Genomic DNA, 57671 nt, shown 5'->3' with positions numbered 1-57671 from the left:
CTTGAATGATTCGCTTTTGAGTTGTCATAATACCCTCTCCTTTATGTTATGAATGAATGTTTGTCGTTTTCTTCGTAAATTGAAATGATCCTGCTTTTAACCAATCATTCATCGCCTCAATATCTTTTGAGAACACACGATCTTTACTGATTGTTGGTACCAATTCTCTGCCTTTTGTAAAAAATTGATTCGTGACTTGTGCCATTTTTTCTGTTCCTCTACATTCTGCTGCTTGCATTGCACAAATCGCTTCAATCGCTAATACTCTACGAACATTTGTAATAACTTGATAGGCATGCCTTGATCCAATTGTCCCCATGCTGACATGATCTTCTTGATTCGCAGACGAAGGAATCGAGTCAACACTTGCTGGATGAGCCAATGTTTTATTTTCTGAAACAAGTGATGCTGCAGCATACTGCATAATCATTGCACCTGATTGTAACCCTGGCTCAGGACTTAAAAACGGTGGCAAATCATTTAATTGCGGATTCACTAAACGCTCAATCCGTCGCTCGGAAATATTTGCAAGCTCTGCCATCGCAATCGCTAGAAAATCCATAGCAAACGCAATTGGTTGTCCATGGAAATTTCCACCGGATAATACTTTTTCACCATTATCAAAAATAAGTGGATTATCCGTCGCCGCATTCATTTCAATTTCTAATTTTTCTTTGACATAATTCAGTGTTTGCCACGTTGCCCCGTGCACTTGTGGAATGCAGCGAATCGAATAAGCATCTTGAACTCGAATTTCTCCTTGCTTTGTCGTTAACTGACTATCCGCTAAATACGTTCGAATTCGCTCCGCTACATCTACTTGCTCTTTGTAGCCTCTGGCAAGATGAATGTCTTCATCAAATGCATCAATAATGCCACGTAATCCTTCGATTGTCATAGAAGCAATTACTTCCGATTGATGAGCGAGCTTCTCTGCTTCAACATACGCAACTACTCCCATGGCCGTCATCGCTTGCGTTCCATTAATGAGCGCCAAGCCTTCTTTAGCCGTTAATGTAATCGGGAAAATTCCTTCCTTCGTCAAAGCGTCAATAGCCGGTACTCTTTCTCCTTTATAAAAAACTTCTCCTTCGCCAATTATGACAAGTGCCAAATGCGAAAGCGGCGCTAAATCACCACTTGCTCCAAGTGATCCTTGCTGCGGAATGACAGGGTGAATATTTGCATTTACTAAATCTAACAATCTCTCAATCACAACCGGCCGAACACCAGAATAGCCTTTTAACAAGGCATTCGCGCGTAAAAGTACCATGGCACGTGAGACAACCTCTGGAAACGGCTCGCCAATTCCACAAGCATGTGAGCGAATTAAGTTTAATTGCAATGCCTCTACATCGTCTTTGCCAATATAGACATCACTAAACTTCCCGAATCCCGTTGTAATCCCATATACAATCCGTTCCTCATCAACGATTTTCTCAACCGCTTTACGACTTTCTTTCACTTTTTTCATGCTCTCATCTGTATACGTCACTTTTTCCCCATCAAAAAGAACGCGACGCACTTCAGCAAATGTTAGCGTTTGACCATTTAATGTAACCATGCTTTTCTCTCCCTTCAGATTCTTTAGTTAAGTAAAGGAGCAATAGAAAAGGGGGCTATATCATTGAAATCCAAAGAAGATTTCAAGATATAGCCCCCTATTAACTAAAATACTATGGGCAGTTTATATGTGATTAATTCCTAAACCAATCGTTTCATGCTCAGATCCCTTTACTGGTGCGCCGATCGTCCCGTACAAGGAAACCGCAAGCCAATCTCCCTCTTGCTCGTTATCATATGGATTGCCACGTAATACGGCAAAGGTTAAGCCAACTGTCCTAAGGACTGACCCTAACTGAACTTGGCCCCTTGTTACACCATGTAACGCCTCAATGATAGCATGATACAACGCATGAGATTCACGATATACGTCTGACTTTATTATCCCATTTTTCTTAGCCGCAGTTTCTATTGCTGCCACTACTTTATGTGCTTCCATCGAACCGACTTTTCCGGTACACCCCATCCAATTCGACTGCTCTAGCTTTGCTAGCTGTCCAGCTGAATCGTCAGAAAGTAACAGAAGAACCGCGTGTCGACCAATACGATTATCTTTACTCAATGCCACAAGCAACAACTCTTTCAAATTTCTACTCTAATATCTAATAACTAGATTCAGTGTAAGCGCTTTTAGAAGGAGTGTCAACAACATTTTCCAATTAACTTTGGTATATGAAATTTTAATGAGATACGAAAGAGTTGGCTCTCATTCATTTTTTGTAGTACTAAAATATAATATTCATGTTCTTTGAAAAAAGTGAATGAACGGAAAAAAGCAAGGTCATGCAACAAACCTACACATATCGTTCTATGATCTTCTCCCCAATAAAAAAAGGAAAGACGATATTATTCGTCGCTTCCCGTCTCCCCAAGTAATCGTTCAATCGTTCGTTTTGCCGAACCTCCCCAATTGGATAACCGGGAAGCATTAAACGTTGATTTTTCTTTGTCGTTGTAAACCGTGTCAACATCGTGAATAATTCGGTGCGAATAAAGAAGTGCCGAATGGTCGTGACTGTCAGCTGCATATCTTGTGATCATAACAAAATCCTCAAGGTCTTCTTTCAAGTCGCCTTCTATTAAATCAGAAGCCGCTTCAATACGGTCTGCATGTGAATGCAGGGATTGGGTAATTCCTTTCCATTCGTCGCTTGTACTATCTTTATATTTGTTGTGGTTATCCCACCCAGTTATATTATTCAATGTTTCATGTGCCTGACTGATCACTTCGTGTACAGCAGCGGTGGTTTCAACCTGTTCAGTTTCTTCGTCGTCTTCACTAGCAACGACGATAACCTCAACACCTTCTACTTGTTCTTCTCCAGCATCAAAATCTGCAATTTGTTCATTTTTCTTATCATTGTTCAAAACGTATAATGAAACATACGCAATGATTGCCGCAAGTGAAAACAATGCAATAGCTTTTTTCAAAATATGTACTCTCCTAAAAATTGTCTTTTTTGATCAAATAATTTTTTACAATAAATAGATTAATATAGCTGATACAAGCATAGGTAGTTCATTGGTTTGACAGTTAGATCATATAACAACCTAAAATATCTTGCCTTCAGAAAAATAGTCATAATGACCCAGTGCAAAAACACTTCTTTTTTACTTTCAATTTACTCTGATTCTAGTTAATGCCAATTTAATTGTCAATGTGTTCCAACTATGAGAAATTATTTTCCTATTTTAAACCCTTCTGCAAGTCGGGATATTGCTATTTTACTAGGTCTAAGACTTTTGGATAATAGCTATAACGTTATATAAAAACTCTTATTTTATAAGCTTTTTGCTATTACTTGACGGAAATAACTTGGTCGTGCATAATAAGTAGCGTGCGTAGAGACAACCGTACGCTACTTACAAAAAAGTTGATAAATCAATATTCAATGGGGCTGGCTGTGACACTGGTGTTCGCCACGGTCTTCAAAACCGCTTGGGAGGCGCGTGCCGTCTCCGGTAGGTTCGATTCCTACACAGTCCCGCCAAATTAGTTAATGTAGCAATGGTTTTTTAAAATTGACCCTAATTCCATACCACACGGACTAAACGTAAAAATCATGTAGACCGTGGGAGACCGAGTCTATATGACCGAGTGGAATACATAGACGTTTAATTGCTTTCACAATACAATTTGTGGAGGTTTTTTTATGTTTAATGAACGTAAAACAGTTAAAAAGGGCAGACGTACAGGACCTATCAAAAAAGACACACCACGTATCACTCGGACTAACTTTACTCTTACAGAAATGTTTGAACGCTTCTTTATTTTCAAGTCATCAGAAGGACTATCACCACGTACTTTGGAGGATTATGAAACACACTTTAACTATTTCATTGATTTTATAGAAGTCGATATTCCAAATGAAGATATTACCACTGACATTTTCCTTGAATACCGTAATTTCATGTTAAAGTCACTTAAATTAAAACCATCTACTGTAAATATTCGTGTACGGACTATGAGAGCATTTATCCGTTACTCTTATGAACAAGGCTATATTGAAGAAGCCATTCACGAACGATTCAAACCAATCAAAGCACCTAAGAAGGAAATTAATGTCCTTACCCCTGCTGAAATGAAACTTGTATTTAATCAAATTGACGATTCCATGTACGCAGGTTTCCGTGATAAAACCATGTTATTCACTCTATTAGATACAATGGTCAGATCGTCTGAATTACTTTCTATGAAACGTACCAATGTGAACCTAAAAGAAGGAATAATTAAACTTGAAGCAGATCAAACGAAAACGAGAACAGACCGTATTGTACCTATCTCTACTCGTACTGTTAAATTACTGAAAGAGTACATTGAAGAAACAGATGACTTCGAGAATGAATTATTGTTTCTGACTTATGATGGTGAACAAATTCAATCAAACACATTACGTAAATTATTAGCGGTCTATGGTGAATCGGCAGGAATAAAAAAATCCGTTAGTCCTCATACATGGAGACATTCTGGGGCTGTGCTTTACACAATCAATGGTGGTGACCCCTTTTCCCTTAAAGAAATTCTTGGTCATACAACCATTTCTATGACGCAACATTACGTACAAATGGCTAATACAGATATTAAAAAACGTCACAACTCTTTTTCCGCTTTGAAAAGCGTGTATAAGTAGGCGAGGGAAAAATATTAAGGTGGATTCATGAAAAATGAACCCACCTTTAATCTTGCATGTATCAGTATAAGTAACACAATTTGGAGTCAAACTAGAGTGTCTAAACCCTCAACCATTGGTATTATGCGATTTATCAAGCATATCTTAAAATAATGTCATACGACCTGTTAATTTTGATATTAAAAACAACTGATAATAAAGCAGATTGTAAGGATTATATCAATAAAATAAGATAAGTGCACAATAAAACACTGTCTATTAAGGGCCTTTTCTTATGTTCTACACTGTATGTATTCACCCCTTAATTGAAGGAGCTAAAGAGCAAAGCTTATATCATTAAATAAAGTTCTAAATATGGTTATAAGCCACCATCACTATAAATCAGAGACACTCTTTACCTTATAAGTGTGCCAAAAAGTGTATTCAAAAAATATTCTATGCCATATTTTCATTTGCGATTTCTATAATCTTGAAACTCGAATTTGAAACCAATCTCATTCAGTCTTTCTATTCTTCCTTCTGATAACTTACCTTGCTTAAAAAGCTGTCTTTGTTTCCCTACCCAATTAGCAAGTTTCAAATTATCTCTATGAATCTTTCTTGAAACATCACAATTTCCGTACTCTTTTTTAAATTCTATCAACTGCTCATACATATCATTCCAATTTTGTGAACGCATATCCCATTTAAATCCAATGCCCTCTAATAAACCAATTTGTTCTTTTGATAATTCCCCTTTTTTATATAAATTTCTCGTCGTAACTGCCCATGGTCCTAAGGCAAAATTATTTACTTTATACCTTCTAGGGACATTAGCTGTGCCAAACTCTTCATAATAATTTTCTAATTCTTTAAACCTTAATAACCATTGTTCATCTGATCCCCATTCAAAATTAAGTTCAATTAATTTATCTATTCGCTCTTTTTCTAATAGCCCTTTTTTATACAACTTTCTTTGCGTTACAACCCAATATGCAAGTGACTTATTTTCATAGTTACGTTTTACCATACAGTTACCATTTTTTTTGTGATACTCTTTAAGTTGTTCATATCTGTATTCCCACGCGTTGTTTAACTTTAATTCAATCTCTTTAAAAAAATCTAATTCCTCTTTCGTCTCATCAAATATTGTAAATTTTGGGAAATCCTCTTCTAATCCTACAGTATTTCTCTTTTTTCTTTCAAGTTCTCTAGATTTTTTCAAATCTAAAATAAAGTCATCAGCACATATGTTATTAAAGTTATTAACAAAATCAAAAATGAGTGGTTTTTTATCTATGCTTCCTGTTTGTAACACTCTACCTATTTGCTGATAGAACACCCTAGGGGAAGTAGTATTTCGGAGTAGTATTACACCCGATATATCATCAATATGCAAACCTTCATTTAACATATCTATAGAAAATAGTAAGTGTATTTCATTTTTGTTACTCGCCGACCTAAAGTTGATTAATTCATTATCACTTTGCTTATCGCCACTTACTACTCTATATTCTCTTACCCTTATATCTGGTATTGCCATCGTAAACCACATTTTTACTAACCATTCCATATTACTTAGATGTTTTTTATTTTCGCAAAAGACAATAAATTTATTATTATCCTTCTTAATATATTTGTTTAGTATTTTTGGAATACCTCTGCTTTTCTCCCAATTTTTTTTATATTCTAACAACCGAGATAAGAAATTAGCATTTTCTGAATCATCACTACGAGTAATCTTATCTTGTAGTTTATTCAGTTCATTTTCAATAGTATAAAGTGCAGTAACATATGTAGGCATGGGTAAAATATTTTTTGCTATTGCATCGGCTAAACTTAAACTAGATGATACATTACCTTGAAATAATTCATCAGACATATCTTTGTTATCATCTAAATACCTTATTGGAGTTGCTGTTGTACCTAATAGTAACGAATTATAATTATTATTTAATAATTTTTGAACACCATTGCCCCATTCTTTAGCACCACACCTATGAAATTCGTCTAAAACTATAAAATCAAAATTAAATTCTTCTATTTCTAATTCAGAAAGTTTTGCAAGTTTAGCATATGTCATTAATTTTGTATCTTGAAATGACCAACTGAATTTTGATTTTAATTGATTAAGAATATATTTAGAGGGTGCCAGAACTAAACATCTTTTATTTATATAATCCGACAAGAACTTAATAATAATATAACTTTTACCCGTTCCTGTAGCATGAAGAACAGCTACTTTATTGGAATCTTTAAAGAGTTTTTTAGTATTAGCATACGCTCTTTTATTGTGAGCTAATAGCTCAATCTCTGGTTCACTTGTTCTCTTGGAACTACTATATTTATCAATTAATTCTTCTACATAGTCCCAATTTTCTAAACGCATATTAAATTCAGCTAATTTTTTTGTTTCCTTAACAAACCCTTCAACTGATACCAATATGTAACTATTACACTTATGCTTTAATTTTGATTTTTCCTCAAATTTAATTAATTCGCTCTTTGTATCATCAAATGTTAGACGCCTTGCATGATTTTTAGCTTGAACTATAATTGAGATAGTATCTGGAGTTTGGGGATGATATAAAAGAATATCTGCTCCTGCATCATTCTTAGAACCATTTCTAACAGCTAGCCATCCATTGCCTCTATATAATTCCTTGAGATATTCTTCAAAAACCATCCCCTTTTTAGTAAATGGTATCTGTCCGAGTAATATTTTTATCTTTTCTATTTCTTTTTTGATAGTTAATCTTATCAATTTTGCTATATATTCATCAATCAAACTATAACCTCCTCTTTTGGCACTAGGGTTATAAACTGTATTTTTGTTCTTATTGCAGGATCGGTAGAGCTAAAACATATTTATAATTTTAAACCTTTGTTTTTGGTCATAAGTACCCGCGCACCTAAAAAGAAAGAAGACATCCTTTTAGTACCTTTTTCCTTACTTAATTCCCTCCCTCTCTAACAATCTATATATAGTCCCTGTACCTACTTTAAAGGTTGTCCGTATATCATTTATAGATTTCCCCTGCCTATAGGCTTCGATTATCGCTTTCATTCGTTGTTCTTCTTTGCCACCTTCAACTAACTTCGTTTTACGTCCTTTAAATTTACCTTCAGTCTTAGCTATCTCAATACCTTCTTTTTGTCGTTGCTTTATCATTTTACGTTCAAACTGTGCAAGACCTGAAAAGATAGTAAATAGAAGTTCACTCATAGGGTTATCATCCGTGAGGTCTAACCATTTATCAGTGATAGACTTCAATCCTGCACCCTTACTCTGAATTATTTCAACAATTGTTAATAAGTCTTTAGTTGAACGAGATAAGCGGCTCATTTCATGAATAACCACCATATCACCCTCTTCAAGTTCATCTAACATTCTATGTAATTCTGGTCGCTCCATTGAAGCACCACTTAACTTTTCAATATAAAAGTCTGTGCATCCTGCTTCTTTCAATGACTTCTTTTGTCGGGCGATATTTTGTCCTTCACTACTTACACGGATATAACCAACAGTTTTCATTTAAACCACTCCATTATTATCATCTTTAATCATATTTTACCTTTAATTACGGTAATAGTCAAACGGTAATAAAACTGTTTCTTGAAAGCCTTGATATACTTAGGATTCTTTTTCTATCTGTTCATTACCGTTAAAGTGTAGTCTATCGGTATTAAGTGTAAATAATACTTTTATTCTTTGTAGCTAATTAAACATAAAGAAACCCTTAATTAAAATTAGGGATTCTTGGTTTTGATTTAATAAAAACGTACGTAAAAGTATCTCTATTGACACTACTTAACTCAAATTTCGTACGGTCTAATATATTTAACAAAACTGTGGAGCTGTAACACTAAAAACTAAATAAATTAATAAAAATCCTGTTTTATCAACTAAAACTCTTATAATAAGGGGTTTTAGCACCATGAACCTTAAATTGCATTTTCTACTGTTTTGATTATAGAATTTTTGTAGCTTCACCCATGTCTCAGTATAATTACCAACCTCCTTAAACTCTGAGATTACATCAGTATAATTACCACTTACTTGCTTTTTATCATACATACTGAATCTGTCTCGACTCAGCCACTTTTAAAAATTTCAATGGGTTATATAGTATTATTTATTCTAATAATAGAATACCCTTTAAATAAACTAATCTTTTTTCTTTCCTATTAACCACTTATTTACCTTTCTAGCAACGAATTATTCACATTTATTTTAATAACTGTTAATAAAAACAATATGTTACAATAAATATAAAAAACGAGGTGAATTAATGGAAGCCATAGGCAGTAATATACTAAAGTTCCTCGAGTCTGCGAATCATCAATTTGTAATACCTGTTTATCAAAGAACTTATAAATGGACTAGATTAAATTGTAAAAAACTATTATCTGATGTTATTAATGCAGGATTCCCACAAAATAAAACACATTTTTTAGGTTCAATTGTTTATATTACAGATGAACATTATCAAGCTACACAAGTAAACAAATTAACGATTATTGATGGACAACAAAGACTTACGACAATTTCGCTTTTATTAATGGCAATGGTCAAATATTTAAAAGAGAATCCAAAAAAGTATAAAACGACACCTACAAAACTGTTAAAGAAATATCTAGTTATTGATGAGGATGAAACTAACCGACCTGAAGACTTTCTTTCAAAATTAGATTTAACAAAACATGATAAAGATTTTTACGATAGATTAGTTAAAGAATTACCCATTACTAATAATAATCAGAATATATACAATAACTTTGATTATTTTTATAATGAAATTAAAAATAAAGAATTAAATATTGATTCGTTATTTGAAGGAATTGGCAAGTTACTTATTGTTTCTGTTTCTCTTATAAGAACAAAGGATGACCCTCAGCTCATTTTTGAGAGTTTAAATTCAACAGGAGTGAAACTCGAGCAGGCAGATTTAATCAGAAATTTTTTATTAATGGATTTAGTTGATAACTTCCAAAAGGAAATATACAACTCATATTGGTACCCCATGGAACAATCACTAAAAGAGACCTTATCAGATTTTATTAGAGATTATCTGATTATAAAACTTAAAAAATATCCAAATAAAAATAATGTTTATGATGAGTTTAAGAAATTTTTTTATGTTACCTATAATAGAACGAATAAATCCGTAGAAGAATTAGTGAAAGATATGTACTATTATTCAACATTGTATGAGAAAATAGTTCATAAAAAAGAAGCTAACCCTAACATTAACAGTCACCTTATTGATTTTATTAAATTAGATGTAAAAGTTGTATATCCATTCATTTTGGAGTTATATGTAGATTACGACAACGGATCGTTAACTGAAGCGGCCTTTATTTACATACTAAAATTGCTAGAAAGCTGTATTGTGCGAAGAGTAATTGTTGGTTTACCTCCAAACTCTCTAAGTAAAATAACTACAAGTCTAATCAAAGACAATAGTACCAAAGACCATATAACATCTGTTGAGAGAATATTAGCAAATAAAAGAGGTGTTCAAAGATTTCCTAACGATGATGAGTTTAAAGCTAGTTTTTTAAGTAAGGACATTTACACTTTGAAACTATGTAAATACCTACTAGACAAACTAATTAATACTGATAATAAAGTAATTTTAAACATTGAAGAATTTAGCATAGAACATATTTTACCACAAACAAATAATCTTTCTGCAAAATGGGTTAATGCTCTGGGTAATAATTGGGAACAAGTACACAATAAATATCTTCATACTATTGGAAACCTAACATTGACAAGGTTTAACGGGGAGATGGGTAATAAATTTTTTACAGAAAAAAGAGATATGAACAAAGGCTTTAGAGATAGTCCTTGTAGACTTAACAGTGACTTGATTAATTTAGATACATGGAATGAGGAAGAAATATTAAAAAGAGCGAATAGGTTATATGCTCTCGCTAAAAATATCTGGATCTTCCCACAAGTTCAAACAATTGAAGAAAATTATAACATGATTCTAGATTTCGATGATGAATGGAAAGAAGTTAAGCCAAAATATTTTTCTTTCATGGATGAAAAACATCTTGTTAGAAGTATGACAGATTTATATGTGAGTGTACTTTCAGAAATTTATAAATTAGACCCCGAATTGTTTATGGAAGCTATTAATAGCCCAGACTTAATAGGAATTAACTATGTTTCAAAAAATCCTACCGGGGCTAGTCATCAATTATTAGATACCGGCTATTATATCAACACAAGTTCTAACAATGACACAAAGAAAAAATACCTAAATTCATTAATTAAGGCTATTGGACTAACAGAGGATGACTTAATAATCTATCTTTCAGACTTAAAAGAAGATGGAACAATTAATTTATTTACATAATTAGATTAACAGAAACTGCGGGATTGCGTGACCGTTAAGTAGACTGAAAAATTATTTTGAAACACTCCTTCCCAAAAATATATAAGTCATTAATTAAATGAAAGAACATGTTATCTTCTTGTTGATCCATTGCCATGAACTTTATTCATCTATTAAGACTAGATCAGCTTCTCTATCTCTTTTCATTCTGGCTTTTTAATTTACGTGTAACCTCTTCTATTTCGGGTTATGAGTTAAACCTCCCATTGATGTGGTTATCGCGTTTTACCCTTAGTTAATAGCTTCTATACCTAGGTCGACCGTAAGGTCGTTTTTCCATTATAGAAAGCTTTTCATAAAGATAAAGCGCATACTTCAATTGGATTTGGTAAAAGGTTATCAATTGAGTGTAGGTAATACATAAATTATAATCATTTGATGGTTTCATACGTAGTGTCAAATATATAATATATATTAATACATTCAATCCATAACCTTTTACAATTACTCTTAGAATACAAAATTATAATGGGGAGTTATTAAAAGCTTCTATCACTTCTTGATGCTTTTCGTATTGCTCTAATGACATTACAGTACGATTCCGATAATATTGTGGTTCATCGTTAAATAAGTTGGCATTTACAACCGTTTCATATGTATTTGCAGGTGTTTCTAAATCTCCTTTTCCAACTATAAAATCTTCTGCATGACATTTGATAAGATTGTATTTTTTAAGTGCATCTAATGCTCTGTCTCTTGAAGATTCTCTAATACCTGTACGTGCTGAAATAGTTTCAATTGATACTCCAATACTTCCACCATTCATCCCGCAACGACTATGTAAGTATCCATAAATCATAAATGCTGTGCAACCTAGTTTCTCATTAGTCATGCACTTTAAGAATACTTTAAATGGAATCATGTGAGTGTTATCTGGATTCCAGAATGTACCGTAAACTTCTTCCTCTAAGTCATCTACTGCGAAGATTGGATATTTAATTTTCTTGTTTCTAATAGTTGTCTCAATAATACCCCTATCTTTTAGCCATTGAATATCTTCTGGAAACCTTTCACTTTGTTCTTCATCATATGTGGTGAAGCCATCAAACACATTATTTTCTTTATCCCAATGCCAACTAATTGGTGCTTGTTTAAATGACACTGTTTTGATAAGACCTATTTGCTCTAACACACCATTCTTTTTAACAATATAATCAAGGTCTTTAGTGATTGATGAGTAGCCCAAAATCTTTTTTATTGCTTTCACATCACACTCTTCATGCTCCAACGTTCCATACTTTGCAAATCTGTAAAGCCATGTTACAATAAATATGTATGTATATGCTACTGCTGTGTGAGGGGCCTTCGCTTCTAATAATTTTTCATTTGTTGCAAGCATTTCAAAAATGCTGTTTGGCAATGGTACTGTTACTTCCCTTTCATTGAATTGTAGATTTCTTTTCAACTCTTCCTCTGTATAGTAGTTCATTTGATTAATTCCCCTTTTTTACCTCATGCATATTTCAATATAGTGCAAAACCTCAAAATAAACCCTTATGTACCAACGGTTTCAAGCTCTATCCCTTAAAAAAGAATATATATAAGTGCATTAAATCATCCTTTTTACTATGTACTTTTTACCACCATCCTTTAACAAGCAGAAACCGCTTGTTAAAGCCTAGCCGAAAAAGTACCAAAACGGCTTATTTAAATTTTGCAACATACTAAGGTTACTAAGGTATTAAAATTAGATATTCTGTGCTTTTAGTTCTTTAACATCGAATTTAATGTTATTGAATCTGGAATTATACCCCTTTTGAATTGATTTGCAATTTATAATCCACAAATCCTCAGCATCTTTTAATGTTTCCTCATCATCCCAATGTTGAATATGTTCCCATATAAAAGCATCGAATCCATACTTTCTTATCGCTTTTGAAATATCTGTATTATAGTTAAGGCTATTTTTGCTATAAGCGTGTGATTTATGTTCACTAATTCTTCGTGCTAGTTGTCTCTTAGTGCTTCCCACATAAATTTTATTGGCAACTGTATTAATTGCACTATAAATAGTACAAGTATCATTTTTGTAAAACGCTTCTGGATAGGTTCTGCTTCTATTTTTAGTAGCCTTTAAGATTGCTCCTATATCTACTTGATAATATTCAATCGGTTCTGGTCGCACATCACCCAGAATATAGTATGTATTCTTGCTATAACCTGCTCTTTCAACACTTTCATAATGTTGTAGCATAGTCCTAATGAGAGTTCTCTCAATATCTATGCTATTTATCGATTTATTCTTCTTGAAATGCCTTTTACAAATATAATTCCCAAAGCGTTCAACTGCTTCCATCCTTGTAATTGTTTGCACCGTTACGTATCCCCTTTATCGTTTATTTTCATTGTTCTCACTTTGTATTTGGAATATTAAATTTTGGTGTCTTATCTCATTATTTTCACCCCCTAAAAAAAATCTTCTTTTTTAGTAATCTGTTGACAATAGATATTGATTTCGTGTATTATTAAGATAAGATAGAATAACTACGCAAAAAATAATTAATAAAGAGGTATTTTTTATTATATCATTCTATTATTCATTTGTCAATAAAATATAAAAAAAGCCCATCTATTCTAGGAAAATGGGCTTTTTTTATATTTTATTTTTATATTGCCGAAAGATGGAGCAGAGTTACGGATTAGCTACTTCAAATAATCACATTCTGAAATTCAATTTATTTAGAGGTGAAAATGTTTTATGCTTGTCCATTCATCATCACTAAACAAGTTGACGTACACTCTAACCATTTCCATAGATGTATGTCCTAGAATCTGTTACACTTCAATTTGTTTCAAGAGAATTTTTCATTTAGAAAGGATAAAAAGGATAAAGCAATTTTATATAATTCATAAATTTCCTTTGTTGTCTTTTCAATATTATATATTCCTGTATTTTGATGAACCATGTTATTTCTTAATCCCCCAAGCTCTAAGAATGCTTTAACTGCAGTTTCTAATTCTTTTTCTTTAATTTCTTTCTCAATTTCCTTTTTAAAATCAGAACCAAATAGCCCAAAAAATTGATTAGCATTTTTTCCTTTCCAATCAAAATAAGTATGGTACTGTCTACTTATAGCTTTATTATTTACAAAAGAAACAATTAAATGGTTGTCTTCTGTTTTATTTGATATATAATTCATCACTAAATCCGTTACTTCTTTTTCAAAAAAACTCGCAACAGACAGAAGTAAAACTTTCTTTAATTTATTATCTACATCATTCCGAAAAGATATCTCATGCTGCGATTCCAAAAAATTTAAGACCTCTTCATTTTCCTTGAACTGTATATCTATTATAGTATCCACTCTATACACTTCCCTATTTCTGTTCGAGTATTTCTTCTGCGATTTTTAGCCGTATCGTTACATTTTCTTTGCTAGCTGTAGCAGAATGGGTCGCTTCAATAAAATCTGGATTTTCTTTTAACTGATGAACAAGTTCATGTTCAATATAGTGGTCTACATATGATTTTTTTTGTAAATATTGCTTACATGTTGCAGTGAACACTGCTTCGAACGTCGAGATATTGAATTTCCCATTACTTGAACAAAAAGCGGTCGGCTCTAAATTTTCACAACTATTAAGAAACGAATAAAAAAGCTCTTCTAAATATCCAACTTGTTCATCCTTAAATTTTTGAGTCGCTTTTGCAAATTTATTTAGGAATTTTACCATTGGCGCTTTATAGTTTTCTCCTTCATATAACATTGCAAATCCACGTAATAATATTTCAATATCCTTTAACCGTAAGTCTGGATTAGGTTGCCTTATGATTCTTCTCCATCTTTCGTCTTGATTAATTCTTTTTAGCATGTCATCAAATATTGAATAATGTAGACTTGACCTTATTTCTTGTGGACGTAAGTTGAGACCTCCAGAATTTAAACGGTTAAATATTTCATAAATAGAAGAGTCATCATTTGCAGGTTGATTTTGTTTAATGATAATATTTCGTACTGTTCGAAGGTCAAAATTTGTTTTATAATCCCCTAAAGTTTCATACGTTAAATTATTTAGTTTATTCAGTTTTTCTGGGTTATCCGCTAATTTCAGCTTGAATGGTCTAAAAAACTCTGAGCTTTCTAATATCTCATCAGGTATTTTTCCTTCTTTGTCGAAAATATTCCCTAATTCTGTCCTCTTGTCTTTTCTTGGAAAACGCTGTTTCATAAAATAGTAAATAGACATAAGTCTTTGTTGTCCATCAATTACTAGGAATTTATTACGTGATTCCTCATATAGAAATATTTGCGGAATTGGTAAGCCGATAACTAATGATTCTATAAGCTTAGATGCTCGGCTGATATCCCAGACATAATTTCTTTGAAATGAAGGTATTTTAACCACACCTGATTCTAAAAAGTTGAAAATGGTTAAAATATTAAAATCGTTAGGTGAAGAAGTAATCTCATAATCATCGAAAACGTAATTCTCTTCAGTTTCGGCATCTTCTTCATTAAAAATCCAATCTTCTTCTTTAAACATAATTAAACCTCTCCTTCTCACATAACAAAAATATTTATATAGAATTTCTTTTACAATGTTAAACATTTTATTGCATTATTTTGTTCAAACACCCTTAAATTCTTACACTGTAATATAAATCCTATATTATATATACCATACTTCCTCCAATTTTTGGCTAACTCGTATGTTTCATTTCTATTTTAACTTGTTCGTTTGTGAAACACTTTCCTTTCCAATAAAACAGCAAAACTTTTCACTCGCAAAAATGCACCTACTAAGTGTATGTGCTTCCTTGCTAAACTATTGCTGTATAGGTATAATAAACGTGTGAATAGTAATTAAACCGAGTGGAGTAAATGGCGAAGACCGTTTATCCACAGGGGTCAAACCATTGGTATATAGGGATTTTTTGAAATTGTGGTGTTCGCCACGGTCTTCAAAACCGCTTGGGAGGCGCGTGCCGTCTCCGGTAGGTTCGATTCCTACACAGTCCCGCCAAATCAGTTAATGTAGCAAAGGTTTTGAGAATTCATTGACCGAAGAATTATTTGAATTTAAATGATAAGTCCAACACGGTTTTCTAAACGAAATACATAAGACCGATACAGTCCGTTTGATAAGACCGTATTGATAGTTTTACCTGTAGTCACCTAATATTTTAAATAGGGGGCTATTTTTTATGAGTAAACCAACTTTGAGAAAATTCAAACGTACTAAGAGTCAAACCACTTCAACAAAGACTTCGATGAATGAAATGACGCTTGATGAGATGTTTAATGCTTTTATGATTGTTAAAAAGTCTGAAGCACTTGCACCAAGAACTATCAGTGATTATTACAACAACTTTAATTATTTTAAAGAGTTTATTGGTAAAGATTTAAACCGATGCGAGATTACAAAAGATGTTTTCCGTAACTTCATAGGCTATATGCTTAATGAAAAATCACTCTCTCCTGTTACTGTAAACGTTAGAATACAAACATTAAGAGCATTTATCCGTTTCTGCTACCTAGAAAATTATATTGAAGATCCTATCCATGAAAGCTTTAAGCCTGTGAAGACCCCTCAAGATACAATCGAGTCTCTAACTGTAAATGAGTTAAAACTACTCTTCTCAGTAATAGATGAAGAAATGTATACAGGTTTCCGTGATAAGGTAATGATCTTAGTCCTTTTAGATACAATGGTAAGAATCTCTGAGCTTGTTTCAATTAAAAGAAGCAACGTTGATCTTGATTCTGGATTCATAAAACTTGAAGCTACTGATACCAAAACTAGACGTTCAAGAATTGTTCCACTTTCCTCTAAAACAATTAAACTGTTAGCTGATTATATTGAAGAAACAACTGATTTTGGTTCAGATGATCTTTTCCTGACGTATGATGGAAGAAATATATCAGCATCCACATTTAGAGAAAGATTAACTTACTACGGTGAATTAGCTGGGATTAAAAACAAACGTGTTTCTCCACATACATTTCGCCACACAGGAGCATTGCTCTATATCATGAATGGAGGCGACCCTTTTAGTCTTCAAAAAATATTAGGGCATGGTCACATGAATATGGTTAGAAAATATATACAGATGACTAACATGGATGTGAGAAGACAGCATAATAGTTTTTCGCCTCTAAATGGAATATTTAAAAAGACATGAAAGAAGTGTTTTCACTTCTTTTTTGTCGTTAACTCATCTTTAAGCAGTTAAATACACATACGTTTTATAGCTCATGTTATTTAAATGACTTAATGACTCCTCATTATGTTTACCCTCTAAAACTTCATCAAGAATATTCAACTGACCATTTAGCTTAATCTTGGTCAATAAGAAGCCTAACAAAATTACTGGATTACCTACGTATTGTTTATCACGCTTGTATAGCTTATTTGCTTTAATTCGATCCACTAATTCCACAGCCTGTTCCATAGTGATTCCAACTTCCCCTGCTACTTTTCCTACTAAACGATAATTCCCCATAATTAACATCTCCTCTGATATAGTTTGTTTTTGTATGTTGCCACATCTTGTACTTATTTGGTAAATGTATAGAGGTGAGTTTATGGGTCAAAGGGTTAAGTCTAACTTGAAAGTCATACTGGATGAACGTGGCATTTCAATCAGAAAGTTTGCAGAGATGAGTGGCTTGCAGTACGAAACATTAAGAAGATTATATAATGATACGGCTATGCAATATCAAAGAGATACAATAGGTAAGATATGTGAGACACTGGAGATTGAAATTGATGAATTATTAATATTAATTGAACATGCGAAACAAAAAGAAGACGACCAGTTTTAATTAGGTCGTCTTTCTTCTATTCTAATATAAATATCATAAATGTTTCGCTTCTTTACAGTCAATCTACTGTTGCTTAATATATCGTTTGCTAAATCATACTCAATAAACTCTTTAATGTAGTCTTGGTATCCTGCTACATCCTCTGCTATTCTATTCCAGATTACACACCAAGCACGAGCACGATTAAGAAAGTTATGAAGGCTATACGAGAGATACAAACAATTGCTAAAACTGAAGGCTTCTTTGATCTATAAAGCCATAAATTGTGAAATATAATATTTAAACTAAGAAGCAGAATAGCATAATAATTACAGGACATAATGGTGCGTAAGAAGTACTAGGGAAAGGTGAATTATATTAGATGAAACCATTACTTGATACTGACAAAATAGAAAAATCACGAGAATTCTATCATCAAATTCATCAAATTCAAATGGAGTATTTAAAGTATTGGCAAGAAAATACCTTATGGCATTGGGAGTTTTGGCTTTCATCTGCATTAGCGGTTGTTCCATGGGTTCTTTGGTTTTTATTTCGCAAAAGAGGTAGTGAGGCAAGACTTCTTCTGGTAGGAAGCTTTACGATGCTTGTTACTTCATGGTTAGACTTCTTAGGGGTGGTTTTCGGAGTATGGCATTATTCTGGTAAACTCCTCCCTACTATTCCCAGCTTTTCTCCTTGGGATTTTTCCTTGATACCAGTAATAACTATGCTGTGGTTACAATTTAAACCAACATTACATCCTTTTTTAAAAGCGATTATATATTCAACATTTATCTCTTTTATAGGTGAACCTTTAATTGAATGGATAGGATTATATTCATCTGGGCAATGGACTCCTTTTTATTCATTCCCAATTTATATTGTTATCTACTTAGTTGCATACAGAATTAGTAAAGCTAAAACTTTTAACGATATTTAACCCTTAATCATTAATGATGCCAACTTCAATAGAGAAATTGAAATCAAGTGGTTATAAAGATTTCTTATTCTAAAGGGTAGCGTTAGTGAAACAAGAAGTCGTCTACACTGTGATATTAGTGGCGTATTGAGAAGGAATTGAAAAGGAATTATAGTGTGCAAACAAAATGTATACACTTAATAAAGTTGGATTAATTGGAGTTGATTTTTATGAATTATCATTCGTTTATGATTGAATTAAAAGACAAAGATGGTGTAGTTGAGAAGCGTGAAGCCAAAATTAATATTGAAAATAACATATCTGCCGATGTAGCAAAAAGCAAGCTATTACAAATCGCTGAACAGGAAAGGAAAGAATTATTAGGCATAGAGTACATGGGTCTTTTTGCATATAACAAACCGCCACAATAAGGAAATTAGACACAGAATATTTTTCCAATTAATTGGATATCATAATGTTAACATGGTTGCTCTCATCAATAGCAAACACCCAAAAAAAAATCAATTTACCATGTAAGAAAGCCCCACTTGCCATCTTAGTGAGGGCTTTACTTTTTGATTGATGAACGAACATATATTCGCATATAATAGGGATACATTATAAGTGAGGTGTTCTCAATGTTACATAATAAAATATCAAAAGGATCTAATATGCGCTGGGAAGGCTCACGTATTATGCTGCCCGAGCACGTTGAAGCACTTAGAAAGCTTAAAGAAGAACACAAGAAAGTACCTAAGCCTGAATTAGAAGAACAGGAATTGCAGGAAATAGGAATTGTAGTTATGGACTCACTCAATTACGAATTGCAAATTTCTCTATCTTACTGGAATGATGGTTTTTATAAAGATGTAGTCGGGGTTATCGACAGGGTAGATATGCAGTCAAAGCGGATTAAAATAAGGCTTAATGATGATGACTTTGAGTTTGTGGATATTGATTGTCTGAAGAGTGTTGAAAGGCTTTAAAGTTGGTCATCAAAGACTTCCAGCATTCATTTATACGGTTATACTCTCTCTCAGTTACATTATCCATATGGCAAACTTTATTTCTGATATCAATGACCCAATAAAGTTTTGATAACGTGTCACCTGTTAATACTTTTTCGTGGAACAACTTTTTCACCTATGCTAATAAGAGTACCTAACGTTGGATTGTATACACGCTTTTTGTAATCAGGATTAAATTCAACAATTAGATTACGTAGTATATTTTCAATTTCAAAGAGCTTTCTGAAAGCTTGTATCGTATGTAATGTCGGGGAGAAAGCAGGAGTTTCATTAATTTGCATAGGTATGTCTCCTTTTTATTTAATAATAGCTAAAAAGAGACATACCTCAACATATTAAGTCTGATTATCTAACATGAATAATATTTACATTTACTGGATAATATTTAATTAACATGGTTTCTATACAGTGAACAAACATCTCGCGAATAGATTATGTCTAACCATGTAAAAGCCCTCACATGATGGTAATGAGGGCTTATTATTATTTTAGCAAAAAAAGTATCATTCTTCATCCAAATAAAATTACAGACTCCTTCTTAGTACGATATGCTCAAACGAGACAAAAAGGAGTCATTTAACGCTTACTCCTCCAATTCAGCTCTAAGTATTATTTTATTAAGCAATTTTTATTATGCTTTCAATTTTAAATAGCGCAAGAAGTTGCAATCAAACCAATAATTACAATACTAAAATTCATTCAAAATAACGTGAAAATATGGAATAAACTCACTTTATTTCATTAGTACTACCTTTTTTAACCCAATGCAAAGTTGACAAATAGCATCAAAATAGAATCGGACACAATATATGGTGTATTCAAAATAAAAATGAGCACAATATATTGAATCTGATTCAATTTATGTGGTAAGGTTAGCTCAGTGAAAGGGACGAGCATTGTCCACTTCAACTAGAATAGCAATGGAGGTGGTAGTATTGAAGAAAAATACAAATTTGTTAATGCTCTTATTTACAGCTGGATCATTACTTATTCTGACTCTACAATTTGTTCTACAAATAGCAAAATAGCCCACCCTTATTCCCAAAAACACAAGGTGAGCTACTTAGTAAATTAGTCGGACGAGCTAAGGTGGTAGGACACCTTAGCTCCCTATTTCTTAATTCACAGTATATAATAGTTGGAACAAAAGTCAACCAAGTTGGTATTAAAATGAGCATTAAAATATTTTCCATAAAAAAAGGGTTCACCTACCAGCTACAATTGTACATACAAGGTAAGCTCCTTTAAAATTTATATTTTTAATACTAAACATACCATGTATTCATTACTCTTTTTTCCGTCCACCTTCTACTGACCATCCATTCTTATAATCACAAACATCATCAACAAAATCGCATCCTATGTTAGAGTCATCGTCACCATGCCACCAAAAAGTTTGATATTTTACACCATCTTCCCAATATTCATCTCCTACTGTATCTGGCTCTCCATTAAAGAGACCTTTTGCTTCCTCTATAGTCATTCCCTCTTCTAACTGAGCATAGAGCTTCTCATAGTCTTCACCATTAAAGCTAATAATTCTTTGAACTGTGGTTACTGTTGTCTCTTCCTCTTTTGAGAAATATACGAATGAAACAATAACAATAAATATAAAAACACCTATTAATGTAAAAATTGCTCCGAATTCAATATCTTTCTTATTATTTCTGTCTGCTCTTTTCTCTTCCATGTGAATCTTCCCCAGTCATTGAAATGATTGTTTTTAGCTATAATTCTATATAAAGCCTTATTTCTCTGTGTGAAATTATTATATACTCATGGAAACTAATCATAACCACATATTCCTGTAAGGCTAATATCTTTACTTCCTTTTACTATAAGTACCCTCGTTAATTTCAAATAAATTATTCATCTTTAAAATAATCATAGTCGATAGCTTTCACTATAAATGTATGACTAATATCAACACCAACATTATGATCAATCATTAACTTAGACAATTCAGTACCATCAATTAGAATAATTTTCTTCGCTTCTAGTCGTTCAGCATATTTTCTTGCATTATCTGTAAAGTAAGAGGTTGTAATAAAGACACCTTTTCGTGCCCCTTTTCCATCTAAAGCGCCAGAGAAGCTTTGCACAACGTCACGTCCAACAGAATTATTAGCAGCATACCGTTTGGCTTGGACATAGATATTATCTAGACCCAATTTATCCTCTTTAATAACTCCATCCAAACCTTCATCATTCGATCTTTGAGTAACTTTTCCGTCTCCATAGCCCATCACAGTAAGTAGCTCAACAACAATATCCTCAAACTTCATCCAATGAACAATTCTTAATTGCTTCAATAAATTATCGGCTAGTTCATTTTTTAATTCATCCAATTTCTCCTTAACAATTGTTAGGGGATCTACTACTTTCTCTAATTCTTCAATTTCTTCTTTGATCTCACCTTTACTTTCGTTAAGTAATTCAAGACCCTCATTGGTAATTTGATATGTAAGCTTATTAACTTCATCGATATAATTTTCTTTCTTTAAGCTGTACCTTACACTCCGTACTCTTGAAAGAAATATGATATCCGAGTTATTTTCATACTTCATAAGTCTTTGTTCTTCACTTAGCTTAAAGGAATCGACTAACTTTTCTGTAATCTCACTAGCTGAATATGCTCTACCATCTCTAATTAGCTCTAAATAAGGAATCATCATGTCCCCAGTAGAAGGGATCGTATCTTTTATATCTTCATTGTAATCTTTATGCCCCCGTACTACTTTGTGTTTTTCTATTAATTGTTGCTCTTCTCTTTCATCTTTCGGTAGTCCCTCTTTGTTTAATATTTGTTTAATTTCTGGAATTGTTAAACCTGTTTCATTCAATTTCTTAAGGAATGTCATTATTCTTAATGACTCCATGGTGTACATAACTTTATTCCTATATAATTCAGTAGGTATGTATGCTTTAAAGTTTTTAACCCACCTTCTTCCATTTGTTTCAGACCAACCTACTAACTCAGACAATTTAGTTTTAGTTATTAATTTATGTTTGTCCATTTTTTAGTCCATCCTTTGTGACTCTATTTATTAACTGAGAGAACAATTTCATCATTGTTAACTATCTATATACTCTGTCATATAATTTTAACATAAAATCCCAAGCTTCTATTATAAGTCTTATTTTTTTATCAAAAACAAAATAGAGGCTTACCTTGTTACTCAGCAATAAAAACAGAATAACCTTTACCTTCTAGTTCTTTTGCTAGTGCTTCAGCATTCTGTTTATCTGAAAACGCACCAACTTGCACACGATATAGTTTATCAGTATTCGATTTAGCAGGAGTTGGAGATGGCTGTGCTTTCTTCTTCAATCCAAATATCTTCACCAAGCCTTGTACATGTCCCTCTGCCACCTTATCAAGAAATGAGCTTGATTTTAATTTAGTTGCATCAGAAGCATTATCAATAAAACCATTCTCCGTTAAAATTGCTGGCATATTAGTTTGACGTAATACTCCAAAGTTAGCACTCTTACGACCACGATTATTGAAGCCTGTTGCTTTGATAATTTCAGCATTCATTATATTCTGATTAGATACAGTGGCTTTTGATACGTTGCCATTATAGATGAAGTCCTCATAACCATTAGCTGTTCGATTGAAAGCATTAATATGGATACTGACAAAGTAATCAGCCTTCCATGCGTTCGCTAGGTTAGCTCTTTGAGTTAGAGATAGGAATGTATCATTAGTACGTGAAAGCTTCACCACTACGCCCTCATAGCCCTTTAATTTAGTTTCAATACGCTTTGCAATATCTAATACAACATTCTTTTCCATTAGTCCGTGTCCAATTGCGCCTGAATCATGTCCACCATGACCCGAATCTATAAATATACGTGTCATTATTTATCATTCTCCTTTCCTTTCATCACATCAATAAAATCTCTAATTTTCGGATGAATATATACACCAATTCGGTCTAGATTCTCTGTGTTGCTTAATAGTTCCATACCTATGTAAACTGTTGCAATTGAACCACCGATAGTATTAGTTCCAAATATATTAACTTCAATTAGGTAAACCAATCCAATAAGGATCAGCAATCCAACTTTCTTATTAAATCCTGCTATCCCAATAGCTGAGCGCCACCTTTTGCCTTCTTTTCTGCTTGCCATCATACCTGTAATTACATCAGCAATTTGAATAACAACAAGTATTGCTAATGGCATTCCAAAATTATCAACAAGCAATGAGAATAAGCCACCAAAAAATAGGAGCGCTCCTTTAAACCATAAGTCCAATCTTTCCACTTCTTCACCTCACTTTTTTAGGCAAATAAAAAAGCCACCCATTAAATGGATGACTATATTTCGATATGCTTCTTTAACGGTTCTATGTATTGTGTTCTCATAAGATTAATAGCAATACTTAACTGTCTTGTTAAATCTCTTTGAATGTAGTCTTGCTGAATGTCTTCTAGATCATTAATCCTTTCACTAAAAGCATGTAGTAAATGTCCACATGAAAATTTTATATCACGTGGTAGTATGTCCATGTTAACCTCATTTAGATATTTATAGATTTCTTTTGATTCATTTAAGCACCTTTTCACGTTAACAGTATCATCTTGTATCAAATGGTTTAAAGTATTGTAATGTGAGTGGATTTTGTAGAAATGAGTTTCTAATTCCGCTAATTGTTTTTCTTGGTCTTTTTGCTCTTTTCTCTTTTCTTTTTTAGCGTCAAATAAATCTTTAAAATAAACAGTTGATAAGGCAATTACTATTGGTATAACTAACAATCTTATAAATTCGCACAATATATTCAAATACCCACCTCCCACTATAATTTAAAGTTTTCTCTCATTTACTCCCGTTATCTCAAGATTTCATTTCTGCCACAAAGAGATACAAAGAAGGATTTTCTTCAAGTGGATAAATATGGATATATAAGGGTGTGAGGGAAGAAAGGAAAGTTTTGTTTTTCCTTTTAATTCCATCAATATGACCGCATTAGGATCTCCACGTACACCCTTGGGATTTTAACCTCCCATATCACACTGGGTCTATGCCCTTACATTCCTTCGTTCGTTCTCTCAAGGGGTGGAGGCCGATTCTTGCTCCCTTGCTGGGTCGTTGCCCTTATGGTGTATGAACTTCGGCTTCTCCGTGCTTCCATTGTGTAGATGAATCTTTTATAACTTCCGTAAATAAATACTGATAACTTGATTATTAATTTAAGCAGCCATCTGTAACTGATTTGAATGCATTGGGCCTAACACATCTTTCGCCTGGTAGCTTTGTCTTCTTGTTCCCAAATAATAGAATAATCGAATTAATTTTCCGCATAAGGCAATGATCGATTGTTTCTTTTTTAACGGCTTTTCTTTCAGTTTGGTGTTATATAGATGCAAGTATTTAAACTCCTCATTCTTTGAAACCATCGGCAATACACACCGGAACAGGAGGGCACGTAACCGCGACCGTCCACGCTTCGAGATCGTGGTTTGTCCTTTGTGTTTACCAGAACTGTTTTCTTTTAGGTTTAGCCCAGCTAGACGAATGATCTGTTGAGGATGATGGTAATCATGAAGATTGCCCACTTCTGCTAAAAAGCCCGCTAACGTCACTTCTCCAACACTCGGAATCGTCATCATCTCTTTTGTGCCTGGGATCCTATTCAATAGCCCCTGAACTTCTTTCATAATGGTTTCCAACTGTTCTTCAAACAGTTCATATTGATCAAGAAGGATGGTCAACTCCATTTTTGCCCCTATACATCCGTCTGTCAGACCAATAGAAGCTGATGCATAGTCTACTAACTTTCTAGCTCTTTTCATTCCAACTGCACGTTTGACTTCGGTCTTCCATCTTTTCAAGACTTCCTCGGCGCCTAAGGAAACAATCTCTTGTGGAAGAGGAAATTCTCGTAACGTTATAAAAGACGCTTTCCCATCCCATTTTTTAAACACCTTTAAATACTCTGGGAAGAAACGATCTAACCAATTTTGAACGCGGATCTTCACTTGATTTAAGCTATTAGCTACTTTTTCACGAAGATTCATCAAAACCCGGAGGTCAGCGAATATGTCTTTTGGTAGCTTGGGTTCTGTATAATCCCCATTTTCAATCAAATTGGCAATCACTTTTGCATCTTTCAAATCGTTTTTGGTTTGGGAATTGTCTTCTAATTCTTTACTCTTATTGACATGGTGTGGGTTTACGAGAACCACTTTGATGTCCCTTTTCCTCAAGAATTCAGCCAGCGGGAACCAGTAGTGTCCGGTCGGTTCAATTCCAAATACGATGTCTAACTTCTGATGAACCTTTTGTAACTCCTTCATCCACAAGACTAGCTTTAACAGCCCCTGATGATCATTCTCGAAAATACAGCGTGTTCCAAGTTCAATTCCACGAAAATCCACGGCTCGTGCGAAATGTGTTTTCTTGGCAATGTCTGCTCCTACAATAAGAGTCTGTTCAGTAATCTGTTGAATACGTTGATTCTTTTTTGTTTTTTTGCTTATAATTCATGGTGAGCGTCCTCCTTTTAAATTAGGGAATGATTGATGTGCATCATCATTACCCAGCATACAGGAGGCGCTCTTTTTTGTTAAACCCGAAATTCTTTTATTACAGGAATGGCTCCCTTTATTAAAGGCATATGAATGAATCAATTTGTCCTATTACATTTTCCCAGTTTCATAGTTTATTTTTTTATAGCCCTTAGAATGGTTACAAGAAGTTTATGCGCAGCTAAGTGGATGACTTCGACAGGAGATAGTAGAAAATATTTTAAGAAAACCAAAAAGAAAAAGCCTCCCAAAAGTTAAGTCAACTTACGGGACCTTAAACTCCATAAACATCATCCTTAGGTTTTACCTCTCCTTTCCTTAATAAAGAGGATATACCTACTACGAAAAACTTCTTTATAGCTACAGGATGATAAATTTCTGGCTTTAAATGATTATGTAAAAAGGGCTAGTGAAAAAAATAGCTTTTTTAATGGCTTCTTGGCTTTGAATTTTACTTCTATGAACGCTAGGTAGTTTTTAATAAACAATTTCAATTCATTTGTTGAATATTCAACAAATCGCATTTTATTAACTATTGTATGTATCCTACTTCCTTTTTTATAATTTTAGACATATGTTGATTACTTAAACAAAATTCATTTATAACAGGAATCATTGTATTTAAGTAATCAACTCATTCTTCAAAACCAAAATAAGAAAGGGTGTTGTTTTAAAAATGAAAAAAAATTCTTTTGTCATGCTTTTACTCACAGTGATAGCACTGGGCTCAATTTTATCCGCGTGCAACGATACATCCACAACCGATGATAGCGTAGTATCCACCACTGGCAATGACGATTCATACCAGCCGGACATGTCCAATGGAGCAGACAACTTTTACGAGAGCGACGAGGTAACAATGCAGAGGATCTCATTTAATAACCAATACAACATGGAGGTTGTAGGGAATCTTTTTATTCCGGAAGGTAGTCAGAACACCCAAAATCCCGCGATTATTGTCGGGCATCCTATGGGTGCAGTAAAAGAACAAAGTGCAAATTTGTATGCCACGAAAATGGCTGAACGGGGATTTGTTACTTTGGCCATAGATTTACCTTTCTGGGGAGAGAGTGAGGGTGAGCCCCGCAACGCTGTATCGCCGGATATCTACGCAGAAAGTTTCAGTGCTGCGGTCGATTATCTAGGCACGCAAGACTTTATCGATAGAGAACGAATTGGTGTACTTGGCATCTGTGGCAGCGGAAGTTTCGTGATCAGTGCGGCTAAAATCGACCCACGCATTCAGGCCATTGCGACAGTAAGTATGTATGATATGGGAGCGGCTGCCCGTAACGCACTGAACAACTCACTGACACTTGAGCAAAGAAAAGCGATCATCGCAGAGGCGGCAGAGCAACGCTATGTCGAATTTACAGGCGGTGAAACCGAATATACTAGTGGTACGGTACATGAATTGACTGAAAACACGGACCCGATCCAGCGTGAGTTTTATGATTTCTACCGTACTCCGAGGGGTGAATTTACGCCTGAAGGGTCATCACCTGAGCTAACAACACACCCGACGCTAACTAGTAACGTGAAGTTTATGAACTTCTACCCGTTCGAAGATATCGAGACGATTTCTCCGCGTCCGATGCTATTCGTTACGGGTGATGAGGCTCATTCAATTGAATTCAGTCAAAATGCGTACGAGCGTGCAGCCGAACCAAAAGAGCTTTACCTTGTTCCGGGTGCAGGGCATGTGGATCTGTACGACCGAGTGGAGTTAATCCCCTTTGATAAGCTCGAGTCTTTCTTCAAAGAAGCTCTATAATATTATCTAACGAAACCATAGGCGGTATAATGATGTTAGGCAGTTAGCCTTTCATTTGCTCTCGAAATGAGAAATAGTAAGTGCGATTTCTCCTCCACTTGAGTAACTACTTATGAAAAAACTAATATTATTAATAAAAACCACTTCCTAAAAAAATTTAGGAAGTGGTTTTTTGTGGTACGCTCGGCCTGGGCTATCACTTGGTGGTGAACCTCTACAGGCTTAGCAGTAGAAGTTGTTTTCCCGAAACAACGTTATTAAAGTTCTAAACGCTAATGCATTCATAATTCCCGATATTTAAGAGTGGGTGTTAATTAGGATAAAGTGTTCATTATTACTAATGCTTCTTGTAGAATTGGAGCCTTCAACAGAACTTGCATCTAAAGGGACTAAGTAAGTACTTATGGTTCGCGGTGAAGATCCCTAAAAGAAATTACAAGAAGAGCTCTAAAATAACGGTGGACAAACCATCTATAAAGTTGCAGTTTTCTCTTCCCTTGAACAATTCTAGCATCCTTTTATTGCCACGAAGAATCCATCTCAAGCCACATTCAAACCTCATCATATCAAGGGATTATCGAAAAGCTATTTAAAGGGGATAATATCATTATCGAAAGCCTTGCAAGACTTAGGGTTCAACTTATGTAATACTTGAAACAAAATTTAATCGGAAAACCAGCTAACAATATTGAATGCTTACAGGTAAGTTTCACTAAGTAATTTTAAGGGGTTTTGCCTAATACAATACTAATGAACGTGTTATGAAGCAAAAACGTTACTAGATGATTTGGTAGTATGTTATAAAGAAAAATAAAGCATTGGATTCACAACCGAAATCCAATGCTTTCACAATTATAGTTATTTCAATGTTATAATAATCCATTTGCAGAATAAGCAAAGAATTATAAATCAATTACTGTCTAGGAAACTCTACTATTCAAGCTGTTATTTTGCACATTATTATACTTGTAATTTCTTAGGAAAACAAATACCAAGCTCAATATAATTGATATAAATCCTACTAATATCACATATTGTGTACCCATTTGTGCAATAAAGTACCCACCTATAGCTGACCCTACTGTTACTCCTATGTTAGCGGACGTTAAAAATAATCCATTCGCGAAGGTAGGAGCTTCAGGAGCTGAAGACATAACCCAGTATTGATTGATGTTGGCTCCTACTCCAGCTATGATACCCCAAATTAACGTAATGATCGCCATAGGTATGGTGAGTTCTCCGAATAAGAAGAATAGGATGTAAACGGCTCCCAATGCAAATGGAAAAGCCACTACAGTTTTAATTGCATTTTGGGTAAGTAACTTTCCTGCGACAATGTTTCCAATAATATTAGTCAAACCGAATAGAAATAACATGATCGTGATGGTATTTAAAGGCATATTTGTAACAGAAGTCAGAAACTCAGCAAAGTAACTATAAACTCCAAATACTGATGCATTGAGAAAAATAACACCTATAATAGAAAGCCAAGTGATTGATTTTTTTAATATGCGTAATTGAGATCCATAAGAAAGTTTTTCCTTCACCGGCATAGATGGCATAAAGAGTAGTGTAGCAATTAATACTAAAGCATTTGTAACGGCAAAAAATGCCAACGCCATTTGAATGGAAGCTACACTAGCAATAAAACTAACAATCGGTACACCGACTACCATACCCGCCGAGACCCCAATGAAAACTTTAGCAATAGCTTTTGGCGCATCCTCTTTTTTAACTGAATCAGCAGCTATGGTAAAAGCCAATGAAACATACACCGGATGAAATAAGCCTGAAATAAAGCGAATAATTAAGACTACGGTGAAATTAGTTATAAAAATAGTAGCGATGTTTCCCAGTACGAATATAGCCAAAACGAGTAATAACACCTTCTTACGATCTATACCCGAAAACAATAAAGGCATCGTCGGACCAGCTATGGCAATAGCAAGAGCAAAGAGCCCCACAAGTAATCCTGCCTGAGATACGCTGACTCCATAATACTCAGCTAGAGACGGCAGGATCCCAATAACCCCCATTTCAGTATTTAAAATACCGAAAACACCGAATGTTAATATCAATATAATCAATTTATTTTGTTTATCCAAAAAAAAACCCTCCCAAATTAATGCTCTTAAATCATTTTTTTCAATTTGTACTGTTAAACTGTCATTAAGGTTTTCTATTCGAGTTTCATTCTTTTCTAATTTAAAAGTTCATTTTTTTATAAAATTACTTGAAAGAAACCAATTAATAATTCTAAAGAGGGCATTGCATTGCATCGCCTAGAAAAAATCATCATCGATTGATTAATCAACATCTGTTAATAACTATAAATAGGAACATGGTTACGATCAATGGTTAAAAAAACGCAATTCGTTGATTTCTCAACAAAGCGATTATATTTGTTGATTATCTTTAGTAACTGTTTTTGCTATTAAAAAGTCAAATGAAACATAAACGGGAATTATACCCTTACTTGTACTCCTACAACCTTAAATTAATAAAATTGCACCAATTAATTTGAACACCCCCCTTTAGAAATATAAAGGGAGTGTTCCTACTAATTGTTCTAAACCTGTTGTTGTTTTCAATAAAAATAATCAATAGTTTTTACAAGGGGGGAAAATATAAAGAAATTTATATTTCACTTCCATTTGATGCAATTACATCTTTATACCAATTAAAAGACTTCTTCCTTTTGCGTTCTAATGTCCCACTGCCATCATCATTTTTATCCACATAAATGAATCCATAACGTTTGGACATTTCTCCGGTTGACGCACTGACCAAATCAATGCATCCCCAGGGAGTGTAACCCATTAATTCAACGCCATCTTCAATCGCCTCACGCATTTGTATAATATGTTCTCGGATGTATTCAATTCTATAATCATCATTTATCGATCCATCTTCTTCTACTTTGTCTTTTGCTCCTAAACCGTTTTCCACAACAAAAAGTGGTTTTTGGTATCTATCATAGAACTCGTTTAGAGTAATTCTTAATCCTATAGGGTCAATTTCCCATCCCCAATCAGACGCTTTTAGAAACGGATTTTTTACTCCACCCAAGATATTTCCTTCGACTGTATCACCAGATGGTTTATCTTTCATTTCAGTACGTGACATATAGTAACTGAAACTAATAAAATCCACAGGATAGCTCTTGATCAACTCTAAATCTCCTGGTTTCATTTCAAGTTTAATACTATGTTCTCTAAAGTAACGTTGAATGAAAGAAGGATATTTCCCTTTCACTTGAACATCAGCACAGAAAGTATTGAAGAAACGTGCCTCTTGTTGAGCATACAGTACATTTTCAGGGTTGCAATCAAAGGAATACGTAGGAATATATAGTATCATACATCCAATTTTCGCCTCAGGTATGATTTCATGGCAAGCCTTTACCGCTAAACTACTAGCAACAAATTGATGATGGAAAGCCTGGAAAGTCGGTTGGTATTTGTCTTCTTCTTTTTGAATCGCAAAACCAAGACCCATAATTGGCATTTCTAGACCAGAATTGATTTCATTAAATGTGAGCCAATATTTCACTTTGTTTTTGTAACGGTTCAATATTACTTTTGCATATCTTTCAAAGAACGTAACAACTTCTCGACTTCTCCAACCACCATATTCTTTCACAAGATTTACCGGCATTTCATAATGAGACATAGTAACAACCGGTTCGATCCCATACTTATGCAACTCGTCAAAAACACGGTCATAAAAAGCTAATCCGGCCTCGTTCGGCTCTAATTCAGTACCATTTGGAAAAATTCTTGTCCATGCAATTGACATACGGTATACTTTGAATCCCATTTCAGCAAATAACGCGATATCTTCTTTGTAGCGATGATAGAAATCGATCGCCTCATGGTTCGGATAACTGTATTTTTCTGTATCCATTTCAAAATTAAAGCCTGGTGACTGTAATAGCTTAAGTCGTTCTTTTCCACCTGGCAGAACATCGGCAATATTTAAGCCTTTATTCCCCTCATGAAATCCACCTTCTAATTGATTAGCTGCAGTAGCTCCGCCCCATAAAAAACCTTTTGGAAATTCCATTTTTTCATTTTTCATAATTAGTATCCTCCGCGATTATAATTTATTATTGGGAAGAGTAACAAAGTCTCTTCCCTGTATAAAAAAAGTTCATTAACTGACTAATGTCAATAAACCTTCTTTTTCTTGAACAGCTTCTCTTTTCATTTCGATAATTTCGGTATAACGGTCTGTATTTGTTATAATAATTGGAGTAGTAACTTGGTATCCGGCTTCTTTAATTTTTTCAATATCAAAGTTAACTAACAGATCTCCTTGACTTACTCGGTCTCCTTGTTTAACGACCGGTGAATAATATTTCCCTTCTAATTGAACTGTATTTATCCCGATATGGATTAATATCTCTGCTCCTTCATCTGAAGTAATTCCAATTGCATGCCCTGTTGGAAAAACTGTTGTGACCTTACCGTTCACAGGTGATACAGCTTTACCAATAGTTGGCTCAATGGCAATCCCTTTTCCCATAGCTTCTGATGCAAACACTGGATCAGCCACTTCTGCTAATGATTTAATTACTCCAGTTAATGGGCTGACTATTGCTTCTTGTTTAATAATTGTTGTTTGTCCTGCTTCTACCACATTTTCTTCTACCCCTAATTTCTTTTTATCCTCATATCCAAAAACTACTGTCAAAATCGTTGTAACAGTAAAAGCAGATAGCATGGCAATAATGTATGGTACAAACGGGGAATAAATTGGAATACTAAGAGCAGATGGAAATGCATATGCCAAAGCTCTTGCTCCAACCAAGCCACTAATACCTCCACCGACAACTCCAGCAATGGCGACATAAGGAATTGTACGTTTGTAACGAAGCATTAACCCATACAGAATAGGTTCTGTTATACCTGACAATAATCCAGGTAATAACGTAGATCCAGCAAGTGCTTTTAATTTTTTATCCTTTGTTTTTAAGAAAATACCAAAAGCTAATCCTATTTGTGCAAATACTGCTGCAGAAACCAATGCAAGCAGAGGATCTCCGCCATTTGCTAAATTCTCAAGCATAAATGGTGTGAATCCCGTATGAACTCCAAATAATGTAAGGAAGGTCCACCCACTACCCATAATGGCACCTGTCAAAACTCCACTTTCAGAATATAAAAAATTAATAAAAACTCCGATACTACTTGCAAAATAGACACCGATAGGACCAAATGCAATTGCTGTTAATGGCACGATTGTAATCAAAGACAACATAGGAACTAAAAACATTTGTAGATCCTTATGAATGGTCTTCTTTAGGAATCTATCTAATACAGCATAAATACTGACTGCGATAAAAATGGGAAACACCGAAAATGAATAGTTCATCAAAACAACCGGTATACCAAGAAAATCAGTAATATCACCATTATTTTGAAGTAAACCAGTAAAATTAGGATCTAGCAACGCAGCTCCGATCATTCCACCTACGTATGGATTTGCACCAAGCTTCGAAGCAATAGTAATACCTAAAAAAATGGGGAGGAAGAAAAAGATGGCATTCCCCGCCGCTAACAAAATGGTGTACGTACCACTTTCTGTAGATAATACCCCCGTCATTGTTAAAAGAGTTAACAACGCTCTAAGCATACCCGCACCAGCAAGAGCTCCCAGCAATGGAGAAAAACTTCCGGAAATAACATCGAATATTTTTGCAACAACTTTCCCCTTTGATTTTACGGTTAAATCGTTGGACTCACTCTTTACGTTTGCAATATTTATTAGCTCTTGATAAACCTCAGAGACGTGGCTTCCAATTACGACTTGAAATTGCCCACTGTTCTCTACTACACTAAGAATCCCATCTATATTTTCAAGTTTTTTCTTTTCAGCCTGACTATGATCTTTTAATTTGAAACGTAGACGAGTAGCACAATGCACAACGTTAATTATGTTTTGTTCTCCACCAACCATTTGGACTATTTCCTTTGCAAGGCTTTGATAACTCAATGTTCCCACTCCTTTTTAATATAATTCCTGCTTAATTCACCATGATTAACTGGGTGTTTGGTAAAAAACTTCATAAAAAAACCTAAACCAAACAATCAATTTCGACTGTTTGATTTAGGTTTTGCCCGTTAGGTTACAACCCTAAAACTTAATTAACCGTTATTATCTTTTATTACTCTAGCAATATGAATTGTCAAATATATCATTTCTTCATCAGTTAATTCGTAGGTGTAAGAACCCTCGATAAACTTTTTTATTTTTAGTGAACATATATGAGCGTCAGGATACTTTACCTTAATTACATTATATAAGTCATCATTTGTTGCGCTGTTGTAATGATTGCTCTTGACTAGTCGCTGTGCGAAAAACTTAAGATGCGTTATAAAACGATAGAAAGGTAAAGAATTCTCATTAAACTCAACCTTGAAATGATATCTAACTATCGTTAAAATTTCTTGCATTACCTTAGTCATGGTTTTTATAATTGGCATCTCTTCGTTCAATTCAGCATTAACAATATGTAGGGCTAGGAACCCTGCTTCATCCTCTGGTAAAATGACACCAAATTGTTCACATATCATATTTAATGCTTCTAACCCAATTTCATATTCTTCTTTGTACAATTGCCTAGTTTCCCAAAGTAATCCGTTTTTAATAGGTAAATTACTTTTATAACGTTCAATTGCAAAGTGAATATGATCCGTTAGATGAATATAAATACTATCGCTTAACTTTTTACCTAATTTCATTTTTGCATATGCAATGATTTTTTCGGATATATCCATATACTCTATTGGCATATTGGCAATTAGGGTTTTAAACTTTCTCATTGTATCTTCATTTTCTAAAGTGAAAATTTTATCTACTTGAAGTTCATCTATTAAATCACCAATCCGCTTATTATAAGCAATTCCACGTCCAATAATGATAACTTCTTGTTTTTCTTTTCTTGATATAACTGCATTATTGTTCAATATTCTCTCAATTTTCACTTTATTCCCCCCAGATTTATACTGTATCCCCTCCAATTATATAGAAAAAGGCAAAAGCCCTACCTCTTTCCACGGTAATCGGTTTTGCCTGATTTAACAGTAACAATCCGCTTTGTATACGCTTACCCAAAAATATTGAATAATCAATATCTGTTTTTAATTATAAATAAAAACAGGTTGTTTACAATGAATAAATTAGCGTATTTCGTTGATTATTCAACAGATCAATTAATATTGTTGATTATCTTAGAGAGTTGGTGCCTACATTCTAATATAGTTTCAATGCTGAATTCCAGAAGGTCTCCTATACTTAGGCGATTTGGGTTAAATAGGTAATATTATGAATGATCATATATACAAGTTCAAGAAAACTGAGGACATAACAATTCAAAAAAGCATGGTCAAAATACAGATATCATTGTTCAAATGCTTGACTTATCCCCCCGTGTAATGGTAAAAAGAACACTTGTTAAAGATAGAAATGATTCTATAAATATTAAAAATTTTATATTAAATAAAATTAGCAGTTTAAGTTCTATAATAATTCATATCTAGAACTTAAACTGCTAGTATTTTTACTTTATTAATCATAATTTACAATGGCCGTGACTTACTAAAATATTTTTTAGTAAAATAAGGCTGTGACTCATTATTAAATGCTACTCCCACCCCTAAATTCCGGAAATTTTCCTGAAGGATATTTTCTCTGTGTCCTAATGAGTTCATCAATCCTTCATGAGCAAATATACTACTTATTTGACCGTATGCTAAGTTTTCACCTGCAGTAGTAAATTCAATATTGTCTTCCGCCATTCGTTCAAACGGAGATTGACCTCTTAAATTTGTATGACTAAAATATCGGTTTTCTGCCATGTCTAAGCTATGTCTCCGAGCCGTTTCTTTCACATGATCATCCCATGTCAAAAGAGGCAAATCATAATTTCTTCTTGTAGCATTTGTTAAATCGAATAACTGAAATTCAAACCCTTCTTGTAGCTGCTGGCTTGGTTCGGAGTAAATAGCATTCTTGTTTTGTTCTAGATCTTCATCAATAACTTTGATAGCTGTAACTGTATTGTTTTCGTGCTGATCATAAAAAATTGTGACAAAGCTGTTGTCGAGATGAAATATATCATACTCATCATTTCTATTAATACGGTAAGTGAACAACCGATATTTTATGAATGCTTCAGGGTTACCAAGCTGTTCCTGAACTAATTGTATTGGGCTACCTAACCTTATGTCTGTTGAAGACGCAATCAAGTCCTGATTTGTATAAAGTCCACTTACAATATCTTCATCATCATAAGCAACCATAATAAAATTTTGATAGTTTTCGTGATAAACATCCCAGTTTATGCCATATTCATTTATCGTACTCCTCTTGGGACTATCACCAATTATCTTCTCCACTTCAACTCTTGAATTCCCCAGTACAATATTGTGAATAGAGAAAAATTGCTCTGTAGGAATTAATAATTCCGGCGCATGGATGGTCGTTTCATTTGGTTCAAACTGTAGGTTATTTGAAGGCTCGAGTAGTGAATTTAATCGCAGAGTAAGAGTATCTAAAAAAGAATTGATATCTAGTACTTCTTTAACCTGGTCAACTGTTTGATAAATTGAATTCCATGTAGATGAAGGAACATGTTGGACCGGCTCTTTCCATAACGGTATTGAGAAATAACCCAAAAATACAACTATTACTAGTAAGATAAACCGTTTCACAACTACACTCCTGTTCTAATATTTACATTCTATTCATTACCAGACATTTTTTATTTTAATCATCCCACTTATATTCCATATTATTACCATTTAACTTTAATTCAATAAATGGGTTCACTATGTAGACAAATAATCTCCCCCCAACCATTTACTAATTAGGACAAATATTGAATGAAAACTTTTAAGTACAAAAGTTGATGTCCTTCTATATGCACTTAACAACAATACTTAAAGGAAAGATTTAAATAAAATTTACATCTCCAAATTAATAATCCTACCATTGTGAACGTGAAAGGGGTAATTCTTCATATAACTGAAGAGTTACCCTAATTTATGGAGCTATTAAAATCTACTTATTTTAATGCGTTCTATAGGCTTTGACCAAACCAAGTTAAACTATCTTCTTCACTATTAATTTTGTCCCAATCGACACCGAAACATGGATTTCCACAGTTGGAGAAAGGTCAGTAATTCCTTTTTAAAATTTCTCTTCATTCAACTCTTATTGTACATTACTTGAGTATCTTACATTGTACTAATATCAATCACGAATCGATATTTTACATCTGAAGCTAATACGCGTTCGTACGCTTCATCAATTTGATCAGCAGTTATAACTTCAATTTTTGGAACAATATTATGTTCTGCACAGAAATTCAGCATCTCCTGAGTCTCACGGATACCCCCAATCATTGATCCTGCAAATGAACGGCGATGACCAATGAGAGAAAATACATTTAGGTCCAATGGCTCTGCAGGCGCACCGACATTTACTAGAGTACCATCTAGCGTTAATAATGAGAGATACGCATTAATATCAATTTTTGCACTTACCGTGTTAATGATCAGGTCGAACGTTCCAGCTAGTTTATCAAATGTTTCAGGATCACTCGTGGCATAGTAGTGATCGGCACCGAAATGCAGACCATCTTCCTTTTTCTTCAATGATTGAGACAGAACGGTAACTTCTGCACCCATCGCGTGCGCAATCTTGACAGCCATATGACCTAGACCACCTAATCCAACAACCGCTACTTTTTTACCTGGACTAGCTCCCCAATGGTTTAGTGGCGAATATGTTGTAATACCTGCACAAAGTAATGGAGCGGCTGCATCAAGAGAGATGTTATCTGGTATTCTAACTACAAAATCCTCAGTTACAACAATATGAGTAGAATATCCACCTTGAGTTGGCTCACCATATTTATCAACACCAGCATAGGTAGGGACATTTCCTTTTAAACAATATTGCTCCTCTCCTTTTCGGCAGTTCTCACATTCACCACATGAGTCAACCATACAACCGACCCCAACTCGGTCACCTATTTTATACTTTGTGACGTTAGATCCTACAGCAGTAACAACTCCCGCTATCTCGTGTCCCGGTACTAGAGGATAGTTTACTTGACCCCATTCTCCGTGAGCAGTATGGATATCAGAATGGCATATGCCTGCATATTTAATTTCAATTAAAACATCAAGCAAATCAAGATCGCGTCGTTTAATTTCAGCTGCTCGAAAGGATTTGTCTGGACCGTCGACAGCCCGTGCTTTAGCAGTTATCATAGAAAAACCTCCACCAATGTATATTTTTCAAGAGCAAGAAATGCGCTTGGACCGAAGGAAAATGAAGAATTCATGTTAAACTTAAACTACCCTTCTTTCCTCCCTATCCCCACCTTTCTCTTGCAAACAATGATAATCCTTATAGTTAACTCTAGGTCAAGCGATTTGCTTTTGTTTTTTTTTCAAGATCTCCCGAACGTAACAAAATTTCATATCACCTATTAATCTAGCTTTAAGAACTAATTTTTTCTAGATAAGTAAACTTCTATTACACAGCGCCAATTTTCACTTTCTCCTTTTGACAATTAGAAACTACCGTGATAAAATCCTCTTCAAACTATAGAGTTAACTCGAAGTCTATACCAAAAGAAAAGGTGATAAATGATGAAGACATATTCTATCAGCGAAGTTGCCAAAGAATTGAATCTAACAGTATATACCTTGCGTTACTACGACAAGGAAGGACTTATGCCTTTTGTACAACGGACAGAAAGCGGTACACGACTGTTTAAAGAGTCCGATATCGGTGCTTTAAGGGTCATTGAATGTCTAAAATCTACTGGGATGCCAATTAAGGAGATTAGAAGTTTTATTGATTGGTGTTCGGACGGGGATTCCACATTGCAAAAAAGATATAACATGTTTATGGAACGAAAAGCTATTGTAGAAGTACAAATGGAAGAACTAAAAAAAACAATGGAACTTGTTGAACATAAATGTTTATATTACAAGACTGCTTTGGATGCCGGAACAGAAAATATTCATAAAAACAATAAAGTAGAGATTCCCATTACAAATTTACAAAAATAACACCTGTATTTCTCAATTTGAATATAAATTACAGGTGTCTTGTGTTAGTCCTACTACCACTTAGTTATTTATAAACAAATAGAAAAACGCAAGCTCCTTAATTACATACTATATAGACGGAGTGTACTTCAGCAAGTTTTTTGATATAGTATGGAAAAAACATTCTTCAAGTTGAGCTTCATACAAAAGAGTCCTTATCAATCTCCAACTAAATCAAAGCTAACACGTATATCACCGTCACCGACTGCCTGAGAAAATCTTTCCACGTCCTCGATATATCCGAGACGAGTGTAGCTATAGGAACTTGAGAAGGTTTCATAGAACAATACTAGACAATTGTCGCCATAAAGCATGATATCTCCCGCATTAATAACCCCGGGTCTTTCAGAATTTGTTGGGAGGCTATCTTAAAGATAATAGAACTTTTCATTTCTATAAAGATCCTCCATGTCTATGCTTAAAGGGAGTTTTTCAATTAGTGCATGTGTTGTTTCATTATCATAAAGCCTTGCTAAAAATACTTTGTCGCCTATTGTTATGTTTAACTCTATGGTCAGGGGGTTTGTCATGGCAATCTCATCCCTTTCTTGTTGCAATTCCCACCATGGTGAAGGAGGAAATGAGGTATCTTCATGTAGTTGGACTGTTTCACCGATTTGCGGGGCGAGTAAGCTAACTTCTGCTCTTTCTGCCTCTATTAATGCCCGTTCTATAGGTTCTGACCAACCATGAAAAGCAAGAGCAAATGCGTCCCAATGAACGAACATCATATGGTTTCCATTTACATCTAAATGAGCCTAAACGGCACCTTCTGGTGTCATATGAACCCAATCCCAGCGATCATCGAATTGGCCCCCATCCATTAAGGTAATGTCAAAAGGTCCATATACCTGTCCAATTTCTTTAAAATGTTCATCATATCCACTATCTCCACTTGTATAGAAACGTATATTTTCTCCAAGAATTACCCAACCGCCCCAAAGGGTAGAGTCTCGATTAAAAGGTCCTCTTCCAGAGTAATGTTTCGCAGGTGTCAAAGCCACCGTTAAACCTTCGAATTCCGTTTCATCCCACCAATTGAGTTCCGTAAATGTTTTCTTCTTCAACTCCCCAGCGCATTAGATGAGTACTTACACCGAGTGGAACGAAAAAATGAGACACTTTGTCCTTTAATTGAAGAATAGTTGGATAATCTAAGTGATCATAATGATCATGTGTAATAAAAACAGCATCAATAGAGGGCGTTTCCTCGATAATATTTAACATTTGCTCACTAAATCGCTCACTTCCTCCTGCAAATCAAACGGGTGAAGCCCTAGAACTTAGCATGGGATCTACAAATATCTTCTTATTATCAATACTTAAGAGAAAAGTAGAATGACCGAACCAGGTTAAACTATCTTCTTCACTTTCAACTTTTGCCCACTCGATCTCGGAAACAGGAATGTCTTCAGATGGAGAACGGTCATTACTTCTAAAATTATCTCTTATTATGGAGAGCCTACCAGAGATACTCATACCCAAATCTGTTGTTACTTGATTTACAAACTTTCCTTTTTGATAATTATCAAATCCTTCATAGATTTCTTTTTGTGCATTACTTGGATTTCCCCCAAACACAGGATGCATGTTAATAAACAAAAAAATAGCAACACTTAATACAATTAAAACAGCAAAAACATATAACATGACTTTTTTCATGGTGCCTCCTATAGTTAAGAAAATTCAACTATCTTTTTCTTAAACTTGTATTCTAAAATTGAAAGGTCATATCTTAGGAAACTCACACATACTGGGTGCAGCGGCAGAAAATACGGGGATCTATTAATAAACATACTTATCTCTATTAAGCGGTTCTAAGTAATACTGCATTTCTATTAATTTAATTCTGATAGTGATACTCTATATAGCTTATCGTCATTCTCTTCTGGAGTACCACGCCCATCTGTATTATTGCTAATGAAATAAAGGGAGTTATCTTCAATCAGTACATCCCGGATTCTGCCAAGTCCAGTTATTACTTCTCGTTGTTCACCTGTTTCAAGGTCAAATTCTAAAACGGCAGATCCTCTTAGTGCAGCAACATACAATTTACCATTATAATAGTCCATTCCAGATGGTGCCCAAGTGTCTGCATCTCCAGAAGTGAACAGCGGTGAAACCATACCTTCTTGTTCCTCATAGCCTTCCATAATCGGCCAGCCATAATTTTGACCAGCTTCTATTAAGTTGACTTCATCATTTGCACTGCTGCCGTGCTCACTTGAAAACAGTATCCCGTCAGACGACCAAGTAATCCCTTGAGGGTTTCGGTGTCCATAACTATACACGTAGGAATTTGGATATGGATTATCACTTGGTATCGAACCATCCAGATTCATTCTTAAGATTTTTCCGCCTAATGAATCGAGATCTTGTGCAATATCTGGCGCAGATGCATTTCCGGTAGTTGCATAAAGTGTTCCATCAGGTCCAATTTTAAGCCTTCCTCCATGATGGTAGGTTCCACTTGGGATATGATCTAGAAGCAATCTTTCTTCACTCCAAATGTTATCTAACAACCGTAGGGTTACAATACGGTTAAATTGTCCAGAGTCATCTACGTATGTATAATGAGCATAAGCTAGATTCGATTCTGCAAAGTCGGGGGCGAGCACAACGCCTAATAACCCCGCCTCGGGAGCTGTTGAAATATTTTTCTCCAATTCTACACTCTGCCGTTCGATTTCCCCATTTTCCATTCTTATGATATATCCGGGTCTCTCTGTCAAATAGAATGTATCTTCAAGTTTTTCAATCGACCAAGGAATATCAAGGTTTTCCACAATTACTTCTAGATTTTCAAAAGACACCATTTGCTCTTCTTGCCCTTCATTTTCTAGCTCACCTGAAGTATTTCCCGGCTCAGTTCCTGGATTTTGTTGGTCATTTTGAGTACATCCAGCGTTAAGAAGTAGTAGAAACATAGGTATTACGAAGACTTTTTTCATTCCAATCACCTCAGCCTTTCATGAATTTTTATTTTATAATCCTTTACTTGAAGACTTACATCTATAAAATAGGTTTAGATCCATTGTTCCGTAATCCCTCGGTTCCTTTAAACGGTCATCCCTCTGAGTTACGATGATAAGGATCAAGGCTACTCCCTGTTACACTCGCCAAATTTTCTAGGTACTCCATCCTGATTGATTGGTAGACTTATAGTTTATTCTTCGTTTCCTTGTAGTTCACTTTCTCATTTCTAATCATTTGTTCCAGTTTTTCAATCAATCTACTGTTGATCTCATTTTTTTTACTAAAAAAGGATTTTCTCTTTTGTTTTTTTAAAAGAGATAAAAGGTATTCCTTCTCTTCATAATTAAACATTTAGATCTCACCTCTTTAGTTTAATTTATTACGCCGCCCTAGCTTTTCTTTTACTATCTTGATGGTAAATAAAATAATCCAGTTCTTGACTTAAATGCATGGATGTTTTTTCCCTATCCGAACACCATTTTTTTGTTTTACTTGCAAAACAATGGTAAACCCTATAGTTAACTCTAAGTCAAGCGATTCAATTAATTTATATTTTTAAACGAAGAACCATGCCCCTACAGGTTTTAACTCTTTAAATATATAGCCTACTGCGATTGTTTAAAGACTTCAATATAGACGCTATAAAAGTTATTAATGTCTGAAATCTACAGGATTGCCTTTTAAGGAAATTAAAATTTCAATGGTTGGTGTTCTAACTAACGGGGATTCTGCAACAAGAATATGACATGTTTATGGAACGAAAGCTATTGTAAAAACACAGATGGATAATAAGTACAGTCAGTATTAACCTCATATAAAGCTAATAAATATAAAAATACGGTATTACATTATAAATTCTTGTAGGGGTAAGTATATGCCCCACCTTCTGAGATACTATAATGGAGATTGGCCACTTTCATATTATCCTCACAAATAAAAGTAACTACGTATTATGTTCTTTCATTAGTCATGCCCAGGTTCACAATAAATGTCTGACCTGACAGTAGCTATAGTGGCCATGAATTACTAAAATACTTTTTAGTATAGTAAGGCTGTGACTCATTATTAAATGCCACTCCTACCCCTAAATTCCGAAAATGTTCCTGAAGGATATTTTCTCTGTGTCCTAATGAATTCATTAATCCTCCATGTGCAAATATACTACTTATTTGGCCGTATGCTAAGTTTTCACCAGCAGTAGTAAATTCAATATTGTCTTCCTCCATTCGATCAAACGGAGATTGACCTTTTAAATTTGTATGACTGAAATATTGATTTTCAGCCATGTCCAAGCTGTGCTTCCGAGCTTGATAAAATCGTAAATACTTCTATGATATCTTTGTTTTAGACCGCTAGAGCCGAGGCTGGAATCTGGACTAAATATTGTCTGGAAGAAGCATCAGATTTTTCCCGTTGCTGCTGATATGTTTTTAAAAGAGATTCAGGCAAATTATAAACATACTGCAAAAAAACACTTAGATTAAATTGCCACATAAAAGGCTGTCTGAGTCATAAATACCTAGACAGCTTCATTGTTCCTTTAACCTATATCCCCAACATATTTCTAGAGACTTCCTAAATTATCTCTCATACTTTTTAATTTTAACAAGTTAACACCACTTTTATTTTTCAATAAACACACTAACATTTTCAAAATAAAATATGTCCCCCGCAAAATATGCGAGATCCACACATCGCTTTTACTCATTAACATTAGATCTAAGACTGTCTATCTTCACCACAAATCTAATTTTTTCTTTAGAGGTTCTCTTGGAAGAAAGACTCCAGTTTGTCAAATGGAATTAACTCCATGTTGTCATATAAATCCACATGTCCTGCATCTGGTACAATGTAGAGTTCGTTCTCTTCACCAGCTAGCTCATATGCGTCTTCACTGTGGTATCTGGAGTGGGCATTCTCACCTGCAATGAACAGCAATGGACGTGGACTAATCATCTCAATCTGCTCAAACGGGAAGAAGTTCATTAGTGCCCCTCTGCTGGTAAGGCTCATAGGTATAGAGCGAGGATTTAGTCCTCTAGGTGTACCGTAGTATTCATAAACTCTTGACCTGCTGCTTGTTGTGAAGGTTTTAGTTAGACAGCAGAGCCTACTAAGTCTTGTATTGGCTCTCCTCCTTCAGCCTCAATCCAACGTTGTTCAGCAGCTTCTTCAAGAGCTGCCCTCCATTCTTCCTTCGCCACAGGAGTCGACCATACAACCGACCCCTGATGACGGCAAGGCTGGCGCAAGTCACTGGCTCTGGCACCGTGACAGTGACATCTGCAGCCGAATAATACAAGTATATGCACCACATGAAAAGGCTGAGCGATACAAGCCCAGCCTTTTTTGTTAGAGATAGTTTTTTCTTCGACTAATCCCTAGTAAACGATACTCCTGTTTTTTGTGCAAATGCATCGAGCATCCTATTCTGTGCAGCTACGTCTCGTACGATAGGATTGAAGTTTCGATCAATTTCTTGGTGAAAGAAATACTCGCCCGTTACTTGGCTGCCCGGTTCAGTAGCCTCTGCCAACCAAACTTGCGTCATGTAGCCCTCGCGGAGATTGTCTGGTGTGGTGGTATTACCATTGGCAAAACCCATACGAGTTGGTACCCAACCTGGCTGTACGGCATTTGATTGAATCTCTGGCCACTCACGCGCGACGGCCATGGCAAGCGCAGAGATGTGTGCCTTGGTGTCGCTGTACGTTGTCCGAGGGTTGTCACTCGTTATGTCGTCTGCATCAATATCGCCGCTAAGGTGCTGGTCTGACGTGAGGTAGATAAGCTGCTTCGGCCTATTAACAAGACTTGTCAAAATGTACGGAGAAAGCGAGTTTACGTTGAGCATTTCATCAGACGGCTGGCCGTAGACGCCTGCATTATGGATGATAACATCAAACGTTCCAAGTACGTTGATGTCTTCGGCAAGCTGTCGGGTTTGGTCGAGGTCATTTAGGTCACCTATAACAACATCGCTGATTTCGGGGATGTCTCGCCTCACATCGGCTGCGCGTGCTTCATTACGGGCATGAGCAACAACAGTGTGCCCTCGTTTCGCTAGATAGTAGGCCGTCAATTCTCCCAGGCCGGCCGTTGATCCAGTAACCAAAATCCTCTTCTTAGGACCCTCGGATGGTTTGATATTTTCTTCGATATAGCGCATTTCATCGGCTACTTCCTGCGTGTTGTAGCTGTTTGCACCGAACCGTTCACCATCACCGCTTTCATCAATATTTGAGTTTGCGTCGCCATTCGTACCGCTTTGATTATTTTGCTCGTTGTCTATTAAATTTTGTTGTTCATTTGATGAACAACCGACGAGTAAAAGAATGGCCATCATATATATGCATAAGATCTTTTTCATCATTAGTTACATCTCCCATTGGTTTTCTATTCTATTAAACTCATTTCAGATATCTTTTCACAGTGTTGCTCTTTTTTTCTTAAACTTTATATCCAGCTAATTAATTGTCTTTTTTAGTAGGGTAGATTTCCCCATAATTGATGGACCTCCTCCCACGTATCCTCCGTTTGATTTGGATGATACAAATATTGCTCATACATTTCGGTTAAATGGGACAATTCCTCTGTGGAATAAAAAGAATCAATATCGTGTGCAAAGTTTCGAAGTGTTTTTTCCTTACGTATTAACCAACACCATTCCAATTTTCGTAATAAAATCAAGTACGCTGAACCAAGATTATCGTCCTCTTTCTTAAAACGGTGATTCCTGATTATCTCTTAACCAGTATGTTGAACTTTCTGATATCAAATTTTCTGGTGGTCCCCAAACAAGAATAATTTCTTTCATAATTTAGGTTTTACTTTCCACAAAGCTAGTGGCTCGCTAACACTTGGCTCTGGGACAGAACCTATTTTTACTAGATCTTCTTCTGTAAGCCTTTGTGGAATTTAGTTTGAACTTTTACGGATTCAGCCTTGGAATACATTGAGATATCCAATCCATAGGAATATATAGTGCCTCAATCACGAATTGATCCGGTCCTTATGTTGAGTGAATCACACTTTTATGATAAGTGATATCCTCTCTTACATTAAATTTTATCCATAACCTTTCCATATTCAATCAATAAACACCTGTTTGCTTGTTTTCACTCTATAATTTCTATGGAAACGCTAAAGTCCTCATCTATATCATCAAGTAGTTCTACTCCAGACTCAATTTCCCCTAATTTAATAAGACCATCAGTAAATCCATAACGATCATCATAAAACATAGTCACGTTTCCCCAAGGAGAAAAATAAGCAAAATCTTCACGTTCAGGTGTATAGCCAGAAGGTGCCCCTTCCTTAGTTAATTCTTCCGGTGGATCACTAATTTTTTCAGTTTCTCCATAATCCCTGAATGTCAGTGTCAAAGGAAGTTGTTCTAAAAATTCCCTGCTTGTAGGATTATCATAAACATTTATAATGATTTCCCCACTGTCAAGAGTCACTACGATTCTTTCTTCTGAACTATCCGAATTATCACTATTCCCTGTAGAATCCTGAATGCCTTCATTAATTATTTCCTCAGATGTATCCTCTTGTTCGTTATCAGGAATACTTATCACCTCATCGTCATAACCATTACTTTCTCCACACGCAGCAAGAGTGAAGACAAACATCATGGTGAAAGCTAACATCAACAATTTTTTCATTTTAAGTTTCATTCCTCTCACTGTGCTCACGGCACAAATATTTAATGAAAGTGAAGCTATTCTCCATTCCTAATGTTGCTATAATACATTGGGATAAACAGATATACTACGGAGGTGAGTGGTGCAGTACCAAACTGCCCGCAGATTAAGATGTGTCGTTTGCTGTCTTCAAGAACAAAAATGTGTGCCTTCGAGCGTCAACTTTATGGAAACATTCCCCGTTTATGACATAGAAAACAGTCAATGTCTGCTCTACCGACTAGTTGGTCGCCAATAATATATAGAATCTTTTTATTATGATTTATTCAATATTTTTAGCCAAATCAAAAACGACATTTATATCACCGTCTCCGACAACTTGAGCAAAGCGTGCTGCCTCCTCAATATATCCAATACGAGTGTAGCTATAACTACTTGAGAAGGTGTCATAAAATAGTACCAGACCATTATCTCCATACAACATGATATCTCCTGCATTAATCTCCCCTGGTCTCTCGGAATTTGTTGGGAGTGTATCTGGGAAACTATAAAATTTTTCATTACTATTAACATCTCTCATGTTTATGTCTAAAGGTAGTTTTTCAATAAAGGCTTGAGTGGTTTGGTTTTCATAAAGCTTTGCAGAAAATACCTGTTCTCCTATTGTGATGTTTAAATCTATTATCATTGATGAGTCTGACATATCACTATCCCTCTTTTCTTCAGTTTGCTCACTGGTTGGCAATTCCTCTTGATTAATTTCTTTACTTTCATTTGTTTCACTATTAGCACAGGCAATCAAACCAAAACTAAAAATAAACATACTAAGAATAGAAAAGAATTTTTTCATACTATGTCATCCTTTATACATGTTTTTTTAATAGTATTTATTTCTACAATAGATTTACATCATAAAAAGTTCTTTGAATTACCTCAAATATCTAAATAGAAGGAGCAGGACGAAAGCCACCGCCTGTACCAATAGCTAATAATTCATTACCTAAGCTATCAACAAATAGCTGCATTGTTATTTATTTGCTTGTCAACAAAAATATGTGGGTCTCGAAAAAATATACGAGATCCACACATCGTTTTTACTCAATTAACATTAGATCTAAGACTGTCTATTCTCATCACAAATCTAATTTTTTCTTTAGAGATTTTCTTGAAAGTAAGACTCCAGTTTGTCAAATGGAATTAACTCCATGTTGTCATATAAATCCACATGTCCTGCACCTGGTACAATGAAAAGTTCTTTCTCTTCGCCAGCTAGCTCATATGCGTCTTCACTGTGGTATCTGGAGTGGGCATTCTCACCTGCAATGAACAGCAATGGACGCGGACTAATCATCTCAATCTGCTCAAACGGGAAGAAGTTCATTAGTGCCCCTCTGCTGGTAAGGCTCATAGGTATAGAACGAGGATGTTCTCCTCTAGGTGTACCGTAGTATTCACCAAACTCTTGACCTGCTGCTAGCTGTGAAGGTTTTAGTTCGACAGCAGAGCCTACTAAGTCTTGTATTGGTTCTCCTCCTTCAGCCTCAATCCAACGCTGTTCAGCAGCTTCTTCAAGAGCTGCCCTCCATTCTTCCTCAGTCATCACCTCATCCGCTACCGGTGCTAACCCCAATCCTTCACGATTAGCGCGTCCCATGTCGTACATACTCACTGTCGCAACGGCTTTTAATCGAGGGTCAACTTGTGCAGCATTGATTGTAAAACCGCCACTACCACAAATGCCGATCACGCCAATACGGTCTCGATCCACCAATTCATGCGTTCCTAAAAAGTCTACTGCAGCACTGAAATCTTCAACAAATGCTTCTGGAGAGGCGATATTACGTGGTTCCCCACCGCTTTCTCCATTGTAGGAAGCATCAAAGGCAATGGTCACAAAGCCCCGTTCTGCCATCTCCTGGGCATATAAACCGGACGTCTGTTCCTTCACACCACCGAACGGATGTCCGACAATGATTGCAGGTAATTCAGCTGAGGAATCAATATCATTAGGGATATACATATCCGCAACCAATTCAATTCCAAATCTGTTATCGAATGATACTTTTTCGAGAGTCACCTCTTCGCTCTGAGGAAAAGTCTTGTCCCATTCCGCGGTGTCTACTGTATCCGCTTGAACTGTGCTTTCTTCATTTCCTTGAGTGTCCTCATCAACTGTACTTTCTTCATTTCCTTGAGTGGGTGCACAAGCACTAGCAAAAAACAAGACTAAGCCTATTAATACAAGTGTAAAAAAACTTTGCTTTCGTAATATATTTTTTTTCATTTTTAACTCCTTAAAATTGAATTTTTTCCATTATTCATTTACTACTTATTCTATCCTTTTAGAATAATGGTCTGAAAAAGATTAGAGACTGTGTTACGTTGACGAATTAAGAAGACAGTCTTAGAAGTACCTATGTCAAACACAACTGTGCAGTGACAGCCATTAACCTTAATGATAAATTTCATTCCCCCTTCTTTTTATTTTAGGGTATATTCACTTGCATAATGGAAATTGATTTTACTAAAAACATGACTGATGAATTAATCAATATCCGTTTATTAGTATAGATGGACGTAGACGAAGCTCTCAATGGTTAAATCAAAGCAATTTGTTGGTTAATCAACAATATATTAAATAATGTCGATAAATTTTAGGGAGGAATCTAATAAACAAAATACGGAAAGCAGAAAGAATAATACCCTAAATAGGTATTGTAAAGAGATTTCATACCATTATTGGTCCCTGAATTTAGTACTGAGGAGTTTAAGAACGATGTAGACAAAAACACCTTCGAATTAGCACTTCTTGTACCAATTCGAAGATGTATTAATATCTCAATAATTTAGGTTAATCTCATACTAAAAAAAATTTTTTCCAATATTACAATGAGTTGTTATGTTTTATTTGACGACACTTTTAAGCAGTATTATAGAATCCTATCCATTAGAATCCCTAATTCTTTCGCTATAGACTTAGGTGAGGAAGGCATCCCATCCTTTACCCATGATTCCAAAACCCCTATGTAAGCATTCGCAGCGAATTTAACAATTATATCTTCACTTAACCCTTCATTTATTCCAGTTGTTTTGTGAAATTCATCCTTAAATCCCTCGATCACATATTCTAGAAACTTAGCACGAAAAGAAGGAATTGCTTCTTTGCTCGATAACATTGTCGAAAAAAATAAATAATGAGCCTCAAAGTATTCGACAAAGATCTGAATAGCATCTACCCATTCCTCTTGACATGCCCATTCACTTGTTTCCTTTAGCTCGTTAATATGCTCGTCTATCATCTTATCTAGTAAATCGTATTTATCTAAATAATGGAGATATACAGTACTTCGGTTTACATTTGCCCTGTCTGAAATATCCTGAATAGTAATATGGTCAAAATTCTTTTCACTCATAAGTTCAAGAAGTGCTTTTTTTATTGCCTGCTGAGTTTTTACTACTCTCCTATCCACTTTCGGCATTGTTTCATCACCAAACTTTCTAAAGATTATCGACAAATTTGATTACATTGTTGGATAAACCACATTTCACTTTCATTTAACGATTGAAAGTATCCTACATCTTTTTATAATTATAGACAGATGTTGTTTTAACAATCAATGATGATTTTGTTTATTGGGCAAAGTCAATGCCAGCAATATAGTTGCAAATGATTGTTATCAAAACCCCAAAAAAGATGTAGAAAATTCTAACATCATAATAACATTAAAAGGAGATAAAAGAATGGAAAAAAAAATCAATCAACACTCAATCTATGACCGATGCTGTTTCTCATAAAGGAACCTCCGAAAAGGATAAAACCTTTCCTAAGAGCGACAAAGTAAATGTAGAAAAGTGTCATACAATAACAGGTTTGGTATTAACGTTGCCGCAGACTTGTATTTACCGAAAGATATGGATGAATCAACGAAATACCCGGCTCTTGTCATTGGTACCCCGTATGGCGGTGTAAAAGAGCAAGGTGCAGGAATCTATGCGCAAACCATGGCAGAACGAGGTTTTGTTGCAATTGCATTCGACGAGTCCTATAACGGTGAAAGCAGCGGTGAACCAAGACAATTTCATCACCTGATATTTTCGCTGAAGATTTCAGCGCGGGTGTAGACTATCTGGGAACACGACCTTACGTGGATAGAAATAAAATCGGTGCGATTGGCATCTGCGGTAGTGGCGGATTTGCCCTCTCCGCAGCAAAAGTTGACCATCGCATCAAGGCCATTGCCACTGCAAGTATGTACGATATGAGCCGCGTAAAGCGAAATGGTTGGGAAGACAGTATGACCGACGAACAACGTAATGAATACTTCGTTCAACTTGGCGAGCAACGTTGGAAGGACTTTGAAAATGGCTCTCCTCAGTTGACACCAACATTCCCTGCTGAAATTCCAGAGGGGCTGGATCCTATCACAAGTGAGTTTTTTGAATATTATGTAGCTCCTCGTGGACACCATCCAAATTCAATAGGTGGACTTACGATGACAAGCGATCTGTCTTTTATGAAATTCCCTTTGCTTACTGATCTTGAATCCATTTCGCCAAGACCAATCTTGTTCATCATGGGTGAAAATGCACATTCGCGCTATTTTACCGAGGATGCTTACAAGACAGCTGCCTAACCAAAGGAATTGCATGTTGTCAAGGATGCAAAACATATCGACTTATACGACAGGACTGACCTTATTCCCTTCGAGAAGCTCGAGAGTTTCTTTCGAACAAACCTAAGTTAATCCTAACTTGGAAATACTAATAGTAGTAAAAGTTAATTATCTGCCTCAATTAAATATGTTTGGGGCAGAATTTTATGTTTAAAGGGGTGTCAAATTTGGATAGACCATATATTATTTGTCACATGGCAACTTCATTGGATGGGAAAGTAGCTGGAGATTACTTGAAAGTGGAAAGACAAGCAGACTTTGCAGCTATATATGAAAAAATTCATGACAGTTACGAATCGAAAGCATGGATGTGTGGTAGGGTTACAATGGAGGAACACTTTACCTTTGGCCATAAACTAGATTTAAAAGACGAAGACATACCACCTATCCCTAAAACCGATTTTGTTGCAAACAAAAATGCTGAAAGTTTTGCGGTAGCAGTAGATCCCTCAGGAAAATTAGGCTGGACAGAAAATTCCATTAAATCATGGAATGAGCATCGAACGGACGATCACATCGTAGAGGTGCTTACAGAGCAAGTTTCCGATGCTTTCTTAAACCACCTGAGAAAAGTTGGTATATCTTACATTTTCGGTGGAAAAGAACGATTAAATTTTACTGTCGTAGTACAAAAGCTAAAATCTCAATTTTCAATTGATAAATTAATGCTAGAAGGTGGAGGCTTTATAAACGGCTCGCTTTTAAATGAAGGATTAATTGATGAATTGAGCCTGTTGCTAGTTCCCATTGCAGATGGTGCGTCTGACTCAGTGACACTATTTGAAACGAGTCCTTTTCTAAACAAACCGAAACCAGTAAATTTCTCCTTAACAGCAATCGAAAAATTGGACGATAGCGGGTTATGGATTAGGTATGTAACACAAAAAAACAGTTAAAGTAAAAAAGCCGATTTCTCTTTCCTAACAGGGATAATCGGCTATCTCTATAACTTACAAATGAACAAAAGTTGACTATTACAAAGTGCATTATGGTTGAAGGAATAAATTCCCCCAAAATTTAATGTAATATACCTACAGGAGGAGCAATGAAAAAAGTGATGTTGTACGTATTCATTGTTATTATTATAATTTTAGTTGCCATTATCTTATTTATAAATATGCACCCTGCGTTCGGAGGAAATCCAAGTAGAGAACAGCAAGAGGTTTATGAAAGGTTTGATAATTATCAAAATGGAAACTTTGTAAATCAAGTACCCACAGATATGAGTAATGGCATCTTTGGAACGTTATCGATGATGAGAGATTCTCTTTTTTCCGGTGATACTGAACGTTTTCCAACTGGTGACATACCTGTTTCTGAGATAGATTGGGACAAAATTAAAAGTGAGGAAGATAGTTTAACTTGGTTTGGTCATTCTACGTTTCTATTAAGCATTGATAATAAAAAGATCTTTGTAGATCCAATGCTAGGACACAGGGCTTCACCCGTTTCATTTGCAGGAGGAAGTCAACGCTATAGTGAAGATCTTTTAAGCATAGTTGAGGAATTGCCCCCTATCGATGCTGTTTTTATTACACATGATCATTATGATCACTTAGATTATGCATCGATTCTTCAGCTAAAGGACATGGTTTCTCATTTTTACGTACCACTCGGTGTAAGTGCTCACCTCATTCGGTGGGAAGTAGAAGAAGAAAACATTACTGAACTAAATTGGTGGGATGAAACGGAGTTCGAAGGTTTAACTGTGGCTTTGACCCCAGCCAAACATTATTCTGGAAGAGGACCTTTTAACCGCAATTCTACCCTCTGGGGCGGTTGGGTCATTCTTGGAGAAAATACAAGGCTTTATGCAAGCGGAGATAGTGGATATGATGAACATTTTAAAGAAATTGGAGAAAGATATGGCCCTTTTGATTTGACTCTTCTAGATGGCGGTCAATACGATGATCGCTGGGATTGGGTTCATATGACACCAGAAGAAGCTGTTCAAGCTCATGTAGATGTAAATGGTGAGAATATGATGTTAGTGCATTGGGGTGCGTTTACTCTTGCTTTTCATGATTGGTCAGAACCTATCGAACGAGCATTACTTGAGGCAGAAAGATTGGAAGTTAATTTACTTGCTCCACAAATAGGGAAAACTATCCTATTACATGAAGGCTTACCTCTTTCCCCTTCACAATGGTGGGATTATTAAATTGGTTACAAAACGACTTAGCGTAGAGTAATGACCCTTCAAGGGTACATTATGGTAGGGGTACAGTAATATGAACTGTACCCTTTTTCACTAACAACTTTTTTACTTTATGATTTTTCACAAGGTCGCTAAAAAGGAAAACCTTTGCTGCGCAGTGCGAGTCAAATACGAAAAAAAGGACGATTACTTAATAAAACCTAATCATCTCGGAATTTTATCCTCACGATCTATTTGTACTATTTCTAACCCACCCTTTACTTCTCACTGTTCACATTAGTCACTCTATCAGATTTTTTAATTTCAATAATTATTTAGCCTAGCTTAGATTTTTCTGCACTTTCTTCCACTATTTTAATATTGCAAGCATTAATGGAGGTAACGTTAGATATAAATAAATCATTCTTATCATATTAATCACCTTCGACAACATCCGTTGAGTAAGGAATTATTGAGTTAAACAGGTGAAACTTGATTGGATCCGAATTAATTTAAATAATTTCACAAGCGAATTAGATCTTTCATCGTTGACTTGTCAATACCCCTAACTTCTTGAATACTTATTGGTAGTACCTCATAATTTGGTTTGGTTACTTCACTTTCATTGGTTTCACTAATAGCACAATCGGTTAGACCGAAGCTAAAGATCACATTAAAATTATATCTTTTTAAGTTTAATTTTTAAGGTAATTTAATACCGCGAGAAGCTGTATAAAGAGAATACCATTCCTCACGAGTCATTAGCTCCGCTTGTTTAATCCCATCTTGGCACTTTTTTATTCTTTCTGGATTGGCAGTTCCAATAACAGGTTGGATCATTGCTGGATGACGCATTAACCAACCAAGGACAATTGCCTCTGTTGAAGTCTCTTTTTCTTTTGCTAGTTTTTCTACTAATTCTTTCGTTGCTATATCAGAATCTGAAGGTTTTTCTATGATTTGACCTGAATATATTCCTTTTGCTAATGGTGACCATGCTTGAATTTGTACATCCGATGATTGACAATCCTCAATTATTCCATCTCCAAAATTAACGCTTGAACCAGATTCGTGATTCACTAAAACTCCTTGTTCTAGCCAGTCAATTCGTTTTAAGCTCATATGTAACTGGTTAACAATCATAGGTTCTGAACAATATGAATTTAAAAGTCGGATTTGAGCAACACTCATGTTAGAAACCCCAAAGTGACGTACTTTTCCAGTTTTCTTCAATGCCTCAAATGCCTCAGCAACATCTTCCGGTTCCATCAGTGGGTCTGGACGATGTAAAAGTAGAATATCTAAATATTCCGTATTTAATCTACTTAATATTCCATCTACTGAATTAAGAATATAATCCTTTGAAAAATCATAGCAATATGGATTTGTTTCATTGCCAAACCGAATACCACATTTTGATTGAAGTGTCATTTTTTCTCTTAGTTCTGGGCGAGCACCCAGAATTTCCCCAAATACTTTTTCTGCTTTTCCCAAACTATAAATGTCAGCATGATCAAACATTGTAATACCGACCTCTAATGAAGTGTCGATTGCTTTTTCTGCTGATAAAATGTCTTCTTTTGTATAGGAGTTTTTTTCCCATTCTCCACCAAATCTCATGCAACCTAATGCAAGACGACTTGAGGTAATCCCTTTTTTCTCTAATGGCATTACTTTTACTTTTTTCATATAAAAATCCCCTTTTTAATGGTGTAAAGAAAAATGTAAAATATGATACAAATTAATGTTTCCTCAACTGGCCTACCTACCAGTTTTGGCAAACATCTTTCGAACTTCTACTAGGGTCTAATATCTTCAGTTGAGCTCAGAGTTAGTTCAGTTTCCTAGGAACAACATGTTTCATGCGATGTATCTATGTATGAACACCCCCTCGGTTTAGCATTATCAATAAAGTTTATGATGCATTACATATTTTCTGTGAAAAATGATTTTACCTTATCAAACGGAATCAGATCCGTTCTATCATAAAGGTCGACATGACCAGAATTAGGAACCACATACAGCTCTTTAGGCTCAGCAGCCATTTGGTATGCATCTTCACTAAAGTATCTTGAATGTGCATGTTCGCCCATGATAAACAGAACCGGTCTTGGAGATATTGATTTAATATAATTCATCAACGGGAAATTCATAAAGGACATAGCACTTGTTTTTGTGAATGCGCCTACTGAATTCGTGTGAAACCCACGCTTCGTTGCATAATACCCGAAAAATTCACTTGAAATAGGATCTAACTCCTCAGGTACTTTATCAACAGGTTCGCTAGGAAAAGTTGGCGTTAATTCCGGCTCCTTACTTTCAAAATCTTTCCAACGTTGTTCAGCAAGTTGGTTAAGAGTTTGATTGCGCTGTCCGTCAGTCATGCTATCTTCCCAACCGTTTCGCATTACTCTACTCATATCATACATACTTACCGTTGCAACTGCTTTTATTCGTTTATCAACTTGGGCAGCTGTAAGAGCGAAACCACCACTACCACAAATACCAATAACTCCAATTTTATTTCGCTCTACAAATGGACGAGTCCCTATAAAGTCCACTGCTGCACTGAAATCCTCAACAAAAATATCTGGAGACGAAATCCTTCTTGGCTCACCACTACTTTCTCCGTTGTAAGACTCATCAAAAGCAAGAGTTACAAAGCCACGCTCTGCCATTTCTTGTGCATAAATTCCTGCCCCTTGTTCCTTAACTCCTCCATAAGGTGTACCAACAATAATAGCAGGATACTTGTGAGACTTATTAATTTCTTTAGGCAAATACAAGTCTGCTGAGACTGTAATTCCATATCTGTTATTAAATGAAACCTTTTCAACGGTTACCTTTTTACTGATAGTAAATGTTTTTTGATTATTTTTTATCATTTTAATTCCTCCATTGAATCTTATTTGGGGTAAATATCCTAGTTCAAAACATGGTACCGCATTTGTTTTAATGCATTTATTACAACCCTCAGTCCAGCAAATCTAGTTCACGTCGCTAATTTCAGCTATGCAAAAAGGGTTATTGGTTCTTCTGCAACTCTTACATTAGCAATCACCGTTCATTTAATTACAATTTTTAAGAGCTTGGCTTGTAAGTAAATAAATCAATCTGATTTAATTTTTTTATTCACTTATCTACTCACTTTATCTCTTGTGACAAAATATTAATACCTCTAGTCAACTCGAAGTCAAGTAATAATTTAAATTACAATATTGCCATACAACAACACATCCGAATTAGCACTTTTTGTACTAAACCGAAGGTGTTTTTATAGTGTCTAAATTATTTGGGTGGGGATTTCTAGGGGTTGAAAAAAATCAATCCTCTTCACTGCATCTGACTGTTTCTTATTATGGTATCTCAAAAAGTTAATTACTTAGATTATTCCTCATTACCATAAAGCAAGTGGCTGTTTTCTGCTAGGTTCTGGATAAACTGAGTCTATTTGCTCCAAATCTTGTCGCGTTAATTGAATCTCAACTGCTCTTACATTATCTATCACATGAGTTGTATTACTAGATTGTGGAATAGCAATTGTTTGTCCATTTCGAATACTCCAAGCTAATAAAATTTGAAAAATATCTGTTTGATGTTTTTCAGCAATTTCCATCAAAACTTTTTGTTTCGTTAAATTGGTACCAAAGCTATCCCCCCGAGCAATTGGAGAATAGGCGATTAATGGCATTTCAAGTTTGTTCATCGCAGGTACTAAATCGAATTCAATCCCCCGGTCTCCCAAATTATAACGTACTTGATTTGCTTCACACTTTATTCCATCAGGTAATTTTATTATTTTTTCTAAGTCATCAACATCTATATTAGATACACCCCAAGACTTTATTTTCCCCTGACTTTTCACTTTCTCCAAAGCTTCAATCGTTTCTTCAATAGGAATATTCCCTTTCCAATGAAGTAAATATAAATCTAAATAATCCCACTAGTGTTGCATAAATGTTGTTTGAATTTTCAGTTTAGTTATCTATCTTGTTTAGAGCCAAAAAGGTAAATACCC

At 35.0% G+C, this 57671-nt stretch carries 50 protein-coding genes, 2 tRNA genes and 5 pseudogenes (1 of these 57 running past the window's edge); 16 read left to right on the top strand and 41 right to left on the bottom strand.

Features of this window, described 5'->3' with window-relative positions:
* The 4 genes from hutU to SLH51_RS13135 all read right to left on the bottom strand — a co-directional run.
* On the bottom strand, window positions 1-28 hold the beginning of the coding sequence (gene hutU, locus SLH51_RS13150) for a urocanate hydratase (protein ID WP_335961758.1). The gene continues 1637 nt to the left of window position 1, outside the view; only the first 28 of its 1665 coding nucleotides appear in the window; it begins with the start codon at window positions 26-28; the stop codon falls past the left edge of the window.
* A gap of 18 nt (window positions 29-46) precedes the next feature.
* The gene (gene hutH / locus SLH51_RS13145) at window positions 47-1564 is read right to left on the bottom strand and encodes a histidine ammonia-lyase (RefSeq protein ID WP_335961757.1); all 1518 of its coding nucleotides are present in this window, start codon (window positions 1562-1564) and stop codon (window positions 47-49) included.
* A gap of 123 nt (window positions 1565-1687) precedes the next feature.
* The gene (gene hutP / locus SLH51_RS13140; RefSeq protein ID WP_335961756.1) at window positions 1688-2131 is read right to left on the bottom strand and encodes a hut operon transcriptional regulator HutP; all 444 of its coding nucleotides are present in this window, start codon (window positions 2129-2131) and stop codon (window positions 1688-1690) included.
* Between the two features lie 278 nt (window positions 2132-2409).
* Window positions 2410-2994: a hypothetical protein gene (locus tag SLH51_RS13135; protein WP_335961755.1), complete on the bottom strand. Its 585-nt coding sequence runs from the start codon at window positions 2992-2994 to the stop codon at window positions 2410-2412.
* Window positions 2995-3457: 463 nt separating this feature from the next.
* Here SLH51_RS13135 and SLH51_RS13130 point away from each other — a divergent pair.
* Together SLH51_RS13130 and SLH51_RS13125 are read left to right on the top strand one after the other, a co-directional pair.
* Window positions 3458-3554: transfer RNA gene (locus SLH51_RS13130), tRNA-Sec, on the top strand.
* Between the two features lie 162 nt (window positions 3555-3716).
* Window positions 3717-4694 (top strand): tyrosine-type recombinase/integrase, encoded by a 978-nt coding sequence (locus SLH51_RS13125; protein WP_335961754.1) that lies wholly within the window; start codon window positions 3717-3719, stop codon window positions 4692-4694.
* Between the two features lie 448 nt (window positions 4695-5142).
* Here the strand turns inward: SLH51_RS13125 and SLH51_RS13120 are convergent, their stop codons facing one another.
* Together SLH51_RS13120 and SLH51_RS13115 are read right to left on the bottom strand one after the other, a co-directional pair.
* Window positions 5143-7461 carry a Helicase associated domain protein gene (locus SLH51_RS13120; protein ID WP_335961753.1) on the bottom strand — a complete coding sequence of 773 codons (2319 nt, stop codon included), beginning with the start codon at window positions 7459-7461 and terminating at the stop codon, window positions 5143-5145.
* A 162-nt stretch (window positions 7462-7623) separates the two neighbouring features.
* Entirely contained in the window at window positions 7624-8208 is a 585-nt protein-coding gene (locus SLH51_RS13115; protein ID WP_335961752.1) for a recombinase family protein, read from the bottom strand.
* A gap of 757 nt (window positions 8209-8965) precedes the next feature.
* Here SLH51_RS13115 and SLH51_RS13110 point away from each other — a divergent pair.
* Window positions 8966-11044: a DUF262 domain-containing protein gene (locus SLH51_RS13110; protein ID WP_335961751.1), complete on the top strand. Its 2079-nt coding sequence runs from the start codon at window positions 8966-8968 to the stop codon at window positions 11042-11044.
* 79 nt (window positions 11045-11123) lie between these two features.
* Here SLH51_RS13110 and SLH51_RS24640 read toward each other — a convergent pair.
* From SLH51_RS24640 to SLH51_RS13090, 5 genes and pseudogenes are all read right to left on the bottom strand, one after another.
* Window positions 11124-11261 (bottom strand): annotated as a pseudogene (locus tag SLH51_RS24640) (DnaA ATPase domain-containing protein); the annotation flags it as partial.
* Between the two features lie 285 nt (window positions 11262-11546).
* The gene (locus tag SLH51_RS13105) at window positions 11547-12512 is read right to left on the bottom strand and encodes a hypothetical protein (RefSeq protein ID WP_335961750.1); all 966 of its coding nucleotides are present in this window, start codon (window positions 12510-12512) and stop codon (window positions 11547-11549) included.
* Window positions 12513-12770: 258 nt separating this feature from the next.
* Window positions 12771-13397 carry a GIY-YIG nuclease family protein gene (locus SLH51_RS13100; protein WP_335961749.1) on the bottom strand — a complete coding sequence of 209 codons (627 nt, stop codon included), beginning with the start codon at window positions 13395-13397 and terminating at the stop codon, window positions 12771-12773.
* A 478-nt stretch (window positions 13398-13875) separates the two neighbouring features.
* Complete coding sequence (locus SLH51_RS13095; RefSeq protein WP_335961748.1) at window positions 13876-14388, bottom strand: HEPN domain-containing protein; 513 nt, start codon at window positions 14386-14388, stop codon at window positions 13876-13878.
* 13 nt (window positions 14389-14401) lie between these two features.
* Entirely contained in the window at window positions 14402-15568 is a 1167-nt protein-coding gene (locus tag SLH51_RS13090) for a DUF262 domain-containing protein (protein WP_335961747.1), read from the bottom strand.
* Window positions 15569-15951: 383 nt separating this feature from the next.
* Between SLH51_RS13090 and SLH51_RS13085 the strand changes: the two genes are divergently transcribed.
* Window positions 15952-16048: transfer RNA gene (locus tag SLH51_RS13085), tRNA-Sec, on the top strand.
* Between the two features lie 181 nt (window positions 16049-16229).
* On the top strand, window positions 16230-17207 hold the full coding sequence (locus SLH51_RS13080; RefSeq protein ID WP_335961745.1) for a tyrosine-type recombinase/integrase: 978 nt from the start codon (window positions 16230-16232) through the stop codon (window positions 17205-17207).
* 39 nt (window positions 17208-17246) lie between these two features.
* Here SLH51_RS13080 and SLH51_RS13075 read toward each other — a convergent pair whose 3' ends face one another.
* Window positions 17247-17528, bottom strand: a complete 282-nt coding sequence (locus SLH51_RS13075) for a hypothetical protein (RefSeq protein WP_335961744.1) — start codon at window positions 17526-17528, stop codon at window positions 17247-17249.
* 82 nt (window positions 17529-17610) lie between these two features.
* Here SLH51_RS13075 and SLH51_RS13070 point away from each other — a divergent pair, with 82 nt between their 5' ends.
* The 4 genes from SLH51_RS13070 (at window position 17611) to SLH51_RS13055 (ending at window position 19737) form a co-directional block, all read left to right on the top strand.
* Window positions 17611-17850, top strand: coding sequence for a helix-turn-helix domain-containing protein (locus tag SLH51_RS13070; RefSeq protein WP_335961743.1), 240 nt, complete (start codon window positions 17611-17613; stop codon window positions 17848-17850).
* 361 nt (window positions 17851-18211) lie between these two features.
* A complete protein-coding gene (locus SLH51_RS13065) occupies window positions 18212-18772 on the top strand; it encodes a CBO0543 family protein (protein WP_335961742.1) in 561 nt (186 codons plus the stop codon).
* A 209-nt stretch (window positions 18773-18981) separates the two neighbouring features.
* Window positions 18982-19182: a hypothetical protein gene (locus SLH51_RS13060; RefSeq protein ID WP_335961741.1), complete on the top strand. Its 201-nt coding sequence runs from the start codon at window positions 18982-18984 to the stop codon at window positions 19180-19182.
* A gap of 207 nt (window positions 19183-19389) precedes the next feature.
* Window positions 19390-19737 (top strand): YolD-like family protein, encoded by a 348-nt coding sequence (locus tag SLH51_RS13055; protein ID WP_335961740.1) that lies wholly within the window; start codon window positions 19390-19392, stop codon window positions 19735-19737.
* Between the two features lie 119 nt (window positions 19738-19856).
* Here SLH51_RS13055 and SLH51_RS13050 read toward each other — a convergent pair whose 3' ends face one another.
* The 7 genes from SLH51_RS13050 to SLH51_RS13020 all read right to left on the bottom strand — a co-directional run bounded on the left by SLH51_RS13050 (window position 19857) and on the right by SLH51_RS13020 (window position 26270).
* Window positions 19857-20060, bottom strand: coding sequence for a hypothetical protein (locus tag SLH51_RS13050; RefSeq protein WP_335961739.1), 204 nt, complete (start codon window positions 20058-20060; stop codon window positions 19857-19859).
* Window positions 20061-21064: 1004 nt separating this feature from the next.
* On the bottom strand, window positions 21065-21469 hold the full coding sequence (locus tag SLH51_RS13045; RefSeq protein ID WP_335961738.1) for a hypothetical protein: 405 nt from the start codon (window positions 21467-21469) through the stop codon (window positions 21065-21067).
* Window positions 21470-21644: 175 nt separating this feature from the next.
* Entirely contained in the window at window positions 21645-22796 is a 1152-nt protein-coding gene (locus SLH51_RS13040) for a restriction endonuclease (RefSeq protein WP_335961737.1), read from the bottom strand.
* A 158-nt stretch (window positions 22797-22954) separates the two neighbouring features.
* Complete coding sequence (locus SLH51_RS13035; protein WP_335961735.1) at window positions 22955-23644, bottom strand: N-acetylmuramoyl-L-alanine amidase; 690 nt, start codon at window positions 23642-23644, stop codon at window positions 22955-22957.
* Window positions 23644-24051, bottom strand: a complete 408-nt coding sequence (locus SLH51_RS13030) for a phage holin family protein (protein WP_335961734.1) — start codon at window positions 24049-24051, stop codon at window positions 23644-23646. The genes SLH51_RS13035 and SLH51_RS13030 overlap by 1 nt, the downstream gene beginning before the upstream one ends.
* 53 nt (window positions 24052-24104) lie before the next feature.
* Complete coding sequence (locus tag SLH51_RS13025; protein ID WP_335961733.1) at window positions 24105-24569, bottom strand: hypothetical protein; 465 nt, start codon at window positions 24567-24569, stop codon at window positions 24105-24107.
* A 408-nt stretch (window positions 24570-24977) separates the two neighbouring features.
* Entirely contained in the window at window positions 24978-26270 is a 1293-nt protein-coding gene (locus SLH51_RS13020) for an IS110 family RNA-guided transposase (protein ID WP_335961808.1), read from the bottom strand.
* Between the two features lie 721 nt (window positions 26271-26991).
* Between SLH51_RS13020 and SLH51_RS13015 the strand changes: the two genes are divergently transcribed.
* Window positions 26992-28089, top strand: coding sequence for an alpha/beta hydrolase (locus tag SLH51_RS13015; RefSeq protein ID WP_335961732.1), 1098 nt, complete (start codon window positions 26992-26994; stop codon window positions 28087-28089).
* A 920-nt stretch (window positions 28090-29009) separates the two neighbouring features.
* Here SLH51_RS13015 and SLH51_RS13010 read toward each other — a convergent pair.
* The 6 genes from SLH51_RS13010 to SLH51_RS12985 all read right to left on the bottom strand — a co-directional run bounded on the left by SLH51_RS13010 (window position 29010) and on the right by SLH51_RS12985 (window position 38372).
* Window positions 29010-30194, bottom strand: coding sequence for an MFS transporter (locus SLH51_RS13010; RefSeq protein ID WP_335961731.1), 1185 nt, complete (start codon window positions 30192-30194; stop codon window positions 29010-29012).
* Between the two features lie 532 nt (window positions 30195-30726).
* Entirely contained in the window at window positions 30727-32169 is a 1443-nt protein-coding gene (locus tag SLH51_RS13005) for a glycoside hydrolase family 1 protein (RefSeq protein WP_335961730.1), read from the bottom strand.
* A gap of 75 nt (window positions 32170-32244) precedes the next feature.
* Window positions 32245-34086: a beta-glucoside-specific PTS transporter subunit IIABC gene (locus SLH51_RS13000; RefSeq protein ID WP_335961729.1), complete on the bottom strand. Its 1842-nt coding sequence runs from the start codon at window positions 34084-34086 to the stop codon at window positions 32245-32247.
* A gap of 152 nt (window positions 34087-34238) precedes the next feature.
* Window positions 34239-35078, bottom strand: a complete 840-nt coding sequence (gene licT, locus SLH51_RS12995) for a BglG family transcription antiterminator LicT (protein ID WP_335961728.1) — start codon at window positions 35076-35078, stop codon at window positions 34239-34241.
* Between the two features lie 594 nt (window positions 35079-35672).
* On the bottom strand, window positions 35673-36806 hold the full coding sequence (locus SLH51_RS12990) for a CAP domain-containing protein (protein WP_335961727.1): 1134 nt from the start codon (window positions 36804-36806) through the stop codon (window positions 35673-35675).
* A 525-nt stretch (window positions 36807-37331) separates the two neighbouring features.
* Entirely contained in the window at window positions 37332-38372 is a 1041-nt protein-coding gene (locus SLH51_RS12985; protein ID WP_335961726.1) for an NAD(P)-dependent alcohol dehydrogenase, read from the bottom strand.
* A 384-nt stretch (window positions 38373-38756) separates the two neighbouring features.
* Here SLH51_RS12985 and SLH51_RS12980 point away from each other — a divergent pair, with 384 nt between their 5' ends.
* Window positions 38757-39182: a MerR family transcriptional regulator gene (locus SLH51_RS12980; RefSeq protein ID WP_335961807.1), complete on the top strand. Its 426-nt coding sequence runs from the start codon at window positions 38757-38759 to the stop codon at window positions 39180-39182.
* Between the two features lie 197 nt (window positions 39183-39379).
* Here the strand turns inward: SLH51_RS12980 and SLH51_RS12975 are convergent.
* From SLH51_RS12975 to SLH51_RS12950, 6 genes and pseudogenes are all read right to left on the bottom strand, one after another.
* A pseudogene (locus SLH51_RS12975) lies at window positions 39380-39949 on the bottom strand (cyclophilin-like fold protein).
* A gap of 30 nt (window positions 39950-39979) precedes the next feature.
* A complete protein-coding gene (locus SLH51_RS12970) occupies window positions 39980-40288 on the bottom strand; it encodes an MBL fold metallo-hydrolase (protein WP_335961725.1) in 309 nt (102 codons plus the stop codon).
* Entirely contained in the window at window positions 40248-40448 is a 201-nt protein-coding gene (locus SLH51_RS12965; protein WP_335961724.1) for an MBL fold metallo-hydrolase, read from the bottom strand. The genes SLH51_RS12970 and SLH51_RS12965 overlap by 41 nt, the downstream gene beginning before the upstream one ends.
* A gap of 33 nt (window positions 40449-40481) precedes the next feature.
* Entirely contained in the window at window positions 40482-40883 is a 402-nt protein-coding gene (locus SLH51_RS12960) for an MBL fold metallo-hydrolase (protein WP_335961723.1), read from the bottom strand.
* 176 nt (window positions 40884-41059) lie between these two features.
* A complete protein-coding gene (locus tag SLH51_RS12955; RefSeq protein WP_335961722.1) occupies window positions 41060-42172 on the bottom strand; it encodes a PQQ-dependent sugar dehydrogenase in 1113 nt (370 codons plus the stop codon).
* A gap of 1032 nt (window positions 42173-43204) precedes the next feature.
* A pseudogene (locus tag SLH51_RS12950) lies at window positions 43205-43504 on the bottom strand (CAP domain-containing protein); the annotation flags it as partial.
* On the opposite strand from SLH51_RS12950, the pseudogene SLH51_RS12945 reads away from it, so the two are divergent.
* Window positions 43495-43681, top strand: a pseudogene (locus SLH51_RS12945) (LysR family transcriptional regulator); the annotation flags it as partial. The pseudogenes SLH51_RS12950 and SLH51_RS12945 sit on opposite strands and share 10 nt — an antisense overlap.
* A gap of 274 nt (window positions 43682-43955) precedes the next feature.
* On the opposite strand, the gene SLH51_RS12940 reads toward SLH51_RS12945, so the two are convergent.
* The 7 genes from SLH51_RS12940 to SLH51_RS12910 form a co-directional block, all read right to left on the bottom strand.
* Window positions 43956-44183 (bottom strand): alpha/beta hydrolase, encoded by a 228-nt coding sequence (locus SLH51_RS12940; RefSeq protein ID WP_335961721.1) that lies wholly within the window; start codon window positions 44181-44183, stop codon window positions 43956-43958.
* A 110-nt stretch (window positions 44184-44293) separates the two neighbouring features.
* Window positions 44294-44449: a hypothetical protein gene (locus tag SLH51_RS12935; RefSeq protein WP_335961720.1), complete on the bottom strand. Its 156-nt coding sequence runs from the start codon at window positions 44447-44449 to the stop codon at window positions 44294-44296.
* Window positions 44450-44571: 122 nt separating this feature from the next.
* On the bottom strand, window positions 44572-45570 hold the full coding sequence (locus SLH51_RS12930; RefSeq protein WP_273847974.1) for an SDR family NAD(P)-dependent oxidoreductase: 999 nt from the start codon (window positions 45568-45570) through the stop codon (window positions 44572-44574).
* Between the two features lie 745 nt (window positions 45571-46315).
* On the bottom strand, window positions 46316-46876 hold the full coding sequence (locus tag SLH51_RS12925) for a cyclophilin-like fold protein (RefSeq protein ID WP_335961719.1): 561 nt from the start codon (window positions 46874-46876) through the stop codon (window positions 46316-46318).
* 289 nt (window positions 46877-47165) lie between these two features.
* Window positions 47166-47693: a cyclophilin-like fold protein gene (locus SLH51_RS12920; protein ID WP_335961718.1), complete on the bottom strand. Its 528-nt coding sequence runs from the start codon at window positions 47691-47693 to the stop codon at window positions 47166-47168.
* A 303-nt stretch (window positions 47694-47996) separates the two neighbouring features.
* Window positions 47997-49127 carry an alpha/beta hydrolase gene (locus tag SLH51_RS12915; RefSeq protein WP_335961717.1) on the bottom strand — a complete coding sequence of 377 codons (1131 nt, stop codon included), beginning with the start codon at window positions 49125-49127 and terminating at the stop codon, window positions 47997-47999.
* 646 nt (window positions 49128-49773) lie between these two features.
* Window positions 49774-50322, bottom strand: a complete 549-nt coding sequence (locus SLH51_RS12910; protein WP_335961716.1) for a TetR/AcrR family transcriptional regulator — start codon at window positions 50320-50322, stop codon at window positions 49774-49776.
* 373 nt (window positions 50323-50695) lie between these two features.
* On the opposite strand from SLH51_RS12910, the gene SLH51_RS12905 reads away from it, so the two are divergent.
* The 4 genes from SLH51_RS12905 (at window position 50696) to SLH51_RS12890 (ending at window position 53677) form a co-directional block, all read left to right on the top strand.
* A complete protein-coding gene (locus SLH51_RS12905) occupies window positions 50696-50965 on the top strand; it encodes an alpha/beta hydrolase (RefSeq protein WP_335961715.1) in 270 nt (89 codons plus the stop codon).
* A gap of 23 nt (window positions 50966-50988) precedes the next feature.
* Window positions 50989-51477 carry an alpha/beta hydrolase gene (locus tag SLH51_RS12900; RefSeq protein WP_335961713.1) on the top strand — a complete coding sequence of 163 codons (489 nt, stop codon included), beginning with the start codon at window positions 50989-50991 and terminating at the stop codon, window positions 51475-51477.
* A 206-nt stretch (window positions 51478-51683) separates the two neighbouring features.
* Window positions 51684-52412 (top strand): RibD family protein, encoded by a 729-nt coding sequence (locus tag SLH51_RS12895; protein ID WP_335961712.1) that lies wholly within the window; start codon window positions 51684-51686, stop codon window positions 52410-52412.
* A 161-nt stretch (window positions 52413-52573) separates the two neighbouring features.
* Window positions 52574-53677, top strand: a complete 1104-nt coding sequence (locus tag SLH51_RS12890; RefSeq protein WP_335961806.1) for an MBL fold metallo-hydrolase — start codon at window positions 52574-52576, stop codon at window positions 53675-53677.
* A gap of 678 nt (window positions 53678-54355) precedes the next feature.
* Here the strand turns inward: SLH51_RS12890 and SLH51_RS12885 are convergent.
* From SLH51_RS12885 to SLH51_RS12875, 3 genes and pseudogenes are all read right to left on the bottom strand, one after another.
* Window positions 54356-55342, bottom strand: a complete 987-nt coding sequence (locus SLH51_RS12885; protein ID WP_335961711.1) for an aldo/keto reductase — start codon at window positions 55340-55342, stop codon at window positions 54356-54358.
* Window positions 55343-55578: 236 nt separating this feature from the next.
* On the bottom strand, window positions 55579-56538 hold the full coding sequence (locus SLH51_RS12880; protein ID WP_335961710.1) for an alpha/beta hydrolase: 960 nt from the start codon (window positions 56536-56538) through the stop codon (window positions 55579-55581).
* Between the two features lie 512 nt (window positions 56539-57050).
* Window positions 57051-57581, bottom strand: a pseudogene (locus tag SLH51_RS12875) (aldo/keto reductase); the annotation flags it as partial.
* Between the last annotated feature and the right edge of the window lie 90 nt (window positions 57582-57671).

Origin of the sequence: Halalkalibacter kiskunsagensis, from assembly GCF_037027555.1 — a bacterium.
Taxonomy (GTDB): domain Bacteria; phylum Bacillota; class Bacilli; order Bacillales; family Bacillaceae_D; genus Halalkalibacter; species Halalkalibacter kiskunsagensis.
The sequence above is the reverse complement of the archived record's forward strand: the minus strand, read 5'-3'. Positions and strand labels throughout refer to the sequence as shown.

Excerpts from the sequence above, each read along its gene's own strand:
- hutH (WP_335961757.1), bottom strand. The coding sequence starts at position 1,564 with ATGGTTACATTAAATGGTCAAACGCTAACATTTGCTGAAGTGCGTCGC.
- SLH51_RS13125 (WP_335961754.1), top strand. The coding sequence starts at position 3,717 with ATGTTTAATGAACGTAAAACAGTTAAAAAGGGCAGACGTACAGGACCT.
- SLH51_RS13115 (WP_335961752.1), bottom strand. The coding sequence starts at position 8,208 with ATGAAAACTGTTGGTTATATCCGTGTAAGTAGTGAAGGACAAAATATC.
- SLH51_RS13110 (WP_335961751.1), top strand. The coding sequence starts at position 8,966 with ATGGAAGCCATAGGCAGTAATATACTAAAGTTCCTCGAGTCTGCGAAT.
- SLH51_RS13105 (WP_335961750.1), bottom strand. The coding sequence starts at position 12,512 with ATGAACTACTATACAGAGGAAGAGTTGAAAAGAAATCTACAATTCAAT.
- SLH51_RS13090 (WP_335961747.1), bottom strand. The coding sequence starts at position 15,568 with ATGTTTAAAGAAGAAGATTGGATTTTTAATGAAGAAGATGCCGAAACT.
- SLH51_RS13080 (WP_335961745.1), top strand. The coding sequence starts at position 16,230 with ATGAGTAAACCAACTTTGAGAAAATTCAAACGTACTAAGAGTCAAACC.
- SLH51_RS13075 (WP_335961744.1), bottom strand. The coding sequence starts at position 17,528 with ATGGGGAATTATCGTTTAGTAGGAAAAGTAGCAGGGGAAGTTGGAATC.
- SLH51_RS13070 (WP_335961743.1), top strand. The coding sequence starts at position 17,611 with ATGGGTCAAAGGGTTAAGTCTAACTTGAAAGTCATACTGGATGAACGT.
- SLH51_RS13065 (WP_335961742.1), top strand. The coding sequence starts at position 18,212 with ATGAAACCATTACTTGATACTGACAAAATAGAAAAATCACGAGAATTC.
- SLH51_RS13060 (WP_335961741.1), top strand. The coding sequence starts at position 18,982 with ATGAATTATCATTCGTTTATGATTGAATTAAAAGACAAAGATGGTGTA.
- SLH51_RS13055 (WP_335961740.1), top strand. The coding sequence starts at position 19,390 with ATGTTACATAATAAAATATCAAAAGGATCTAATATGCGCTGGGAAGGC.
- SLH51_RS13050 (WP_335961739.1), bottom strand. The coding sequence starts at position 20,060 with ATGCAAATTAATGAAACTCCTGCTTTCTCCCCGACATTACATACGATA.
- SLH51_RS13045 (WP_335961738.1), bottom strand. The coding sequence starts at position 21,469 with ATGGAAGAGAAAAGAGCAGACAGAAATAATAAGAAAGATATTGAATTC.
- SLH51_RS13040 (WP_335961737.1), bottom strand. The coding sequence starts at position 22,796 with ATGGACAAACATAAATTAATAACTAAAACTAAATTGTCTGAGTTAGTA.
- SLH51_RS13035 (WP_335961735.1), bottom strand. The coding sequence starts at position 23,644 with ATGACACGTATATTTATAGATTCGGGTCATGGTGGACATGATTCAGGC.
- SLH51_RS13015 (WP_335961732.1), top strand. The coding sequence starts at position 26,992 with ATGAAAAAAAATTCTTTTGTCATGCTTTTACTCACAGTGATAGCACTG.
- SLH51_RS13005 (WP_335961730.1), bottom strand. The coding sequence starts at position 32,169 with ATGAAAAATGAAAAAATGGAATTTCCAAAAGGTTTTTTATGGGGCGGA.
- SLH51_RS12985 (WP_335961726.1), bottom strand. The coding sequence starts at position 38,372 with ATGATAACTGCTAAAGCACGGGCTGTCGACGGTCCAGACAAATCCTTT.
- SLH51_RS12980 (WP_335961807.1), top strand. The coding sequence starts at position 38,757 with ATGAAGACATATTCTATCAGCGAAGTTGCCAAAGAATTGAATCTAACA.
- SLH51_RS12965 (WP_335961724.1), bottom strand. The coding sequence starts at position 40,448 with ATGTTAAATATTATCGAGGAAACGCCCTCTATTGATGCTGTTTTTATT.
- SLH51_RS12960 (WP_335961723.1), bottom strand. The coding sequence starts at position 40,883 with ATGAAAAAAGTCATGTTATATGTTTTTGCTGTTTTAATTGTATTAAGT.
- SLH51_RS12955 (WP_335961722.1), bottom strand. The coding sequence starts at position 42,172 with ATGAAAAAAGTCTTCGTAATACCTATGTTTCTACTACTTCTTAACGCT.
- SLH51_RS12940 (WP_335961721.1), bottom strand. The coding sequence starts at position 44,183 with ATGAACTTCTTCCCGTTTGAGCAGATTGAGATGATTAGTCCACGTCCA.
- SLH51_RS12930 (WP_273847974.1), bottom strand. The coding sequence starts at position 45,570 with ATGATGAAAAAGATCTTATGCATATATATGATGGCCATTCTTTTACTC.
- SLH51_RS12925 (WP_335961719.1), bottom strand. The coding sequence starts at position 46,876 with ATGAAACTTAAAATGAAAAAATTGTTGATGTTAGCTTTCACCATGATG.
- SLH51_RS12920 (WP_335961718.1), bottom strand. The coding sequence starts at position 47,693 with ATGAAAAAATTCTTTTCTATTCTTAGTATGTTTATTTTTAGTTTTGGT.
- SLH51_RS12915 (WP_335961717.1), bottom strand. The coding sequence starts at position 49,127 with ATGAAAAAAAATATATTACGAAAGCAAAGTTTTTTTACACTTGTATTA.
- SLH51_RS12910 (WP_335961716.1), bottom strand. The coding sequence starts at position 50,322 with ATGCCGAAAGTGGATAGGAGAGTAGTAAAAACTCAGCAGGCAATAAAA.
- SLH51_RS12890 (WP_335961806.1), top strand. The coding sequence starts at position 52,574 with ATGTTGTACGTATTCATTGTTATTATTATAATTTTAGTTGCCATTATC.
- SLH51_RS12885 (WP_335961711.1), bottom strand. The coding sequence starts at position 55,342 with ATGAAAAAAGTAAAAGTAATGCCATTAGAGAAAAAAGGGATTACCTCA.
- SLH51_RS12880 (WP_335961710.1), bottom strand. The coding sequence starts at position 56,538 with ATGATAAAAAATAATCAAAAAACATTTACTATCAGTAAAAAGGTAACC.